The organism is Sphingomonas aestuarii, assembly GCF_054457155.1.
On the sequence record NZ_JBTKVV010000003.1, the window covers coordinates 1 to 57,671 of the forward strand.

48 protein-coding genes, 1 tRNA gene, 7 pseudogenes and 1 other annotated feature (1 of these 57 running past the window's edge) are annotated in these 57,671 nt (G+C 62.2%); of the genes and pseudogenes, 41 read left to right on the top strand and 15 right to left on the bottom strand.

Going from position 1 to position 57,671, the window contains the following annotated elements; all coding sequences use genetic code 11:
* Positions 1-401: 401 nt before the first annotated feature.
* A pseudogene (locus ACX0GZ_RS05875) lies at positions 402-608 on the bottom strand (AMP-binding enzyme); the annotation flags it as partial.
* A 536-nt stretch (positions 609-1,144) separates the two neighbouring features.
* On the opposite strand from ACX0GZ_RS05875, the gene ACX0GZ_RS05880 reads away from it, so the two are divergent.
* The 8 genes and pseudogenes from ACX0GZ_RS05880 (at position 1,145) to ACX0GZ_RS05915 (ending at position 8,729) form a co-directional block, all read left to right on the top strand.
* Positions 1,145-1,480, top strand: coding sequence for a hypothetical protein (locus ACX0GZ_RS05880; protein WP_458814360.1), 336 nt, complete (start codon positions 1,145-1,147; stop codon positions 1,478-1,480).
* 138 nt (positions 1,481-1,618) lie between these two features.
* A complete protein-coding gene (locus ACX0GZ_RS05885; protein WP_458814362.1) occupies positions 1,619-2,395 on the top strand; it encodes a fimbrial biogenesis chaperone in 777 nt (258 codons plus the stop codon).
* A gap of 181 nt (positions 2,396-2,576) precedes the next feature.
* Positions 2,577-3,167 (top strand): hypothetical protein, encoded by a 591-nt coding sequence (locus ACX0GZ_RS05890; protein WP_458814364.1) that lies wholly within the window; start codon positions 2,577-2,579, stop codon positions 3,165-3,167.
* Positions 3,168-3,264: 97 nt separating this feature from the next.
* On the top strand, positions 3,265-3,801 hold the full coding sequence (locus ACX0GZ_RS05895) for a hypothetical protein (RefSeq protein ID WP_458814366.1): 537 nt from the start codon (positions 3,265-3,267) through the stop codon (positions 3,799-3,801).
* A gap of 110 nt (positions 3,802-3,911) precedes the next feature.
* On the top strand, positions 3,912-6,641 hold the full coding sequence (locus ACX0GZ_RS05900) for a TcfC E-set like domain-containing protein (RefSeq protein WP_458814368.1): 2,730 nt from the start codon (positions 3,912-3,914) through the stop codon (positions 6,639-6,641).
* Between the two features lie 80 nt (positions 6,642-6,721).
* Positions 6,722-6,879: pseudogene (locus tag ACX0GZ_RS05905) on the top strand (transposase); the annotation flags it as partial.
* Between the two features lie 867 nt (positions 6,880-7,746).
* Positions 7,747-8,004: pseudogene (locus ACX0GZ_RS05910) on the top strand (hypothetical protein); the annotation flags it as partial.
* A 122-nt stretch (positions 8,005-8,126) separates the two neighbouring features.
* Positions 8,127-8,729, top strand: coding sequence for a carbonic anhydrase (locus ACX0GZ_RS05915; RefSeq protein ID WP_458814370.1), 603 nt, complete (start codon positions 8,127-8,129; stop codon positions 8,727-8,729).
* Between the two features lie 705 nt (positions 8,730-9,434).
* Here ACX0GZ_RS05915 and ACX0GZ_RS05920 read toward each other — a convergent pair.
* Positions 9,435-10,412, bottom strand: a complete 978-nt coding sequence (locus ACX0GZ_RS05920; RefSeq protein ID WP_458814372.1) for a hypothetical protein — start codon at positions 10,410-10,412, stop codon at positions 9,435-9,437.
* Between the two features lie 641 nt (positions 10,413-11,053).
* Between ACX0GZ_RS05920 and ACX0GZ_RS05925 the strand changes: the two genes are divergently transcribed.
* Positions 11,054-11,698, top strand: a complete 645-nt coding sequence (locus ACX0GZ_RS05925) for a DNA N-6-adenine-methyltransferase (protein WP_458814374.1) — start codon at positions 11,054-11,056, stop codon at positions 11,696-11,698.
* 163 nt (positions 11,699-11,861) lie between these two features.
* On the opposite strand, the gene ACX0GZ_RS05930 is transcribed toward ACX0GZ_RS05925, so the two are convergent.
* The 3 genes from ACX0GZ_RS05930 to ACX0GZ_RS05940 all read right to left on the bottom strand — a co-directional run bounded on the left by ACX0GZ_RS05930 (position 11,862) and on the right by ACX0GZ_RS05940 (position 15,065).
* Positions 11,862-12,332: a Ros/MucR family transcriptional regulator gene (locus ACX0GZ_RS05930; protein ID WP_458814376.1), complete on the bottom strand. Its 471-nt coding sequence runs from the start codon at positions 12,330-12,332 to the stop codon at positions 11,862-11,864.
* A gap of 448 nt (positions 12,333-12,780) precedes the next feature.
* A complete protein-coding gene (locus tag ACX0GZ_RS05935) occupies positions 12,781-14,430 on the bottom strand; it encodes a hypothetical protein (RefSeq protein ID WP_458814378.1) in 1,650 nt (549 codons plus the stop codon).
* Positions 14,431-14,495: 65 nt separating this feature from the next.
* The gene (locus tag ACX0GZ_RS05940) at positions 14,496-15,065 is read right to left on the bottom strand and encodes a hypothetical protein (protein WP_458814380.1); all 570 of its coding nucleotides are present in this window, start codon (positions 15,063-15,065) and stop codon (positions 14,496-14,498) included.
* Between the two features lie 90 nt (positions 15,066-15,155).
* Here ACX0GZ_RS05940 and tnpC point away from each other — a divergent pair, with 90 nt between their 5' ends.
* From tnpC to ACX0GZ_RS05975, 7 genes are all read left to right on the top strand, one after another.
* Positions 15,156-16,772 (top strand): IS66 family transposase, encoded by a 1,617-nt coding sequence (gene tnpC, locus ACX0GZ_RS05945; RefSeq protein ID WP_458815235.1) that lies wholly within the window; start codon positions 15,156-15,158, stop codon positions 16,770-16,772.
* Between the two features lie 129 nt (positions 16,773-16,901).
* Positions 16,902-17,075 carry a hypothetical protein gene (locus ACX0GZ_RS05950; protein ID WP_458814382.1) on the top strand — a complete coding sequence of 58 codons (174 nt, stop codon included), beginning with the start codon at positions 16,902-16,904 and terminating at the stop codon, positions 17,073-17,075.
* A gap of 120 nt (positions 17,076-17,195) precedes the next feature.
* Positions 17,196-17,750 (top strand): hypothetical protein, encoded by a 555-nt coding sequence (locus tag ACX0GZ_RS05955; RefSeq protein ID WP_458814384.1) that lies wholly within the window; start codon positions 17,196-17,198, stop codon positions 17,748-17,750.
* Between the two features lie 374 nt (positions 17,751-18,124).
* Positions 18,125-20,095: a relaxase/mobilization nuclease domain-containing protein gene (locus ACX0GZ_RS05960; protein WP_458814386.1), complete on the top strand. Its 1,971-nt coding sequence runs from the start codon at positions 18,125-18,127 to the stop codon at positions 20,093-20,095.
* A gap of 457 nt (positions 20,096-20,552) precedes the next feature.
* A complete protein-coding gene (locus tag ACX0GZ_RS05965) occupies positions 20,553-21,371 on the top strand; it encodes a 3'-5' exonuclease family protein (protein WP_458814388.1) in 819 nt (272 codons plus the stop codon).
* Positions 21,372-21,490: 119 nt separating this feature from the next.
* Positions 21,491-22,099 (top strand): hypothetical protein, encoded by a 609-nt coding sequence (locus tag ACX0GZ_RS05970; RefSeq protein ID WP_458814390.1) that lies wholly within the window; start codon positions 21,491-21,493, stop codon positions 22,097-22,099.
* 148 nt (positions 22,100-22,247) lie between these two features.
* Complete coding sequence (locus ACX0GZ_RS05975) at positions 22,248-22,943, top strand: MobA/MobL family protein (protein WP_458814392.1); 696 nt, start codon at positions 22,248-22,250, stop codon at positions 22,941-22,943.
* Between the two features lie 441 nt (positions 22,944-23,384).
* Here the strand turns inward: ACX0GZ_RS05975 and ACX0GZ_RS05980 are convergent.
* A pseudogene (locus tag ACX0GZ_RS05980) lies at positions 23,385-24,667 on the bottom strand (IS3 family transposase).
* Positions 24,270-24,386: a sequence feature (AL1L pseudoknot), on the bottom strand. (Overlaps the previous pseudogene by 117 nt.)
* Positions 24,668-26,221: 1,554 nt before the next feature.
* Between ACX0GZ_RS05980 and ACX0GZ_RS05985 the strand changes: the two are divergent.
* Positions 26,222-26,484: pseudogene (locus ACX0GZ_RS05985) on the top strand (transposase); the annotation flags it as partial.
* Here ACX0GZ_RS05985 and ACX0GZ_RS05990 read toward each other — a convergent pair.
* Positions 26,393-27,092: pseudogene (locus tag ACX0GZ_RS05990) on the bottom strand (integrase core domain-containing protein); the annotation flags it as partial. The pseudogenes ACX0GZ_RS05985 and ACX0GZ_RS05990 overlap by 92 nt on opposite strands.
* 63 nt (positions 27,093-27,155) lie before the next feature.
* Here ACX0GZ_RS05990 and ACX0GZ_RS05995 point away from each other — a divergent pair.
* Positions 27,156-28,320, top strand: a protein-coding gene (locus ACX0GZ_RS05995; RefSeq protein ID WP_458814394.1) for an IS3 family transposase whose coding sequence is annotated in 2 segments (ribosomal slippage) — positions 27,156-27,412 and positions 27,411-28,320 — 1,167 coding nt in all. Because the reading frame shifts where the segments join, the coding sequence is not laid out codon by codon here.
* Between the two features lie 14 nt (positions 28,321-28,334).
* On the opposite strand, the pseudogene ACX0GZ_RS06000 reads toward ACX0GZ_RS05995, so the two are convergent.
* The 4 genes and pseudogenes from ACX0GZ_RS06000 to ACX0GZ_RS06015 form a co-directional block, all read right to left on the bottom strand.
* Positions 28,335-28,694 (bottom strand): annotated as a pseudogene (locus ACX0GZ_RS06000) (transposase family protein); the annotation flags it as partial.
* A 74-nt stretch (positions 28,695-28,768) separates the two neighbouring features.
* Positions 28,769-30,352 carry an ABC1 kinase family protein gene (locus ACX0GZ_RS06005; protein WP_458814396.1) on the bottom strand — a complete coding sequence of 528 codons (1,584 nt, stop codon included), beginning with the start codon at positions 30,350-30,352 and terminating at the stop codon, positions 28,769-28,771.
* Positions 30,349-31,029 (bottom strand): TetR/AcrR family transcriptional regulator, encoded by a 681-nt coding sequence (locus tag ACX0GZ_RS06010; protein WP_458814398.1) that lies wholly within the window; start codon positions 31,027-31,029, stop codon positions 30,349-30,351. The genes ACX0GZ_RS06005 and ACX0GZ_RS06010 overlap by 4 nt, the downstream gene beginning before the upstream one ends.
* A gap of 185 nt (positions 31,030-31,214) precedes the next feature.
* Entirely contained in the window at positions 31,215-32,174 is a 960-nt protein-coding gene (locus ACX0GZ_RS06015) for an MlaD family protein (protein WP_458814400.1), read from the bottom strand.
* 129 nt (positions 32,175-32,303) lie between these two features.
* Here ACX0GZ_RS06015 and ACX0GZ_RS06020 point away from each other — a divergent pair, with 129 nt between their 5' ends.
* On the top strand, positions 32,304-32,714 hold the full coding sequence (locus ACX0GZ_RS06020) for a PaaI family thioesterase (RefSeq protein WP_458814402.1): 411 nt from the start codon (positions 32,304-32,306) through the stop codon (positions 32,712-32,714).
* Positions 32,711-33,124, top strand: coding sequence for a PaaI family thioesterase (locus tag ACX0GZ_RS06025; RefSeq protein ID WP_458814404.1), 414 nt, complete (start codon positions 32,711-32,713; stop codon positions 33,122-33,124). The genes ACX0GZ_RS06020 and ACX0GZ_RS06025 overlap by 4 nt, the downstream gene beginning before the upstream one ends.
* A 39-nt stretch (positions 33,125-33,163) precedes the next feature.
* On the opposite strand, the gene ACX0GZ_RS06030 is transcribed toward ACX0GZ_RS06025, so the two are convergent.
* Positions 33,164-34,006, bottom strand: coding sequence for a MipA/OmpV family protein (locus ACX0GZ_RS06030; protein ID WP_458814406.1), 843 nt, complete (start codon positions 34,004-34,006; stop codon positions 33,164-33,166).
* Positions 34,007-34,117: 111 nt separating this feature from the next.
* Here ACX0GZ_RS06030 and ACX0GZ_RS06035 point away from each other — a divergent pair, with 111 nt between their 5' ends.
* The 8 genes from ACX0GZ_RS06035 to ACX0GZ_RS06070 all read left to right on the top strand — a co-directional run bounded on the left by ACX0GZ_RS06035 (position 34,118) and on the right by ACX0GZ_RS06070 (position 40,475).
* On the top strand, positions 34,118-35,344 hold the full coding sequence (locus ACX0GZ_RS06035) for an HlyD family secretion protein (RefSeq protein ID WP_458814408.1): 1,227 nt from the start codon (positions 34,118-34,120) through the stop codon (positions 35,342-35,344).
* Complete coding sequence (locus ACX0GZ_RS06040) at positions 35,341-36,867, top strand: MDR family MFS transporter (RefSeq protein WP_458814410.1); 1,527 nt, start codon at positions 35,341-35,343, stop codon at positions 36,865-36,867. Before ACX0GZ_RS06035 ends, ACX0GZ_RS06040 begins: the two co-directional genes overlap by 4 nt.
* Positions 36,867-38,300 carry an efflux transporter outer membrane subunit gene (locus ACX0GZ_RS06045; RefSeq protein WP_458814412.1) on the top strand — a complete coding sequence of 478 codons (1,434 nt, stop codon included), beginning with the start codon at positions 36,867-36,869 and terminating at the stop codon, positions 38,298-38,300. Before ACX0GZ_RS06040 ends, ACX0GZ_RS06045 begins: the two co-directional genes overlap by 1 nt.
* Before the next feature lie 128 nt (positions 38,301-38,428).
* The gene (locus ACX0GZ_RS06050) at positions 38,429-38,854 is read left to right on the top strand and encodes an organic hydroperoxide resistance protein (RefSeq protein ID WP_458814414.1); all 426 of its coding nucleotides are present in this window, start codon (positions 38,429-38,431) and stop codon (positions 38,852-38,854) included.
* A complete protein-coding gene (locus tag ACX0GZ_RS06055; protein ID WP_458814416.1) occupies positions 38,851-39,336 on the top strand; it encodes a MarR family winged helix-turn-helix transcriptional regulator in 486 nt (161 codons plus the stop codon). Before ACX0GZ_RS06050 ends, ACX0GZ_RS06055 begins: the two co-directional genes overlap by 4 nt.
* 33 nt (positions 39,337-39,369) lie before the next feature.
* Entirely contained in the window at positions 39,370-39,834 is a 465-nt protein-coding gene (locus ACX0GZ_RS06060) for a DUF4126 domain-containing protein (RefSeq protein WP_458814418.1), read from the top strand.
* Positions 39,835-39,953: 119 nt separating this feature from the next.
* Positions 39,954-40,181 carry a transposase gene (locus tag ACX0GZ_RS06065; protein WP_458815237.1) on the top strand — a complete coding sequence of 76 codons (228 nt, stop codon included), beginning with the start codon at positions 39,954-39,956 and terminating at the stop codon, positions 40,179-40,181.
* A 24-nt stretch (positions 40,182-40,205) separates the two neighbouring features.
* On the top strand, positions 40,206-40,475 hold the full coding sequence (locus ACX0GZ_RS06070) for a hypothetical protein (protein WP_458814420.1): 270 nt from the start codon (positions 40,206-40,208) through the stop codon (positions 40,473-40,475).
* A gap of 82 nt (positions 40,476-40,557) precedes the next feature.
* Here ACX0GZ_RS06070 and ACX0GZ_RS06075 read toward each other — a convergent pair whose 3' ends face one another.
* The gene (locus ACX0GZ_RS06075; protein ID WP_458814422.1) at positions 40,558-41,718 is read right to left on the bottom strand and encodes a phospholipase D-like domain-containing protein; all 1,161 of its coding nucleotides are present in this window, start codon (positions 41,716-41,718) and stop codon (positions 40,558-40,560) included.
* Positions 41,719-41,852: 134 nt separating this feature from the next.
* Here ACX0GZ_RS06075 and rpoZ point away from each other — a divergent pair, with 134 nt between their 5' ends.
* Positions 41,853-42,197, top strand: a complete 345-nt coding sequence (rpoZ, locus tag ACX0GZ_RS06080) for a DNA-directed RNA polymerase subunit omega (protein ID WP_458814424.1) — start codon at positions 41,853-41,855, stop codon at positions 42,195-42,197.
* A gap of 212 nt (positions 42,198-42,409) precedes the next feature.
* On the opposite strand, the gene ACX0GZ_RS06085 is transcribed toward rpoZ, so the two are convergent.
* Positions 42,410-43,084 (bottom strand): RlmE family RNA methyltransferase, encoded by a 675-nt coding sequence (locus tag ACX0GZ_RS06085; protein WP_458814426.1) that lies wholly within the window; start codon positions 43,082-43,084, stop codon positions 42,410-42,412.
* Positions 43,081-44,142: a Ppx/GppA phosphatase family protein gene (locus ACX0GZ_RS06090; protein WP_458814428.1), complete on the bottom strand. Its 1,062-nt coding sequence runs from the start codon at positions 44,140-44,142 to the stop codon at positions 43,081-43,083. The genes ACX0GZ_RS06085 and ACX0GZ_RS06090 overlap by 4 nt, the downstream gene beginning before the upstream one ends.
* 152 nt (positions 44,143-44,294) lie before the next feature.
* Here ACX0GZ_RS06090 and ACX0GZ_RS06095 point away from each other — a divergent pair.
* The 12 genes from ACX0GZ_RS06095 to gspK all read left to right on the top strand — a co-directional run.
* Positions 44,295-44,368: transfer RNA gene (locus ACX0GZ_RS06095), tRNA-Gln, on the top strand.
* A 248-nt stretch (positions 44,369-44,616) separates the two neighbouring features.
* Entirely contained in the window at positions 44,617-46,149 is a 1,533-nt protein-coding gene (locus ACX0GZ_RS06100) for a hypothetical protein (RefSeq protein ID WP_458814430.1), read from the top strand.
* A gap of 95 nt (positions 46,150-46,244) precedes the next feature.
* A complete protein-coding gene (locus tag ACX0GZ_RS06105; RefSeq protein WP_458814432.1) occupies positions 46,245-48,938 on the top strand; it encodes a TonB-dependent receptor domain-containing protein in 2,694 nt (897 codons plus the stop codon).
* A gap of 152 nt (positions 48,939-49,090) precedes the next feature.
* Positions 49,091-49,891 (top strand): type II secretion system protein N, encoded by an 801-nt coding sequence (locus tag ACX0GZ_RS06110; RefSeq protein WP_458814434.1) that lies wholly within the window; start codon positions 49,091-49,093, stop codon positions 49,889-49,891.
* Positions 49,888-51,999 carry a type II secretion system secretin GspD gene (gene gspD / locus ACX0GZ_RS06115; RefSeq protein ID WP_458814436.1) on the top strand — a complete coding sequence of 704 codons (2,112 nt, stop codon included), beginning with the start codon at positions 49,888-49,890 and terminating at the stop codon, positions 51,997-51,999. Before ACX0GZ_RS06110 ends, gspD begins: the two co-directional genes overlap by 4 nt.
* A 56-nt stretch (positions 52,000-52,055) precedes the next feature.
* On the top strand, positions 52,056-53,579 hold the full coding sequence (gene gspE, locus ACX0GZ_RS06120) for a type II secretion system ATPase GspE (RefSeq protein ID WP_458815239.1): 1,524 nt from the start codon (positions 52,056-52,058) through the stop codon (positions 53,577-53,579).
* Positions 53,572-54,810 carry a type II secretion system inner membrane protein GspF gene (gene gspF / locus ACX0GZ_RS06125; protein ID WP_458814438.1) on the top strand — a complete coding sequence of 413 codons (1,239 nt, stop codon included), beginning with the start codon at positions 53,572-53,574 and terminating at the stop codon, positions 54,808-54,810. The genes gspE and gspF overlap by 8 nt, the downstream gene beginning before the upstream one ends.
* 8 nt (positions 54,811-54,818) lie before the next feature.
* Positions 54,819-55,298, top strand: a complete 480-nt coding sequence (gspG, locus tag ACX0GZ_RS06130) for a type II secretion system major pseudopilin GspG (RefSeq protein WP_458814440.1) — start codon at positions 54,819-54,821, stop codon at positions 55,296-55,298.
* A 10-nt stretch (positions 55,299-55,308) separates the two neighbouring features.
* Positions 55,309-55,803 carry a GspH/FimT family pseudopilin gene (locus ACX0GZ_RS06135; protein WP_458814442.1) on the top strand — a complete coding sequence of 165 codons (495 nt, stop codon included), beginning with the start codon at positions 55,309-55,311 and terminating at the stop codon, positions 55,801-55,803.
* Entirely contained in the window at positions 55,790-56,257 is a 468-nt protein-coding gene (gene gspI, locus ACX0GZ_RS06140; RefSeq protein ID WP_458814444.1) for a type II secretion system minor pseudopilin GspI, read from the top strand. The genes ACX0GZ_RS06135 and gspI overlap by 14 nt, the downstream gene beginning before the upstream one ends.
* 56 nt (positions 56,258-56,313) lie before the next feature.
* Entirely contained in the window at positions 56,314-56,898 is a 585-nt protein-coding gene (gene gspJ, locus ACX0GZ_RS06145; protein ID WP_458814446.1) for a type II secretion system minor pseudopilin GspJ, read from the top strand.
* Positions 56,895-57,671 carry the 5' portion of a type II secretion system minor pseudopilin GspK gene (gene gspK / locus ACX0GZ_RS06150; protein WP_458814448.1) on the top strand. The gene runs 180 nt beyond the window's last position, so the window shows 777 of its 957 coding nt (coding positions 1-777); the start codon lies at positions 56,895-56,897; its stop codon lies off the right edge, out of view. The genes gspJ and gspK overlap by 4 nt, the downstream gene beginning before the upstream one ends.

Sequence of the window (57,671 nt, forward strand, 5' to 3'; positions counted from 1 at the left end):
GTTGCCGACTGGCTGCTTTCAGGCCGCAATTTCGCACTAGCTGCCGTTCCCTGATGAATCGACGAATGGCGGCCCCGGACCAAAGCCGGTCATTCGCTCAGATTGCGCTAAACGTCTGGTTTCAACGGAAGCTGTCGTTCGCGCCGGTCAAAGCCGACGATCGGCAGTGCGCCTCCAATTATGGTCGTTTACATAGTCGGTCGAGCATCCCCAAACCGGCTGTTCGCGTAACTGGGTGGTCCAGCCATTCGCGCAACTAAATTAGAGTGCCAAAAATTTAGCCGTAAATATGCATCGGTCCAATCCACGTGATCTTCTTTGCGATAGAAGCGATGATCATCCTTAATCTAGCAGTCGGCAAAATGTTCGGCATAGATCTCTCGCAGTCGCGTCTTGAGCAGTTATCCGGTTGCGGTATGTGAGAGGTCGTTGATTGAAAAGATGGCGTCGGGGAGCCGCCGGCGGGCTACCCGTTTGGCAAGGTGACGGTGTAGTTCGTCGGCGTCGCATTGTTCGCCGGGGTGGAGGCGGATCAGCATCAGATGGCGTTCCTGCCAGCGGGGGTGCGTTACGCCGATCACGGCGGCTTCGGGCGCTTTCGGGTGCGCTCGAAGAGCAGATCCTCAACGTTCCGAAAGTTGAGCGGAACGCACACATATATCGTCACCACGAGCCGGATCGCCTTGAGCGACGAGTTGAATAGCGGAACTGGCTCTCGGACTTGCGTGTGCGGGGCATCGTTGCCCGCTATCACACCCCGCCGGCAGGTGCCGTTGGTTTGACAGCACCCTCCCGGAAACAGGTGTCTGGGCTGCGGAAATTGAAAAGCCGGGAGGCGCAAGCAAAAACGATTGGAGACGGTTTCATACTCAACGACACTCCTCCCGGTGCGAAAAGAGGGAAGACGCTTTCCGCCCCGGCTGGTTAAGCTGGCGAAACTTTGCTCGCAAGGTTGATCTAGACAAAGTTCGGGAATTAACCATTCTCTCTCGTAAATTCTTCGGATCGTCGTCGTATCAATCGGGCAAATGCCGGAGCAGATTCGATTATGCGCATGATCAAGATTATTGCGGGCCTTGCCGGAGTTACTCTGCTGGCGCCCGTCGCGAACGCATCGGATATGGGAAGCCGCTCTTCGGCAAGCATGACCATCACCGTTACGATTCCGCCCTTTCTTGCAGCGCTCGCTGCGCAGCGTGACGGCGCGGTCGGCCTGTGGACGGTCACCGACGATCGCAGCGCGCTGATGGTCAAGACACCTAACGAGATCGTCGCGGGCGCGGTATCCGAAGCCGCGATCTATCACGGTTCGTCGATGCTGTTTTCGGTCGCAGCGGATGCCCAGGCGCCGTTCGCAGTCCGGCCCGGCGCGACGACGTCCGACAATGGGTTGCGTCGCCGCGCGTTTCTGATCGCGCCGACGGGCAAACCCATCGATCGCGCGGCGTCGAGCACTGCGCTCGTCATCTCGGCGATTTGACGCGGAACGCCTTCGAAACGATTTGTCTTGTTTTGGTGCAGGCGTTAACCCTATCCTTTGATTGCGTGTCATCTTGACACGGATGTGAGTAAGCGGGCAGATGATCCGAACCCGTTGGGGCGGGCTTGGGGAATCATCGTGTCTCGAACTGCTGCGCTACTTGCTGCGTCGACCATCGTTACGTGCGCGTTTGCCGCGACGCCCGCTTCGGCGCAGTTGGCGATCGACCGGCTATGGGTCGATTTCGAGCCGGGTGCAGCCAAGCGCGCGGATATCGTCATCCGCAACGAAAGCCAGGATCGCTATTACATCACGGTCGCGCCGGTCGAGATTTCGACACCCGGCGCCGAGGTCGAGCAACGTGAGCAAATCGCCGATCCCGAGGCGCTCGGCCTGCTGGTGTCGCCCAACCGACTGATCGTCGAGCCAGGTGGCATGCGATCGATCCGCCTCGTCTCGCTCAACGAAAAGCTCGCGAAGGATCGCATCTACCGCGTGAGGGTGAGCCCGGAGGTCGGTGCGATCGAAACCGCCGATCCCGGTGCGGAAGCTCGTGGCGTATCGGTGAAACTGCTTACGGCCTACGACTTGCTCGTGACGGCACGGCCCGAAAAGGGCGTCTCGAAGCTCGCCACCCGCCGTGACGCGGACGGATTTACCATCACCAACGAGGGCAACACGAACACGTTGTTGTTCGAAGGATGGGCTTGCCCGGCCGGCGCGCGTCCCCGGTCGCCCGACGAGCAGGCCGGCAGCGCCGCTTCGGCGACGGCGAGCGCGTGTACCGAAATCGGTGCCCGGCGCCTTTATGCCGGCAACAGCTGGACCTTCGCGCTTCCGCAAGGAACCGAGCGCATCGTTTTCAAAGAGCGCAACCTCGCATCTGCCGAGCCTCGTGAAGTAGAGTTTCGCTAAGCCAATCATTATCAAAGTATCGTTCTTGATTTGACGGGATAGATGCGCCTAAATCTGTCCACGATTGAGACATTAATTATATTTAATTCTTGTGAGATTCATGTTGTGAATCTTTAATATTGGATTTACCTATTGCTCCGGGTCGCATCCAATTTGATTCTACGCCGCTTGGGAGCATGTCATGAAGAAAGCACTTGGTTTCGCAACCGCTCTGGTTGCCCTTTACGCAACGCCCGCTTTTGCGCAGGCAGGCGACGGTCAGCTGTCGCAGACGCAGAGCAGCGCCTCGTTCAACGTCACCACGAACATTCCGCAGATGGTCCGCATCTCGGGCCTCGAGGATCTGACGCTGAACGTAACCGCAGCTTCGGTCGCAAGCGGCACTGGCGCTCAGAATGTGAGCCAGCGTTTCTGCGTCTATTCGAACAGCACGCTGCAGGGCCTGTACAAGCTGACCGCCGACGGCCAGTCGGGCGACGAGCTAAACTCGGGTGAAGCGAAGTTCTCGCTGAACGGCCCGGAAGGCACGCGCCTGTCGTTCGCACTGTGGACGTCGGATCGCGCCAGCGACGTGTACTACAAGGGCACCGCGACCCCGGGCGTCGCAAAGAGCATGCAGACCGCGCATAATGGCCAGGCCCGCGCGACCACGCTCAATTGCAACGGCACCGACAACGCGTCGATGAACGTGCGTTTCACCAACGCACGCCTGCTGGCGGCGCTTGCCGGTTCGTACACGGGCACGCTGACCTTCACGGTCGCACCGCTCTGATGTGATCCGGGTGACGGGGGGCATGCCCCTCGTCACCCTCATCGCAGTCCGGGGGTGACGAGGCAGTCGGGGGGAGCTTGTGATCACAGTATCGACCGTGCGCACCGTCGCCACTGGCGTGTGCGCCGTTCTGGTTTTCGGCGCCTTGCCGACATTGGCCTGGGCGCAAGGCACGCAAGCCGCCGGTGCGCCGGGGACATCGACAATGTTGACGACCTCGACGCCATTCGCGCCGCGAGGTCTGGACGCGGAAATTCGAATTTTCGCGACGGGTGGCCAGGCCGCCGCTCGTGGAACCGAATTGGTCAACGGCGCGACCGCTTCGCTTTGCGTCACCAGCACGACCGGTCGTTTCCGCATGCGCGTCGCCAGTCAATCCGGCGGAGCGATGGTTTCGCCACGCTTCGGACGGACGCTTCCCTATTCGGTCACGTTTCGTGACCCGACCGGGGTCGAGCAGACGAGCCAGATGACGGGTCAGGATCTCGTCTTCGAGGGGCGGAGCCGGCCGGACATGAATTGCCGGCAAGGGTCAAATGCGACGCTGTCGATCCGCAGCAGCGACCGCGATATCAATGCCGCCGTTGCCGGCGACTATCTCGAGCAGCTTCGCCTCTCGGTCGAGCCTCTGTAAGCGGCACCCGAATTTTGAAACCTACGTCGATTTTCCTGCTTTGCTCGACTGCCGCACTGGCGCTGGTCGGGACGGATGCGCACGCGCAATCGCAGAGCCCACACCCCAATTTGGAAACGACCCAGGAAGCGCCGCCGCCGGTCCGTCTTCGCACCGGGGTGCCGCAAGGGTTCGAGGATATCGACACACCGCTGTCGACGCAGTTCGACGTGACTTTCCAGGGCAGGGCGGTGGGTTCCTTTGCCGGAACCTATCAAAATGGTCGTTTCGCGTTTGACGATCCGAATGCGGTGGCCCAGTCGCTGGGCGACAGCGTCGATGCCGAGGCCGCGCGCGCATTTCTGTCGCAGCCCCTGGCCGCCAACGAACAGTTTCGCTGTCGTCCGGGCCAGGCCGCGTCGCCGGGCTGCGGCAGCTTGCCCAGCGGCCTGTCCGGCATCATCGTCGATGTCGACAGCTTCACCATATCGCTGTTCCTGCCGCGCGAAGCCCTGGTGTCGCGCATCTTCGCACCGCGCGAGCTGGACGAGCCTTACGACGGCTTTTCGCTGATCCAGAATGTTCAGATGTCGGCCGCCTCGACCGGCGGCTCGGGCGACATCAGCTATGGCGGAACCTTTACGACGCTGGCCAGCGTCGGGCGCAACGCGCTGATCGGACGCACCACCCTGACCGACGCCGCAGGTTTCCGCAGCGAGGAACTCTACGTGCAGCGCATCTGGGGGGAACGTCGCGCAGCGGCTGGCCTGCTTCAGGACTATCAATCGCTGACGTTGAACAGCTACCGGATCTACGGCGCCGAGTTCGGTTCGTTTTACGGCGCGTTCGTCGATGCGCGCAACGACACCGCGACCCCCATCGAGGTCCTGTTGCCGCGCCGTGCCCAGATCGAAATCTACCGCTATGGCGTGCTGGTTTCGACCGGCCAGTATGAAGCGGGGCTTCAGTTGCTCGATACCCGCTCGCTGCCCGACGGCACGTATAGCGTGCAGATTATCGCTCGCGACGGCCCACAGATTCTGCTCGAACAGACGCGTACCTTCTCGCGCCTGAGCGGCGGGTTGCCGATGGGCAAGACGGGTTTCCGCCTTCGCGCGGGCGAACGGGTCGAGGATTATCTCTTCGGCGACATCCTGACGGGCGCGTCCGAACGCGGCTCTTTCCTGCCCGCTCGCACCGGCGAGCTGGTGCTGGCGGGATCGGTGCAGCGGCGGCTGACCGCGTCGATCGGCACGAACCTCGCGCTTTCAAGCTTCGATTCGCGGATATTCGGCGAGGGGTCGATCGAACTGACGCGCGGACGCCTTTCGGGTGTCGTCGGTGCAGGCGCGGGTTCGGGCGGCGCCTATTCCGCGCTGATCAGCGGCAACGCCCAATTCGATCGCTTCAGTGTCTTCGTGACGGCGCGGCGGATGCGCGTGGGCGATGACGAGCCCTTCGATCTACGTCGTTTGAACCGGCGATATCGTCCGTTCTTCTCAGACCAGGACAATGTCTTCGGGTCGGTTCAGGTGCAGGCATTCGGCGGCGCGTTGGGTGTCAGCGGCAGCTACAGCACGTCGCAGGGCCTGCCCGATCGTTATACCGCCGCCGTCCAATATACGCGTTCGCTTCGCCTGCCGGTGGTCGGCAACGCGCTGCTGACCGCAGGCGCGTCGCGATCGGATTTCGATACCCGCATCGGCTTCTCTCTGTCGTTCTTCCAGCGGGTCGATCGCAAGACCAACGCCTCGTTCAACGTCGGTGCCCAGCATCTGTCGCAATCGGAATTGGCGGATACGCGCGGCGGGCTATCGCCGCTGCTGGATGCGCGCCTGACCCGGTATGAGGAAATCGGCGAAGTCGATCTGGTCGGCGAGATCGGCGCCTCCACCGATGCCGACGCCGAACGCGCGGCGGCGCGCATTCTGGCGGCATCGAGATTTGGCTCCGCCGACCTTTCCGCGCAGTGGCAGTCGCGTTCGATCGGCGGCAGCCGCATGAGCTTCCAGGGTAATGCGGAAACCGGATTCGCGATCGGCGGCGGCGCGGTGAAGGTCGGGCTGCGCAATCCGGCCGAGGCGATGGTTCTCGTCGATCTCACGCGTGCGCCGGCGGTCCGATCGATGCCGGCCGAGCCTGATGTTGCGGTCGAAGGTGCTGCGAGCGGGGAGGGAGACGCCCCATCCGCAGACGCTTCGCCTGCCAATCCCACATCCCGGTCAGCGCGCGTTGCCGAAGGTGGTTACCGTGTGACCATCGACGGGCGGCCTTACGACTTTGTCGGCCCCGGAACTCGCACGGCGATCGGGGTGCAGCCGCTGCAAGAATATGTCGTGGCGTTGCGGCCCGAAGGCGCGCCTGAATTCGATCTCGACGCGACGCAGCGCAAGGTGACGCTGTTCCCCGGCAATGTCGCGCGTGTGCGGTTCGAAGCGCAGCGCGTGGTGACTCTGTTCGGGCAAGTCCTGGATGCGAACGGCACCCCGCTTCCTTCGGCGCGGGTCGAAGCCGAAAAGGACGTTGCGATCGCGGACGATCGCGGGTTCTTCACGATCACGACGCCGGCGGCCACCGATATCACGATCCGTTGGCCTTCGGGCGTGTTGTGCATCAAGCAGGCCGTCACGAGGATGATCGACGTCGATCAGCCCGTATTGCTTCACCGCTTTGGCCAGATCCGGTGCCAACAGCGCACGGGCGAGCAGCAGTCGAAATCCGGCAATGTCGAGCTCGCGACGAACTACGTTGCCCCCCACGGATCGGAAGCCAGTCCTGCAAGCAACGTGCGAAACCTTTTCGCAGATGCCCGGCGAGATCTGGAGCGCTTGGGCGAAATCCTGGATCGCCCTGACAAATAATCGAAAGGTGCGAGCAGATTTTTCCTGTTTACGCATCACCTCCTGCTTAAAATCCAATCGAATTTGGAAAAAGGAAGCGGCTCTATCGTGAGCGCTATCTGATCGAGCGGTTCTTCTCCAGCTTAAGCACTTCCGCCGCGTCGCCACCCGCTACGCCAAATTGGCGAAAAGCTTCATCGCCATGGTCCAGCTTGCATCAATGCGCCTGTGGCTCCGCGCTCATGAGTCTACGGCTTAGAACCGCTCTCACGCAGATGCATCTCCACCTTTGTGGGCACTTTCGACCGAATGGTGTCGCAGATGGACGGCGCTGCTGATCCAAATGCACCAGCTGGAAAGCCAGACGTAGTATGGAAGTCGGGATGCCCCGTCCCCCAAGCTCGCCAGCCCGGTTCGCCATTTGATTCCTTGCCGGAGGTGATCCGACTGGTTGACCGCTAAGCGGAGCGCTTCGCCCGGCCACGCCACCATTTCCGCAGATATGAGCGAGCCGCCGGAGTCAGGCGATCCGAAGCAAGGCGCTGATGGCTGTAGATGGTGCTTAGCGACTCACCGTTGAACTAGCTAATGTCCGTTTTCCGCGATCTGACGCCGAAAGCTGCAAGTCCGTATACGGACCAGCCTTCCTCGTTCAGAATGGCAAGAAGGCACCGCTTTTAAACGTCGGGTTTTGGCGGTAGCGGACGTTCAGGGTGCTTTGTCGGAACGACGGCTTCGTCCCAGTGTCGGGCATCCGACTGTGACGTGAATGGACGGCAGCTTCCAGGATTGATCGGGCTGGTCTGGGACGGCCGGGATTGGGGCGCAAAGCAGTCAGAAATCATCGAAACAAGCGCGCGGTGCAGATCGACTTGTGCGTCCTGTATCCACATGGGTGAGTACCACGGCTGCCAAAATTCGCGATCGAATAAAGTATATGCCGGATTTAACCAAAGTCGAACTTCAGCATGAGAATTTTTGCTTGAATTGATCTTCACCGGCATCAAGATGTGGTGGATGGCCGATCACACACCCGACATCGGCTTTTCGCCGCTGCTCGGCCGGTGCAAGCGGCATCTGCGCGTGACCAACGGGCTGCGGGGGTCGGCGTTTTTGCGACCCTTAACTGCGCGCGCTGTATTTCGCGCTGTCGGCACTCGTCGATCGGTTCCACTATCTGAAATACGCGCTGGCGGTGCTGCTGGTGTTCATCGGCTCGAAGATCTTCGTCGCCGATGCGCTGGGCCTCGCCAAGATTCCGCCACTCGTCTCGCTGTCGGTCACCGCTTCGATCCTGATCGCGGGCGTGGGCTATTCGCTGTGGCGGACGCGCGAGCAGCATCCGGCGCTACCGGAAATCACTCAACAGGAAGAACGAGCATGACGACCATTTCACGACGTTCCTTGATCGCTGCGGGGACGGTTGCCGTATCCGCGGCGACCGTTGCGCCCGCGTTCGGGGCACGGCAGAGCGATACCCGAACGACAGACCCGAAAGGAGAATTGATGGCGATGACCCCGGACCAGGCACTTGAGCGGTTGCGCGACGGCAACCGCGCATTTCTCGACGGCAAGGTCGATCAGGTCGATTTGAGCGCGGCGCGTCGTCTCGCGCTCGCCAAGGGGCAGGCCCCGTTCTGCGCCTATGTTTCCTGCTCCGACAGCCGGGTGCCGCCCGAATTGCTGTTCGGTCGCGGGCTGGGCGAGCTGTTCATCATCCGCAATGCCGGAAACACCGTTGATACGGTGGCGATGGGATCGATCGAATATGCGGTTGCCGTGCTGGGCGTCCCGCTGGTCGTGGTGATGGGCCATGAAAGCTGCGGCGCGGTGAAGGCCGCGATGTCGGTCGTCAGCGACAATGCGCGCTTTCCGGGCGTCATCGGCAACATGATCGAACCGATCATTCCGGCGGTGCTGGAAGCGCGCAACCAGTCCGGCGACGCCACCGAGGTTGCGGTAAAGCAGAATGTCCGCCGGGTGGTCCGCAAACTGCGAGAGGCGAGCGATCCCTTGCTGATCGAACCGCAGCGGACGGGCAGGCTGAAAGTGGTCGGAGCCTATTACAAACTCGACAGCGGCGAGGTCGATTTCTTCGATCTGCCTTGACGCACCGCCCTGTCTAATCTGCCAGAGCGCACCTATCTCTGTCCGGCTCCGTCCGTCGGGGCTGGACAGGAACCTTCTATCATGACCGACGACCCGCCGCCGGGCTCAGGCAGAGCCGTCTCACGCACCCGCCTGTCAACTGATCCGGTCGGTCGCATGCCGGGCGGACTGGTAGGCAATGTGACGCTTTCAGCCGCGCAGGTTGATGCTCACACCCGCCAAAACGTCGCGCGTCCCTGCTTTGTGTCGTGGTTATCGAGGAAAGCAAGAAGTTGGCCAGATAATCCGGCGGATGAATACAACTCGGCACGAGCTAAGTCATTTTGGACATTGCTAATATCGTGTCGAAAAATTAGCCTGCAAACATGTCTGAACCAGCCTCTTGCGATAAAACATATTTGCAGCTGCTAGGCTTTGAGGCCGGTCAAACCACAGAGGGTTGGGCCGGAGCATGTCCATGCGATCATGCCAACCTCTCGGAACGCTGGGAATGGCTTGATGCCTTTTCGCTGGGTAGGCGTTTTTGCCCCAACCGGCCGGCGACACCTAGATGGATCAGCGTCAAGTAACGACGACAGTGGGGCTATTCGACAAAACAGCTCACCAACATCAGACATTCATTAGCTCAAAAACGAAGCGTGATCGAACTGTCTTGTGCACACTGTCGTTCAACCGACTTGTGAAACCAATCAAATGCTCGCGCTCTCATTGATCAGTACTGGAGTTCCGAGGCGGAGCGGGCGGCGGCGGTGAAGGGAGCCCCTCGGGCACAGGCGAGGGCGGTGGAGGCTTTAGAACACTTTGCTCAGAGCGAAAATCGATCCGTCGACCCTTTTCGTCCGTTCCAACGATCAGCGAGATGTGGTCCTGCCCAGTGCGGATCACCGCGGGGTTAGAATTCAGGATCGACATTATTGCCCGTGGTCCCTCATCCGAGGAGTTAGCTACTGCGGCGCACTCGGCGATGTCGACATTAGCCGTCGCCGCAAGCCGCGCGTCGGCGGTCCAGCGGATATGGATAGGTACATCGGGACATTGCGACCACACGATGCCTCGACGCTCAATGGTCAATACCCCCGGATTGTTACCGATTCGGAATCCAGCTGATCCCCAGCCGTCGTATGCTGTAGACATTTCAGGAACCCAACGGCCTTCAATTTCCGCGAAGTCGGGCTTGTTGTTTTCACGCCAGCGGTCCGGCCGGATAAGCACAAGTTGGCGGTCACCGCTTTTCAACAGAATGCGATCCTTGGTCATCCTGTACATCTGGGGATTGCTGCCAAAAAACGCGAAGAAGCGTCTATCGCGTGCCTCGCGAGTTCGTCCGCAACCCTGTAGAGTCTGCATTCGCAAGCCATCACCAGCATCTCGCATGACCCCGTCGCGTCCAAGAGTGGCAGGATTGCCGGACTGGTTGCATCCTACGTTGTAAGTCAGGCGGTCTTCATCGATTTGCACATAGGCGCTGCGCCACGGTGTGCCGTTTTTCCATGATGGTGTAAAATCCTCAAATCGCAGAATTAGCCAGAACCCTTTGACATCCCGCAACGACGTGACGGGTTGAGCTACGTCGGACGGTGCGGTTTCAGCTAAGTCTCCGCCGTCATCTGACACCCCATTGCAGGCAGCTAGGGCTCCAAAAGCCAGCGTTCTGAAGAAGGAAAAGCGAGGTGATCTGTTCATCAGCGAGTGTAACGACCAAACCTCGAATGGGCTCCGACACCCCCTTCATGCGATACTGCTCACAGGATTGTCTCACCAAACAGTGGACAGTTTCAAAGCCTTTGATGAATTGGCTCAAGCGCTGGTTCTTGTCCTAACATAGCTGGCGATGGGCTTTCAGGCATTTTCCAGAATAACCCGAACGCTTGGAATTGGTGCGCCTAGCTACCCTTCTTGCCGCGATGACAAACTGTCTCGTTTCCGAGAGACCGCAAAGCGATGACGACATTCGAAACTGGCCCATTGTCAATTGGCCACATGTCTTCCCCCGAAAACGTTTGGAATGATCCCGACTGAAACGTCATAGAGAGTATTTTGATTTAACAAATTATTTTGGCCACAGGAACTTGACAAGTAAGATCAGGTCTTTAATTGACGTCTTACGGAACACCGTTGCGTCGAGACGTCGTCGACTCCCTTGGGGACTGACCGAGTCGACAAAAACGCGAGTAAACCTGACTCGCTTAACGCCAGTTGTCGTCGACGCGACTGGCATGCCCACCCCACTTGGGAGGCAGTGGATTCGGTAACGGATCGGACCGGGCCGTCAGGGGCAAGGGTCCAACAATCCCCTAATCTGACCCTTTAATCAGGAGCCCATGATGGCTAACCGCGTCCAAAAAAATCCTAAAATCTGTTTCGGAGAGAACTTGCTCAAGGAAAGTGATAACCGCTTCACGGACCCTTCCTTCATCCACGCGATCGAGCAGAGTTTCGGCACGATAGAATTCGATCCGTGCTGGCATCCAGCAAGCGCGATACGTCCGCTCGCTTACTTAGATGTTAGGCAAGGCGACAACGGCCTTCGTGACGATTGGTCCGGATCCTTGGCGTTTGTAAATCCGCCCTGGTCAAACCAGAAAGCCTGGATCGAGCGCGCGTACGAGCAGTGGTCCAGGAATAAAGTTAAGACAGTAGTTTGTTTGGTTCCGTCGAAAACTGACACCAAGCTCTTTCATGACGTCCTTTCGACAGATGCCGACATCTATTTCATCGAAGGACGTCCGCGCTTCTTTAGAGAGGACGGCACGTCTCAGCCCACCATGGTCAGTGCGATGGTCGTGATGTTTGGGGCCACCCCCGAACAGAAACGGCGCTTTGCCCAACACGTGCGGGGCTCATGGTGGATGCCGCGCCGTCGCTTGCCAGCGTTCGCTACCCATTCAATTGGCATTCTGAGTTTCATCAGAGAGGCAACGCGTCAACTAGCGCCCATTCTTGGGGGCTTTCGAAACCGGCCTGTGTGATCGCTAGTCAGGCGACGCGCTTTTCCTATAAATCTCCCGCTCAACGGCGATATTTAGATGATGGTTTAAGGAGGGCCCGTGTTTGATAGGGGAAGGGGACGGCATAGCCGCCCCTTTGCGCACTTTGCTGGCCACCCGCGACCTACGCTGCACGCTCGCCATATCAGTCGGCTGTTGTTGGAACCCCTTTCTTGCCGCGTAATTGCGACTTGCGTCCCAAGCCGATCTTCTTTGCCATTGCCCGCCGTGTTTCGGAATAGCTCGGCGCCACCAATGGATAATCGGGCTTAAGGTTGTAGCGCGCCCGATATTCCTCGGGCGTAAGTCCGTTTGTTGAAAGATGACGACGCAGCGTCTTGTAAGGTTTTCCATCAATCATCGAAATAATGTGATCTCTAGAGGCTAGCGACTTGCGCGCCGAGACCGCAGGCTCGTAAGAATTTTCGTCTGCTGCATCCGCAAGCCCTAAGCCTTTACCCGTTTTGCCGCTCTCCAATTGGATAAGCGTCGCATGCATTGCGCGCAGGAATGCCGGTACGTCGTCCGCCGTAACCCTATTGTTGTGGTTGCCAAGCCACGCGATCGTGATTTCAGTCGCGAGCTCAACAGCGTTCAATGGATTAGCGTCCGTCATTCGTAATTCCCTCCTAGCGTAAAATCTGATCGGCGGCGCCTAGTGGCTCGATCCATTACGCAGACGCGAATCTGATACCCACAGACCTTCTACTGGATAATCTCAAGCCATATGGGGATTAAAAAAGGCTAGAATTTCCAGTCTAAATGCAGCGACCGCCACGTTGTATCATTGAGCCGAGCGCCAGCCGAAGTCGGACCGCGCCGCCGTCACGCAAAGTTCGGCCGCAGTCCCGGTTGGAATGTTGCCGGCATCTGCAATCCTGCCGAAGAAAATCCTGCGGTCTGGGCCGACCGCAGGATTTTCTCCGCAATGTTTTACGTCCAGAGCAGCTGAAACGCAAACACGGAAGCCGGCCGATCGGGCTGTGCGTTTCAGTTGTGCCCCCTCGGCAAAGCCCTTTCGCGGTGCACGATTTTCCTTCCGAAGTTGAGTCAGAGGTTGTCTGTCACCGAATTCGGTAACCTAAGCGCTTCGCTGGCAATTTGAGCTGTTTTTTTAGATTAGGCTCTCGCTCCAGCGTGTGAATTGCGAACCTTACATGCGGATCGGTGCTGATGGGACTTAACCCAATTGCCAAGTCACAAATGACACGCTCGACCTCGTCGGTCCAATCAATCCCCGCCAGGACCTCCCCATATACTCGGCGCATCACCCTGTTCGCACTACGCAACTTTATTCTGACGGGACGCGTCATTCCGCGCCATGCGGAGCTACGGCGAGGGTTAAGTAGCATGTGCCAAAGATCGGCATCCCGGAGTGGGTTATTCCAAGCCAACGGATCGAACCGAGCGGCCCCACCGAGCGCGTCGTGCGATGGCAAATAGACCAATGCCAGCCTTAATCCCAGCTTTACGTTGGCTTCCAACGTCTTGTCAGGCTGAGCTACTTTTTTCGAGCCTTTCACGTATCTCCTTGAAGCCCTCGCGACCTTCAGTTGCATGAAAAGGTCGGCTCGCGCCCTTACGGCAGAACCTAGCCGGGTCAGTACCGGGCGGGATTTGCTGCCAACTGGTTGGCGACGGAGTATGCCACCAAAGTTGCGGACCCTGCGTGTCGGAAAGCGATGCCGGACATCGTCAAGCGCAATGATCGGCATCACCTCGCTGTTCACCCCATACCAGCGAAAAATATCATCATTGCGTAGATAGCTCTTTCTACGCTCGATTGTTGGCTTTTCGACCGGTGGATCGACAGATTCGTCAGGCACCGCCTCATTATTTTTCTTCTCGGACGTCACCGTCTGGGCCGGTTTCGTGAAAACATGAACGAGTGCTTTTCGGACTTCGGGGTGGTTGTGAAACTCTTGAGCCGAACCGGCAATTTCGCCCCTAGCGATTGCCCATGGCGCATAGCCGGCAGGGAGTGCACGCACTTGATCTACGTCCCGATGGAAAAGCAGATCGCTGAGCGCCGCTGACGAAAATGATGCATACTCGATCCAGCGGTAGATCTCGATGAGCTGGTCAGGTTTGAACCAGGCGCTCAATGGTAATGGAGAAGCAAGATATTCGAGAAATTTTGGTCGGTCGACGATCTGCCGGGCACGCGCAAGATGACGCATGATTAGGCTGGCACGTTCGATCTCCGCAATAGCTTGGAAAGCGTAAATCAGCGGATACCGGAACTGCGATTTTTGTGGCAGGTTTCCCAAGGCTGGCCATAGCCGCGTCGCTAGGGCAAACTCGTTGCTGAGTAGCAGCCGCCACGCCGCTTGGCGAGACGTTCGCATCGCTTGGCAGGCGTCGAAAAGTTCAGCCGGGTCGAACCGAAATATTCGGCCGAGATCATCGGCTCTCTTGGAGCCAATCCCGGTGATCTTCTGCACATAGCTAACATAATCGACTTGGGTAACGGGCAGATGGTATGACCGGCCGCATGTGCCACTATTTTCGATGTAGTTCAGAACTGGCGAAAAGCACAATTTGGCGTATCGGCCACCTGTGGGGACCGGCCACCCACCAGTTCCCGGGGTGCGATCATCGTCCAGACCCGCGACGAGGAACTTCGGAATTCTCTTGGCCAGTGCCGACGGGACGTTGCGCGGAGCGATGATATCGGTTCGATCTGCCAAGCGGACAAACAGCCGGTTGCGCAAGACGGCCGCCTTGGCCTCAGTGATCACGATGCTCCGCATACGGGTAAGCCCTATCGCGCGATCCATTAGAAATAATAAATGAGGAAGCCCAGTACGGCGACGATGATCACGATCTCGAACTGAACGAGCAGAAAATAGCGACCCATCCCCAACGCGATCGTTTCGAGCAATTGAGCGCGAAAGACCTGATCATAAACGGGTACGCGCTTGTCGAGTGCGGCAGTCATCCGGTCTTGAAACAACCGCGAAAGCGACGGCTCATCGACATCGCCCTTGAGATGTTCGAAGGCCGCAAACGCTTCCTTCGCGTCACGAACCGTCGTTTCTAGCTGTGTGCGGGCAGCTTGGAGTTCGCCAGTGGCAACCAGTAATTCGCTCGTGCGAAACGCAATGCGCTGGTTGTTGTCCTCCAAAATAGATTTAAGCATGTCGGCGTTGTTGATTAAAGCGGTCTCAATCGTTTCAGCTCCTATCTCTACGACCTCTTCAAACTGCTGACGGCCCTTCGCGCCTACTTCGGTGATATCCTTCATCTCGTCATAGACGCGTGCGAAAATCTTGAGCAGCGCGACGAGGAAGAAGACGGCATTGTCGCTCTCGAGCGCATTGGCCTTTCCTGCCTTCGGCTTGGTCAAGATCGCCTGCCATGTTATCCGCTATTCGTGTCTCCCACCGACCTCGATCTGCCCTCCGATCCGGACGAGCTTCGCGCCTTTGCCGAGGTGATGAAGGCACGTCTGGCCGCCTCGGAACAGGCGTTGGCGCAGGAGCAAAAGGCGCTTGCGGACGAGCGCAAGGCACATGATGCGACGCGCGACGAACTCGGTGCCGCGCGCAACGCGATCAAGCTGACCACGCTTCAGATCGAGAAGCTCAAAGCCCAGCTTGCCAAGCTTCGGCGGATGAAGTTCGGCCAGTCGTCCGAGCGCATGACGCAGCTTGCCGACCAGCTCGAGCTGACGCTCGAGGATCTCGAAGCCCAGCAGGCCCATGCCGAGTGCGTCGTGCGCGGCCAGGTCGATCATGGCGATGCCGAACCGGGCAAGCTCAGGCGCAAACCCAAGCGCGCGCCGCTGCCCGCTCATCTCCCGCGCGATGTGATCGTGCATCCGGCACCCGGCATGGATCGCTGCGCGGCGTGTGGTGCCGCCGCTTGCGTTCTGGGTGAAGATGTCACCGAAGTGCTGGAATATGTGCCCGCAAGCTTCCGCGTGGTGCGTCATGTCCGCCCCAAGCTCGCCTGCAAGTGCTGCGACACCATCGCCCAGGCACCCGCCCCCGCTCTGCCGATCCCGCGCGGCCGCGCCGGTCCCGGCCTCTTGGCGCACATCATCGTCGCCAAGTTCGCCGATCACCTGCCGCTGTATCGCCAGTCGCAGATCTATGCGCGCGAGGGCGTGGAACTTCCCCGCTCGACGATGGCCGACTGGCTCGGTCAGGTCAGCTGGCTGCTCGATCCACTGGTCGAGCGGCTTTGCTCACACGTCATGGCCAGCCAGAAGCTCCACGCCGACGACACGCCGGTGCCAGTGCTGGCTCCCGGAACGGGCAAGACCTCGACCGGGCGATTATGGGTCTATCTGCGTGATAACCGCCGATGGAGCCCGGCAGACAGGCCCGCAGCCCTGTTCCGCTATAGCCCCGATCGTAAGGGCGAGCGACCGCGCGAGCATCTTGCGGCGTTCTCGGGCCTTCTGCAGGCTGACGCCTATGCAGGGTTCAACGCGCTCTATGACCCCGGCCGGGAGCCCGGTCCCATCACTCCCGTGGCCTGCTGGGCGCATGCGCGGCGCAAGCTGCATGACGTTCTCGTCGCCGATCACCGATCTTCAGCGCGCAAAGGGCTCGCCATGATCGCGCAGCTCTACGAGATCGAACGGTTTATCGAGGGCGAACCTCCCAGGGAGCGTCTGCGCCAGCGCGCGGCGTCGCGGCTCATCGCGCTGGATTTCTTCGCGTGGGCCGACAACGTTCTCGACCAGGCATCGGCGCGCTCACCGCTTGCCGAGGCGCTGCGCTATGCCGTCAAGCTGAAGCCCTCGCTACTCGCCTACACTCACGACGGGCGGCTCGAGATCGATAACAACCTGGCCGAGAATGCGCTGCGCGGCATCGCGGTCGGGCGCAAGAACTGGCTGTTCGCAGGCGCGGACTGCGGCGGCGAGCGGGCGGCCGCGATGTATTCGCTGCTCGAGACCGCCAAGCTCAACGACGTGAACCCGCAGGTCTGGCTAACCGACGTCCTCGGCCGCATTGGCAAAGGCCATCCCATCAACCGCCTCGATGAACTGCTGCCATGGGCGTGGAAGGCCGCTCAATCCAGTGACCCCGACGCCGCCTGAGGGCCATTGCGCCAATGGCAGCTATCTGCGATTTTGCGCCAAATGCTGCCCTTCAGGAAGCGACCCCATAGAAGTCATTGACATAAAGTGCCAATTGCACATTCTGAGCGCAACGCGGAGGCAAGCAGCTTGAACCGGTTCTATATTTTTGGCTCGATCCTCGTAATCATTGGCATCGCGCTGTCCGCGGCCAAGTGGTTCCTCGGATACGAAGATATCGGCTCGTGGCCTTTGGTAGCATTCTTGCCCGGGTTGATCTTGAACTGGTTTGGGCGGCACAAAGAAGCGCAGATCAACGGATAACTGGTCGCGACAGCAATCCACCCACACCCGGTCATTCCGGTGCCTTCGTCTGCATCCCAAAACCGGTCATTGCCGACAACGGCTTCGGCCGGACGCTTACGGGGCGCCAAGGCGCACTTCTTGAGTAATTCATTGACTGTCCTTTGGTTTGTTCAAGCGTGGTCGGGTGGCCGCTTTGTCGGATCGACCGAAAAGGTGCGGCGGGAGGGGCTTGATCGTTCGGGGGGTGAACGAGCCGCTGGCGTTACATTCCCGATTCCCGATGGACTTAGTGTACTGCTGTCTGTCGTTTTCGCCGGCTCACTTGTGACCGTCGCTGCCTTGACAGGGTCAGCAGGCCAGTTTCGATCAGACCGCTTTTCTGCCGAATGCAGAACGATCGGCGATGTAGTGCGGTTAGATGTCGAGGATATCGAACTCTCGTCGCGCATCCGTTTGCGGTACGACCGCAGGGTGGCGGCATTGATCGGGTATCCCGCCTCGGTCAGAACCGCAGCGATCATCGCGTCGGTCCAACCAAGTTTTGCGCGCGTGTCGATGAATTCAGCAAACGCGCGGACAGCGTCCATCAGCGATGGGCGCGCTATGGGCGGAGACTTCGCGTCAACCGCACGAAGATGTGCGATGTCGGTTTCGAGTTTCGTGCCGTCGAAATGCCTGCGCGTCATTGCTTAGACGCCCAGGAATGGGTAGGACGATGTAGTTCAATCACTAGCGCTTCTCCTGCTGAATTTTTCTCCAGCAGTTTTTGCAAGCGACTTACTGGGACATTCTAAAATTTAGTCGCGTCACGCCAACCAATGCACTGATGCGTTAGGCGCTGCCATCCTTTGCAATGCTTCGCACTGCCACGCCTCGCCACGACGTGCTGCGCGTTGCTTTCGAGAAAAAGAAGTTTTTACACAGGATGGGGGCGCGCTGGCGCGAACCCCGGTCGAACGGTCGCTCCGCCCGCGTGCCGCGGGTGTCGCAACCGAACGCCTTCGGCGGGGATGTTAAATCGATGCATTTGACTTGGTTTTGTGCCCCGAGCTGACGATATCGTTGAGATGATCATCAAGCTGATCCCGTCAAAAAACAGCGCGAAAGGCGTCGAGCGCTACGCCCGCTATCTCGCCAGCTACATGGCAGATGGAGATCGTCGCTGGCTGAAGGAAGATGCGATTGGCATCGACTATGGCCTGACGTTGTCGACCTACATAAACGGCGCGCCTAGGGCGCCCGAGTCCGCTCCTGAGCGGGTTCTATCCCGCGGAGCCGTAGTCGGCGGCGAAACACCTGATTGGAAAAGCGGGGTGGAAGAAGCCGAACGGCGCCTGACGCGGCGGAATCGCAAGGTCAAAAAACCGGTGCGCCATGCGGTCATGTCATGCCCTGTGGGTGAGGAGCTATCCGAAACCCACTGTGCCGACGCGGTGGCGACGGTGGCGAAGGAACTGGGCTGCGAAGATGCTGTGATCTTATGGGCAGCGCACGTCGATACCGACAATTTTCATGTGCACATGATGTTTGTGACCGTAGATCCCGACACGGGTGGAGCGTTGCCATTCGGCCAGGGTGCTGACGGCCGCTCAGGATATAAAGAGGCCATGCAACGGGCAATTGCCCGGATTGAGCATAAACGACAGCTGCGACCGGAAGCGGGCGCGCGTTACGAGGTCGTGGGTGATGAGGTCGTTCGAAAGCCTCAGCAGACCCATGTGGTCCAGAAGCGGGCACCCCTTCGCCAGGAAGTCCTCGAATGGGAAACGCAATCGGGGTTCGCATCGTTCACCAGAGTGGCGCAAGATGTGGCCGGGCCGATTCTTGATCAAGCCTCTGACTGGCAAGAATTGCACGCGGCGCTGGCTCCGTACGGGATGGGGATTCGTCCGTCGGTGAATGGTGGCCAACTTTATGCCGGGGAGGAGCATGTAAAGCTCAGCAATGTCGATCGTCGGCACAGTTGGGGCAAGCTACGCGACCGGCTTGGGAGGTATGAGCCGTCTCACGGTGTCGAACCTGACACCTATGTCCCGCGCATTCTCGATCCAGCCAAGGCCGAGACCTGGCTGGTGCACACGCGCCAAATGCGCGACGTCTCTGCGCGGATCGACGGGCGTGTAAGAGCATTGCTTGCGGCAAGAGATGCCGCTCTCGGAAGGATGGAAGCGGCGGTGTCTGCATATCGGGCGGACCTGACCGGGTTCGACGGCGACCCGCGTGTGAAACGTGATCTATTTGCGGCGTTCCCGACGTTGCGCCACTCCGCAGCCTTGACGATCAAAGCGGCATTCGATGCCCGCATCATTGCGGTGCGTGCCCTGCGGACTGCCGCAGCCGGTTCGGACGATCTGTCTGCCGTGGATATGGAAGCGATAGGCGCGGTCGACGTGGGGATCGCGGCACCTTGGCACGTTGACAATGGCCCGCCGGCTGTCGCGTCCCTCGCTGAGTTCGAAAGCGAACGGCGCGGTGACGCGGTTTGCTATTGGTCGCGCGATGATCATGCACGGCGTGGCCAGCCAGCCTTAGTGGATACAGGCGCAATCATCTGGGTCAACGATCATTCGGATCGCGCTGTTGAGACGGCGCTCAAGCTTGCGCGTGACCGGTTTGGCGACGTCGCAGTTTTTGGCGATGCGGCATATCTGGCGAGATGCCACCGCGCCGCTCAGAGACTCGGTATTGAGCTAGAGACGATCACGGTCGTCGAAGCCCAGCGCCGTGCTCGAAAAAAGCGCAGGGACCTAGGCCCGACACGACAACGCGCGCTTGAGGCTCGCATGGTAAACCAGCTTAGGACTGCAGAGCGTCGGAGATGGGCTCGCGCCTATGAGCGTGCCGCTCCTGCAGACGACGGCCCGATGTCATTCAGCAAAACCCAAGCTGCGGCTGACGTCCAGCACCATTCAGTTATTCCGACAAAGATCTCAAAACCCGACATTGGCGTTCGAGCCGACACACCCGCTGTGACTTTGCCGACAATCAAATGGCGGGCGGCTGCTAACCGGAATCGTGAAGGTGATGGTATCAAGTGATCACGAGTTCTAGCATCAGGTCCGAACTCCACGTCACTTCCAGCCCACCTTGAATAGAGCGGGAGGGGCGCCACGGGCCATGCGGTGTTGCCGACTTCGATCGCAAGCACATTTGGCGACACTGGTCGCGAGCAGAACGGCGCAACACGGCGTGCCGCGGGCGACCGATCTCGAAATCCCATTTAAAATCAAGCTGGTTGAAACCAGCAGAGGAGAGGAAAATGCCAAACCTGCAATCCGTTGGGTTACCCCATGTACCGACCAGTCTGCAGCCCGGTCGGGAAAACCGCAGTGCCGACCGCGGAATGACGCCTGGCGGGCGGAAGAAGTGCCAAGGGCAAAAGGAAGGGATCAGGAGGGTTGAAGGGAAAAATGCGCCATTCGGCGCTGAAATCCTAAACCTTCTTGATCCGTTCAAGCGCGCAGCGACCGTCGCGCCCAATAGAAGGCAATCAAGATGCGAACCCAAACCCATCGCCCCGGCGATGATCACGGATATCAACACATCACGACATTCGACATCGAGACCATCGTCGATGTCGAACCCGACGATGGCTCCTTTCCACCATGGCCGCGACACCGCCCGGTTGCGGCGGCCTTTCTGAAAGCAGACTGGCGTCCCTCGGGATATGCGTTCGATCTGACCACGCTGATCTGTCATCCTGGCCAGGAAGATGGCTTCTACGAGAGCGTTGATGCCCTTCTTCCAAAGGGCCGAACCGGAATCTCGTATAATGCTCGCGGTTTTGATTCTCCGGTACTCCAGCTCGGTGCGATGGCCGCCCACCGCTTCGATCTCGAAGGCCTGAACAACCAGACCCACGCGCATCGATTTGGCAGTGACCACTGCGATCTGGCCGACCAGTTTTCAGGCTATGGCGCGACCCGGCGGGTTCCGCTGTCCGAACTGTGTGACACGCTCGGCATTCCAGTGAAGACCTCGACCGATGGATCGGAGGTCGGTGCGCTTTGGCGCGCCGGAAATATCGATGCCATTGCCAGCTATGTCCGCGAGGATGTCATCGCCACCTACATCCTCTGGCTATACTGGACGGCCGCGCGAGCGAATGACGAAAGTCGGATTGTGGTGCCGCTGGCACAGCTTGCGGTCTGGATCGAAAGTCGACCGGAGTTCGAGCATCTGCGGATCTTTGCGACCTGCAAACCTGCGCTTTGGGCGAGGGGTCGGATCCACTTCCACCGCGTCCGACAAGCACTGCTTTCGGCGGAACGACGCGCCCAGCAAGCGCGCGACGAGCGCGCCTTCTCAGCCTGACCGTTCGATTATCTGCCGCTGAACGGCGGCCATTTCTAAACATCACCACACGCGTCTTCGCTGCGAACGCAGGTTCGCCGGCGCCGACGACGTGTGTCCATTAAACAAGGACCACGACCATGAAAATCAATACTAGATTCGTCACTCTCGCGCTCACGAGCGTCACCATCCCCGCTAGTACGACCGGCCATTACGGCGAAACCCAACAGGTCGTCGGCGTCGCGATGCTGATCGCTGAACGGGAAGCTGCCGCCGAACCCTGGGCATTCGAACTCAAATGGAACGTCATCCCAGCGGGCGCGAGCGAGGAGGTGCTATTGCTCTGGTTAACTGAGGCGCTTCCGGAGGAGGGCACGCTGATCGGGTGGCAACTCGGCGATGACATCGTCGATCCATTGCTCGACGCTGCATCTGACAACGATCCCGAAATTGCCGGTGGCTTTCTCGATCGATTGATGAAGTTGGCGACAGGAGCGAGCGTCGATCTGTCGGTAGCGCATGGCGGGCATAACGCCTTGTCACTGCAGGATGTCGCCCGGAAGTACGCGATCCGTATCGAGCCTTTGTCATCAGCGGAAATCGAAAGCGCTTGGGCGGTCGGCGACCTGAACGTGCTGCGCGATGACGTTCGCGCCAGGATGATTGCCGCGTGGCAACTGTGGCTCGCTCAATCGAACGGTGCCGCAGACGCGTTGAACCGTTCCTTAACCGACTGGTTCGCCGGATAGCAAACCTGGAGTGGGCCGTCGGTATCGGCAGCCCACTCCGGCCTCAACCCTATCGCTCCGCACCGATGCCACGCATCGCAATCCCGCTTCTCAAACGACCCATAAGCAGACGGACCAATTGGCCGCCGCAGATTCCAAAGGAACGACCATGATTAATGCAACCCCGACGCCAATCTCACCTGCCAAACTGGCTCAGATCAATGCGCTGAACGCCACATTGCCGCAAAAGCTATTGGACATTACCCCGATCCTGCATCCGCAGAACGGGTTTCATCCTGAGCATAGCCGGACTTTCTGGTCGGCGGTCGCAAATGCGCTCTACATCGTGCGCCAGGATGGTCACGACCGGTTTGGCCGCACGCCGAATTTTGCCGCCAAGCTCGAGGCATGCCCCGACTTGGTAGCGCATGGTCGCCGCGGACCCATTAGCGCTGACGAAGACAGCTTGGTGGGGCTGAATTTGTGGCGTGCCGCTGATGAAGCGGCTCAGCATGATCGGCCGAATGCGCCCGTCGCATGGCATGTGGTGGGCTGGTTACCGCCAGAGCAGGATGCTGAGCGGTGGCGCGAGTTAGTCTGCACATTTCTTGACACGCAAATCGTGCAGCGTGGAATGATTGTTGATTGGGCGATTCATGCGCTCGCCGACGAACATGGTGGGTGGATAAAGAGACCTCACTTCCACGCCGTGATTACCGCCAGATTTTGGAAGGGATCTCGAATCGGGCAGCCGCAGGCAGCCTGGCTTCATACAAATTCGCAGCGGTCGTCTGCACTTGAACGCTGGGAAAAGTTGGCAGGAGGTGAATTGCGAGATTGGACAGCGTTTGCACAGACGGCCTAATTACCAATAACCCGTAGCGTAGAGACCGCTATCTCGTCCAAAATTAAATCGGCAGATGAGACTAATTATTGGGTGACTTTTTGAATTCATTTGCAGATAATCGCTCAATTAATATTGTGATATCGGTGTGGGCAGTTGGAACATATTTAGAAATCGTTTTTTCTAATATAGTGGCGGTCTCTGCTAATTGTTCTGTCGATCCGGTGAGACAAACGGAAAGCCGGTTGTCTCACCGCGAGTTTTAGGCTCTTCAGGCGGAACGTTTCAGGCGCGCGCCGCCGTGTCCCTCTTGCCGCAACTCCTCATCAAGACGGTGGCGAACCTGGATAAGCCCCTGCATCATGATCGATACATGGATCGATCGGGATTCGGAACCGCATGCGTGAATTTCGACCTAGCCCTTGAACCGCGCCGGGTCTGCCGGAGGCTTGTTGTTTTGAGTCAATCTGCCACATCCATAGCGGCGATGGCAGCATAATATTGTTCCTCGGCTTCGGCGGGCGGGATGTTGCCGATCGGCTCAAGCGGGCGGTAATGGTTGAGCCAGTCGACCCATGCGAGCTTGGCGTATTCGACGTCTTCGAACGAGCGCCATGGTCCGCGGCGATGGATGACCTCAGCCTTGTAGAGACCGTTGATCGTCTCGGCCAAGGCGTTGTCATAACTGTCGACGACGCTACCGACCTAGGGTTCGATCCCGGCCTCGGCAAGCCGTTCGCTGTATCTGATAGAGACGTACTGGCTGCCGCGATCGGAGTGATGGATGAGACCGCCGCTGCGCGTCGGTCGGCGATCATCCAGCGCCTGCTCAAGCGCATCCAGTACGAAGCTGGCGTGAGCGGTGCGCGATGCGCGCCAGCCAACGATCCGGCGTGCGAACGTATCGATGACGAACGCAACGTAGACGAACCCGGCCCAGGTCGTGACGTAGGTGAAGTCAGAGACCCAGAGCATGTTGGGAGCTGGCGCGCGGAACTGCCGGTTCACCGGATCGAGCGGGCATGGCGCCGACCGGTCCCGGATCGTCGTACGCACCGGCTTGCCCCGGATCACGCCTGCCAGCCCTCCGCAGCCATTCCAACGATGCTGCTCATCGCCGGAACCTTCGGCTGCTCCGCCCATCGTCCGCATCAGCCGGGCAACGGTGCAGCGGGCCACGTCGACCCCCTCGCGTCGCAGTTGTCGCCAGACTTTGCGCACGCCGTAGACACGGAAGTTGGCCTCGAACACGCGTCGCACCTCGATCCTGAGCGCGGCATCGCGCCGCGCCCGCGCCGACAGGCGCAATGGATCATGCCGCTTCGCGACATGCGCATAGTAGGTCGATGGGGCGATCGGCAGCACCTTGCAATTCGGCTCGACCCCATGAACGGCGCGCTGATCATCGATGAACGCGATCATCGCTTGAACGGGCGGTCGAGCTCCGCCTGAGCACAATACGCAGACCCCCTGCGCAGAAACTCGTTAGCCTGCCGCAGCTCGCGGTTCTCACGCTCCAGCGCCTTCATCTGGGCGGCGACATCGGTTGGCACACCTGCGCGCCGACCGCTGTCCACCTCGGCCTTCTTCACCCACTCATGCAGCGTCTGCGGAGCGCAGCCGATCTTCTCCGCGATCGACACCACCGCCGCCCAGCGAGACGGATAATCGCGCTCGTGATCGACCACCATCCGCACCGCCCGCTCGCGGACTTCCGGCGCATACCTGTTCGTTGTTTTGCTCATACAGGCTCCACCTTCTCGGGAGTTGGAGCCTCCGACAAACCCGGCGCGGTTCATTACGAGCAAAAATTCCGCCCGCTCTGACGGTCAAGACGCCCACTTGGCTTTAGTCCTGACCGACGGCGAGGTCTCGGATTATCGTGCCGATCCCCAATTGCTCGACATGCCGGTGACAACCCCCCAAGGCAATGCTCGCTGACAAGGGCTTGACAGCGACGCTGTACGCGAAACGCAGCTGCTGCTGCACAACATCCTGCCGATCGTCCCGCCCAAGGCAAACCGTCACGAGCCAGCATCGTGCGATTATCGAAAATACTGCAACCGCAATCATGTCGAGCGGTTGTTCAATCGACTTAAACGGTTCCGCCGCATCGCTACGCGCTGCGGCGAAACCGCCTCATCATTCCTAAACTTCCTGTGCCTCGCCGCCGTCAGGTCTGCCCACCGCACCATGTCGACAGGGCCTAGGATAACACTAATAACTTGCTGAGAAATATCCGAAGCTTAAGCGCGCAAACTTATTTTACGGTACAATTTACACCTTGGGTGCCGGGCCGAGCCGATATAAACTGATCGGTCCGGCCCGGCGGGGTTCACCTACGAGTAAGCCCAGAGGGAGCTAGTGACTTGCGAGTGGTGAGTTAGTCACCCAGTACGGGAACGCTGTGCTGGGTATCTGTTGCAGCACCGGATCTGTGCGTCTTGAGCATAGCCGTTATAAATTTCCCAGCCCGATTGTCGCACCCACGCCGACTGGATAAAACAACGGTTATTAATTGTGTTTTTGGGCACCTTTTCTAGTAGTCCAAGTTGAGCAGCGGGATGAACCGATAACGCTGGCGATAGCGCCTTAATCGTAAGTTGCTGGTTCTTAAGCGGGTACAACCTTGGATTTTGGCAAAAACTTGCTTGCAGGAGCTTACGTCGTCTCGCTGCGCCGTGTTGTTTTAAGCTGGACAGCCTGTTATAAAATTGTTTTGCGTCCGAGGTGGCGAGTACATAAATTGGTCTGGTTTCGCTGGCTATCGGCTCTGTCCCGACATACGAACTAGTCATCGCTTCTGAGGTGGACTTGGAAACGGCCTCAGGATAGGTCGGAACCGATACCAATGAACGCATGAGGGCAGTGACCACTATCTTTCCATCTATAAGGCTAGGCTTTACTACGTTGATCATGGTGCTAAACGAAAAGGAAACTTATAAGTTCCCTTTTTTGAATTGGCATTATGCCATGCGATGCCATTCACAGTATATACGCCGAACCGAGGGGTTGAGTGCCGACGCCTAGAACCTACGGTTGACATGATCTAGCCGGCACGGTGCCGCCTTGTCGCTGATGGTCGTGCGGACCGGCTTGCCCCGGGTCGCCGCTGCTAGGTCCATCTCGCGCATCAGCCGCGACCGTGCAGCGGTCGATTGCAAAGCCTCCCGCATCATCTGCCGCACAACTTTATGCACACCGTAGACCGCGAAGCTCTCGGCGAACGCGGGCACGAACACCAGCTTGAGGACCGCATCTTGCCGTGCCCGCGCCGATGAGCGTGTCGGATTCTGTCGCTATGGCAGGAGCTGTTCGTCGCGCTGGCGGCGGCAGGCGGGCCGCCCGCCGAAGTCCTGATCGACAGCACTCACATGAAGGCGCATCGCTCGGCGGATGGCAGAAAAGGGGGGCGCTCGTCCAGGCGATCGGGATCAGCCGGGGTGGTCGCAACAGCAAGCTCCACGCGCTTACGGACGGCGAGGGTCGACCGCTCCGCTTCCTGCTAACCGGTGGCCAGGTCTCCGACTGCCGCGCGGCCGATGTGCTGCTCGATGAGCTCGCGTGTTTAGTCCCGGCATCTGGTGGATCGGGTTTACGATGAACCGGCCTGGCTCTGACGTCCAGATCTTGGCAAGGTATTCGTAGGGTGTGAGCCCGCTGAGAGTCTTGAGGCGGCGGGCAAAATTGTAGGCTGACATGAAGTCGGCGAGGTGCGTCCGAAGCTGGTCATGGCTGTCGTAATGGAAGCGTTTGACGGTCGCCTCCTTGATCGTCCGGTTCAGCCGCTCGACCTGGCCGTTGGTCCACGGATGGTTCGGTTTCGTGAGCCGGGTGCTCAATGCCGTTTGCCTCGCAGATCATGTCGAAGCGCATCTGCCGCGACGAGGCGGTGTTGCGGTTGCGGGGTTGCTCAGCGAACTGAATGCCATTGTCGGTCAGAATGGTGTGGATGCGATAAGGCACGGCTTTCAGCAGATATTCGAGGAACTCCCACGCGGTGCGCCTCTCGGCCTTGTCGATCAGTTGAGTGACCGCGAACTTGCTCGTGCGGTCGATGCCAACGAACAAGTAGAGCTTGCCTTCGGCGGTTTGCACTTCGGCAATATCGACGTGGAACGAGCCGATGGGATAGCGCTTGAAGCGTTGCCGCTTCGGTTTGTCGCCTTTGACATGACCCCCGTTTTTTCCTCCAGTTGGAGCTAGAGTCCGGCCCGACGAAGGGACGGACAGATGAAGCGGAAGCAGTTTTCGGAAGAGCAGATCATTGGCATCCTGAAGGAGGCCGAGGCAGGTGCGGTGGTCACGGAGCTGTGCCGGCGGCACGGGATGTCGAGCGCAACCTACTACGCCTGGAAGGCGAAGTTCGGCGGGTTGGAGGTGTCCGACGCGAAGCGCTTGCGGTCGCTCGAGGAGGAGAACGCACGGCTCAAGCGGTTGCTGGCGGACACGATGCTCGACAATGCGGGTCTGAAAGATCTGCTGTCAAAAAATGGTAGCGCCCGCCGCGAAGCGGCAAGCGGTCGCACATCTCCAGGCGACGTTGGGGATGAGCGAGCGGCGGGCGTGCATGGTCGTCGGAGCGGATCGCACGAGCATGCGGTATCGCTCATGCCGAGCAGATGATGGAGACCTGCGGTCGCGTTTGCGCGAGTTGGCGCAGCAGCGCCGACGGTTCGGCTATCGTCGGCTCCACATCCTGCTGCGGCGTGACGGCATCACGATCAACCGCAAGAAGACGCAACGGCTGTATCGCGAGGAGGGACTAACCGTCAGGCGCAGGAAGGGACGAAGGCGCGCCGTGGGCGCGCGGGCCCCTGCTCCCGTGCTGGCGCTTCCCAACCAGTGCTGGAGCTTGGACTTCGTCCACGACCAGCTCGTCACTGGGCGGCGGTTCCGCGTGCTCAACATCGTCGACGATGTGACGCTCGAGTGCTTGGCGGCGGTGGTCGACACGTCGATCTCGGGCCGGCGGGTGGTCCGCGAGCTGAACGATCTGATCGCCAGGCGTGGAGCACCGAAGATGATCGTCAGCGACAACGGCACCGAGCTGACGTCGAACGCGGTGCTGGCGTGGTACGGCGATGTCGGCATCGAGTGGCATTATATCGCGCCCGGCAGGCCGACGCAGAACGGGTTCGTCGAGAGCTTCAACGGTCGCATGCGCGACGAACTGCTTAACGAGACGTTGTTCTTCACGGTCCGCCAAGCGCGCTCGATCCTCTCGCGCTGGGTCGATGATTACAACACAGAGCGGCCGCACTCCTCGCTCGGCTATGCCACACCGGCGGCGTTCGCCGCCGGGCTCGAACAGCAACGGGCGGGGTTAACCCCGCCCGTTGCTTCGCCCGCGCTCATGCGCGACAACACCGGTCGGTCTTTGGTTGCCGCCGGATGAAAGACGGGGGTCATGTCACCTTCGACGTCGGGCAGACGGGATATGCCGTGCCGCTGAAGGCAACGATGCAGCGCTGACCGGGTCAGGTACGGGATCGACGGCTGCAAGGCGTAGAGGCAGTCATCGAGCGGCAGTAACGTGTGACGGCGGAATGCCACAACCGTTGCCTCCTCCGCCTCGAACAAGGTGGTGGTATGAGGGGCCTTCGGCCCAGTCTTCAGATCCTCGACCGTCGCCCGCTTACGCCACTTCGCGACCGTCTTCGGGTTGATCCCCAGCTCACGGCTCAGCGTCGAGAGCGAAGCTTGCGATCGCTGTATTGCTGCTCGGACGGCGCGCGTCGTCGTGGCGCACCCATGACGTACCTGTCCCATGCGGCTTCCTTCCATTCCAGCGAAAGGATCGCACCATTAAACCGTGGGATCAAACACCTAGCAACCGGCCCTAATTATTTCAGATTCTGCCAAATTAAACCGATCGCCGCAAAGCACCATAAGATAATTGCTATTTGTATTTGTTTATCAAATAATACCGCTCCGCCGATGATCATGCTGGCAAATATTACATCATTCCGCTGTGAGTAATTTCTATCATTTGAGGGTATCGACGATGAAATTTTTACAGGAATCGCGCCTGACTTTCCTACTTTCTCTACAAATCCTATTAAGTCGGGAGAGGCTGCGGCCAAGCGGCCGATTCCTGCTGCAAGTCGGCGCCCACTTTTTTTCAGTTCGGCAGGACTAACACGCTCGCGCGCAAGCTCGCGGGCGATTGGCATCGCCCTAGCCGCGATATCGAATTCTGGGTCGAGAGTCCGTACCAATCCCTCGGCAGTTAGTAATGTCCGCAGGAGCAAGGCAAGGTCGGGCGGCAATGCCAGACGGTATTGGCGCAGTAACATGAACACGCGCGAGAATATCTCGGACAGATCGATCTGTTTCAGGACAGCGCCACGAAACTGACCGATCAAAGACTCAAGATCCTGTTGCAACCCCTCTACCACAACGGTGCGTTCGCCTGACCAGTTTATCAGCACATCCGCGACCGCGCGCGGATTTTCTCCCGCGATAGCGAGGACCAGGGTGACCAGCTCGGAGCGACGGCTTGGTGTCAGCGTTCCGGTGGCGCCGAAGTCGATGAAAGCGATCTTTCGGCTTGGCAGCACGAATACGTTCCCGGGATGAGGATCTGCGTGAAATCGGCCGTGAAAGATGATCATGCGCAATACGGCATCCGCGTAGGTGCCTGCGATTGCGGCCGCGTCTGTTACCTCGTCTGCTGCCATAAGGACCCCGCGCACAGAGACTCCCTCAAGCCGCTCCTGGACGTTGACGCGACGGCCAACATAGTCCCAAAAGAACTTCGGTGTCCGCACGCCTAGCGCGTCGAGAAATGACCCGATCCCCTCAGATGCTGCCGCTTCGGCGCTCAGATCCATTTCTTGGGACAGGCTCTCGGCGAAGAAGCGCAGCAGTTCGTCAATCTTAAGCCGCCGCAGTTCCGGCGAACGTCGTTCGGTCAGACGCGCTAGTCGTCGTAGCAATCTCAGATCAGCGTCGACGCGGGTCGCTATTCCCGGGCGGCGCACCTTGACGACAACTTCGGTTCCATCGTGAAGGGCCGCACTGTGCACCTGGGCAATCGACGCCGCGGCGATGGGTATCCGATCGAAGCGTGCGAATATATCAGCAACGGGCGCACCGAGAGAGGAGATGAGATGGGGTTCGATCTCCTGGAATGGTACCGAGGGAACTTGATCCTGTAATGTCGATAGCGCGCTCACCCATTCCGGCCCCAGAAGATCGCCACGTGTGGCGAGAAGCTGGCCCAGCTTTATTGCGACCGGGCCTAGGTCGCGAAGAAGCGCGACTACCCGAGTTGGTGCGTCCGGCTCGACGGACCATGTCAGCGGACCGCTCGCCAACCCGACGCGTGAGGCGAGGCCGCCGAGTCCGTGACGTGCGAAGATTCGCGCGAGCTCTCCAAATCTTTCCCGCTCACTCAACGGAATGTCATCTGCGACCTGGGTCATTGCATATTCTCGTTTCTGAGTGCGAGAGGGAGACAGCCCACGATAAAAAGCTCGATGCCCCGTCTCACTCGGGCGCGAGCGTTTTCATCATAGGCCGGAGGGGCGAGACCAAGCGCCGCGCGGCGCATCGGTGCGACGACCACGAGGGTCACGAACTGTTCAGCGGCGAAAACGGGATCGGGTAGATCGAGTTCACCCTTGGCGGCAGCAGCCCCGAGAATGCTCGCCACCCACTGAGCGGCGCGCTGAAAGCCGAACTCGTGAATGTTGGCGGCAAGCGCAGGAAAGCGCACAGCCTGCGCGATCACGACACGCTCCATTGAAGCGATGCGTGGCGTAAGCAGCCACTCGAGAAGCACATCGGCGATCGACTGCAGCCTGTCCACGACAGCAATATCCGCATCGACGGCCGGCTCCAGTGCCCGAAGTTGCGTGTCAATCTCGTCGAGTATCACAGCTTCGAACACACGCGCTTTGCTGCCGAACCTGGCGTAAAGGGTCCGCTTCGAGATCTTTGCACGCTCGGCGATCATGTCAGCGCTCGCGCTGTCAAAGCCATGTTCGAAGAAAATTTCACGAGCGCTTTTCAGGATATGGGAGGTGAGGCGGATCGCTGCCTCTGCCGTTGGCCTCCCAGTCCTACCGCCTCGCTTGCCGCTCCCCAATCGCCCCTTCATTTTGATCTCGCCTCCGCGATGCCTGATAGTCGCTGAAGCTGAAATCGGCGACCGGTTGCCAAGATCCGCCACCATGTCCTGCTCAGGCGCTCACGGCCACCGCCTTGTTTAATATGGGGAGGTCCCTGAATACAATCGGGGGCGGTCCCGAGGATGAACGTCCCTCGTACCACGAAACGCTGGCGCTAGCGCGATGGTGGTGGCGACTGGTTTGCTGAATTGTAATCGGATAACTTTGGCGCCCCGAACAGCTGGAGTCCTTCGCGATCAATGCGTTCGACCTGGTCGCCGAGGTGCTGTGTAGTGGATCGCGCCGAGCGAACGGACTCTGTAATCTCACGGCTTCGGCCTTCGAGGGCGCGAACGGCCGGGCGCAGAGAGTCCACGTCGCCACGAAACTCTTCCGCCGCGCGCTGAGCGCTGCGCAGCTTGTCATCGATTCCAAGGCTGCCATCGCGACGCGCTTCCAGATTGGCGCGGACGCGAGCGGCGCGCTCGCCGACACCCGCGATCGAGTTGCTTACCCCGCGCATTCCGTCTCCCGCGCCCGCTATCACGTCAGCCAGTCGAGCCGCCTTGGTAGGCCAAACCGCCGTCTTGGCGTTCAACTCGGCCAGTCGCTCACGGGTCCGCTGCTGCCCCTTTTCATCAAGATCGGCCGAAATGTTATCGACGGAGCGGCTGATCTTCTCGATCAGTGCCACCGGGTCACCGCCTGAACCAAGAAGTCCACTCTTCTTCTCAGGAATGATCGGAAGGGACTCGCCATCGGTCGCCGCAATCCGCGACGCCCCTGGCCGTCCGCCGTCGATGATGATGGTTGCGTCCCCACCCAGTAAGGACCTGGAAATCTGCGCCTCGACGCCTTCTAAGATCGGTATCTCAGGGTTGAGGCGGACGGTAACAAGCACTGTAGAAGGATCTTCGCCATCGAATCGTACGGCTGTAACCAGACCTGCCGAAACGCCAGAATAAGTGACCGGCGACCCGGTTTTGACGCCCATTACGCTGTCCTCGAAGCGAATTAAATACTCCAGACCATCAGGATTTTTGCCCGCGAGAAGCCAAAACGCAAACGCGAACAAGGCCATGGCAATGGCACCGATCACCAAAAATACCTGCAGGCGGTTCGAGCGAGTTTCCATAACCTTGACGGAACATTACGCTCGACACAAGAATATGTAAACCGATCGGTTCCGTTTTAGTGCGATCGATTTTAACTGGACGGGGATCGGTTGGAGCTCTTATTCATAAACGCTGGAGGTGAGATCACCGTGTCCGAGTTTGCCGATGCTGCGAACATCATCATTCCGTGGAGCGCAGAGCTGGGTTTCCGTCTCCTTTCGGCGGGCGATGGCCTCTGTTCTCTGCGACTGCCTTGGCGTGCCGATCTTAGCGGGGCCGACGGCGGGATTGCGAGCGGAGCGATCGCCAGTCTCATAGATCACGCATGCGGCACCGCCGTGATGTCCCGGCTGGAGCTGGTGTCAATCGCGACTCTCAACCTCAAGATCGATCATATCCGTCAGCCGAAGGCCCGCTCTCAAGTGACGGCGTGGGCGCACTGTTATCGGATCTCCGAGATCATGACGTTCGTGCGTGCGGAGGTCTGGGACAGCGATCCCGACGAGGTCTTCGCTGCGGCTCAGGGCGTTTTCTCGATCAATCGACGGGTCGTGGCGTGAGCGCCGATACGCGGACAGCGGCGATTGTGGCCGCGTCGGGCTTCAGCTCGAAACTCGGCAAGATGATCGACGTAGCCGAAGGCGGTATGCTGTGGACGCTGTCGCCTACGTCCGACCTCATCGGCAACCCGGTGGTGCGGGCACTTCACGGCGGCGCAGTCACGGCGTTTCTTGAATTCGCCTGCGGCGTCGTTCTGGCTCGCCAGCTGGACCATCACCGTATGCCACGCCTCATCAGCATGAATGTGCAGTTCCTCGCGTCGATGCGAGTGGCAAAGGTGATCGCGCGCCCCCAGGTGCGCCGAATCGGCAGGCGAGTGGCGGTTGCCCAGGTTGAGGCATGGCAGGATGAGCCCGACGCACTCGTCTGCACCGCGCAATGCGAATTTCTGAGCCAGTCTGACGGCTAACTTGACTGCGGTCGTTGGTGTTGGTTCTAGCGCCCCCGATCAAAAAGTGTAAGTTAGCCCGGCGGCGGCCGAGAACTGATCGGCGTCGCCAATGTCCGTGACAATCGGGCTGCGCTTATACCTACCGAGCATCCGGCCGTAGAGTATGCCGGCCCCTAAACCGAGCCCACGGCGCAGATCCCCGCTCAGGCTCTGAAAAGCGAACGCCGTCAGATTGTAGCGCTTCCAGCCGGAGTCGTTGATCGAATACGCCCGCAGCCCGCTCGCGAGCGCGCCCGTGGGCGTTACGCCGAAATAAGTGCGCCCGTAGCCTTTTCCGACATAGTCAGCCGAGGTTCCGATGGAGACGAGCGTTCGGGGCGAGAGCGGCGTCGTATAATTGATCTGGGGCGTGATGACGTAGCTGTCGTGGACGTCGGAGACGTCGTGGACATAGGCGACCCGCACCGTCAGCGTATCGTAGTCGCTCGTAACGACTCCGGTGCGGCTCACACCGATGTAGCCACCGGCTTCCCATGCAGTGTCGATCTTCCCGAGCGCACGAACCTGCAGATTATCGACTTTGTTGGTGCGGTCAAGCCGCGCGGCGCCGATCAGACCGAGCTCGAAATTCGTCCGCGGTCCTTCCCCGCTAGGCACGAGGTTGACGTGGAGCTGGGTCCCGCGTGTGAATACGTCGTGCCCGGCGAGCTTGCCGACGATCACGGCTCCGGGAGTTACGCTGTTCTGGTCGGAACCCTCGTAGTCCGGCAAGGTCGCGGCACCGACACCGATCGTGATGCGGGAGCGATCGTCTTCGACACGCTCGTCGGCCTGTGCATGGGCATTCGATGCCGAGAGCGCGCACCCGCCTAGCGTGGCCAGGCCGATCAGCCGAATCACCGTGGATTTTTTGCCAACCACTCGCCAACTTTCCAAACCAAGTTCGTGGCTGGAAATCAGCCCGACTACATCCTATGAAACGGAACGGTTTACATATCGCAAGGGCGAAGAGTGGCAGATCGCAGGGATTTCGAAGCAGACGCACCTGAGCATGACGAGGAAGGAGCTGGGCGCGGCGATCGGCCAAAGAGCGATGACGGAGATCGGGGGAGCAAACCCGGTCTTCTCAAGCGATATCCGGTCATCCGTTACGTCCTGATCGTAGCGCTCGTGGCTGGGGTCGTCGCAGGCGCCGCTTGGTATCTGAATTACCGTGAGCGCGGGCAGTACCGCCAATCAACCAACAATGCCTATGTGAGGGCCGATTTCGTGACCGTTTCTCCCAAGCTGGGCGGTTATGTCGATCGGGTTCTCGTGCGTGAGAATCAGCCCGTGACGCGCGGGCAACTCCTGGCCGTACTAGATTCGCGGGACTATCGTGCAAGCGTCGCACAGGCGCAGGCGCAGGTCGCTTCGGCCGTCGCCGGCATCCGGACGGCACGCAGCACGCTCGACGAGCAGCGTGCCGTCATCGCGCAGTCGGCGGCGCAAGTTTCCGCCGCTGAAGTCGCCGCCGAGGCCGCAGCCGCGGAGGTTCGGCGCTACGAACCGCTCGCGCGTTCCGGGGCGGAGTCGCGCGAGCGGCTGGCGGCCCTGGTACTCGAGCGCGATCGCGCGGTCGTCAACCTGCGCGCCCAACGCGCCACCTATCTGGCGGCAAGGCGCGGGCTGAACACGCAGAATGCCCGCATTGGTCAGGCTCTGGCTCAACGGGAAACCGCGCAAGCGCAACTCGACCGCGCCGCAACCGACCTTGGCGCTGTCGATCTCCGCAGCAGCATCGACGGCGTGGTCGCTGACAAGGCGGTACGGGTAGGGCAGTTCGTCCAGCCCGCGACCCGGCTCATGTCGATTGTGCCGACCAACCAGCTCTATATCGAAGCGAACTTCAAGGAAACCCAAGTCGCCCTCATGCGCGTCGGCCAGCCGGCGACCATCAAGGTCGATGCGTTGGACGGGGTCGAACTGCGCGGTCGTATCGAGAGCTTCGCGCCCGGCACAGGTGCGCAATTCTCGGTGCTGCCGCCCGAGAACGCGACCGGCAACTTCACCAAGATCGTGCAACGTGTGCCGGTGCGCATCGGCATTGAGGCCGGACCAGAGGCGAGAACGGTGCTGCGGGCGGGACTATCCGTGGAGGTCACGGTTGACACTGTCGGTGCGAAGGGCAGCCGCAAGCGCATCGAGGAAGAGAGCGAAAGTCTGCGGCGCGGCGAGACGCAGGTTAAACGGAGATGACCCGTGAACGCGCGAGCGCACGGGACTGGCTCGCTGTCGCCGCGGGCACGATCGGGTCCTTCATGGCGCTGCTAGACATTTCGATTGTCAACGCGGCGCTCCCAACGATCCAGGGTGAGATCGGCGCCAGCGGAACGGAGGGGACTTGGGTGGCGACCTCATATCTGGTCGCCGAGATCGTCATGATCCCGCTGAGCCCCTTTTTCGTGCGCCTGCTGGGGCTGCGCAATTTTCTGCTCGCCGCCGCCCTTTTGTTCACCGGCTTCTCGGTAATCTGCGGTATTGCGACGACGCTGCCCATGATGATCGCGGGTCGCGTCGGACAGGGATTCACGGGCGGTGCACTCATCCCTACCGCGATGACCATCATTGCCACGCGGCTGCCGCCTTCACAGCAACCGATTGGGACTGCGGCCTTTGGCGGAACGGCAATCCTTGGGCCAGTGCTCGGTCCTATCATCGGCGGCTGGCTGACGGACAATTACAGCTGGCACTATGCCTTCTTCCTGAACGTTCCGGTGTGTGCCGGCTTGGCTGTTCTGCTACTCGTGGGCCTCGACCACGATCGGCTGCGCCTTGATCAGCTGCGGAACGCCGATTGGCTGGGCATCACGGGCCTAGCTATCGGGCTCGGCTCGCTCACCGTCATGCTGGAGGAGGGGCAGCGGGAAATGTGGTTCGAATCGGCGACGATTATCAAGCTCGCCGTTGCCACGGTTTTTGGGTTCGTGCTTATCGCCGTCGGCCAAGCGAGGTCGCCGCAGCCGGTGCTTAAACTGTCATTGATCTTCAGCCGCACCTTCGGCAGCGTGTTCGTGCTGAGCCTCGTGATCGGAGTCGTTCTCTATGGGGTGACCTTCCTGATCCCTCAGTTTCTGGCGGTAATGGCCGACTACAGCGCGCTGCAGTCGGGGCAGATCGTGTTCGTATCCGGCATCCCGGCGTTGCTAATGATGCCGTTCTTGCCAATCGCCTTCAAGTATATCGATGTCCGTGTGGCCGTCGCTATCGGGATGGTCGCCATCGGAATCAGTTGCGTGATGGATTGGAATATGACGGCGGACACGGCCGGTGGCGATCTCGTCGGATCCCAGCTGGTCAGGGGGTTCGGCCAGATCTTCGCACTGATGTTCCTAAACCAAGCGGCGATCAGTGCCGTCGCGCCCGAAGACGCGGGCGATGCGTCTGCACTCTTCAATGCGGGCCGCAACCTGGGCGGGTCCATCGGACTAGCGATGATGGCAACTTTGCAGGATCGTCAAACCGTCCTGCACTTCAACCGGCTGGCGGAATCAGCGTCCGCGAACGCGGCGGCGACGCAGGAATGGTTCGGTCGCGCGATGGCGGGGGCGGCTGGCGAGGCCGGGGCGTATCGTCAGCTGGCGGGCCAGATACTACAGCAGGCGACCGTGATGGCCTATAACGACCTCTACGTCGTCCTCGCGATTGCCATCGCCGTCACGACCCCGCTGGCGCTGTTCCTTCGCCCCATCCCCTCCGGCACCCAGATGGCAATGCATTGATGATCCGCTTCCTGATCACTGTCCCGCTCCTGCTTGCCGGCTGCACAGTCGGACCCGACTATGCGGGGCCGCACCCCGTCGCGAGTGCCGAAAGAGCGGGTGCGACGTTCCGCCGCGCCGACCCTGCCCAGACGGTTGCCGAGCCCCCGCTGGCGCGGTGGTGGGAGGCGATGGCCGACCCGCGCCTCAACGCGCTCGTCGAGCGTGGGCTCGCTGCCAGTCCCGATGTCGCGATCGCAGAGGCGAGAGTGCGCAAGGCCCGCGCCGCGGCGCGTGAGAAACGGGCCAACCGGTCGCCCTCGATATCAGCCACTGGGACCGCCATCATTGCGGACCTCCCCGCCGGATCTCTCGCTCTCCCATCGCAGGGAGAGCAGGACGACCGGATCAAGGCCGAGTTCTATAACGTGGGCCTCGACGCCTCCTGGGAGATCGACCTGTTCGGCGGGCGCCGCCGCGCCGCGGAAGCCGCCTCCGCGCAGGCGGACGCGGCCCATGCCAACGTGGCGGATGCGCAGGTTCGCCTCTCAGCCGAGATCGCCGACAATTACGTTATGTTGCGGGAACTCCAGCAGCGGCTGGTGCTGGCGCGCCGATCCTCCGCGCTGCTCGCACGGTCGCTTGCGCTTCTTGAGCAGCGCGAGCGGCGCGGCGCGTCGTCGCGCGACGACGTCGTCCGCCTGCGCACCGAACTCAACCGGACGCAAGGCGGCCTGTTACCGCTCGAAGGCCAGATCGCGGTGACGCTCGACCAGCTTGCGCTGCTCACGGGCGACGAGCCCGGTGCACATGATGCCACCCTCTCCTCCCCCGGGGCCATCCCCTCTGTCCCCGCGAGCGTCGCGATCGGCGATCCTGAGGCGATGCTGCGGCGCCGGCCCGACATCAGGGCCGCCGAGCGGCAACTGGCCGCTGGCACCGCGCAGATCGGCGTCGACGTCGCGCGCCAGTTTCCTTCGGTCAGCATCATGGGAATCATCGGACTCGGCGGCCCGAATATCGGAGACGTCCTTGATACCGGCAACGTGTCGAGCCTGTTGTTACCGCGAATCAACTGGAGCTTTCTCGATTTCGGCCGCAACCGCGCCCGGGTGGAGCAGTCCCGCGCCGGACGGGACGAGGCGGAGGCGCAGTATCGCAAGTCCATTCTCGCCGCTCTGTCCGATGCCGAGACGAGCCTGTCGCGCTTCGGCAATCTGCGCGCGACCCTCCTGTCGAGCTACCGAAGCGCCGAGGGCGCCCGGCAGTCTTCTCGCTTTGCAGTCCAGCGGTTCGAGCGCGGAGCTGCACCGCTGACGTCGTCCATAGACGCAGAACGCGCGGCGCTGACGGCGGACATCTCCGCGGTGGAAGCGCAGGGACAGTTCGTTCGTGCGTTTGTGGGCCTCCATAAGGCCCTTGGGCTCGGCTGGGAGGGGCCCAAAGACCGCTAGCTCATGCCATCCGTCAGTGTCCGCTGAAGGAGACGACTAGCGTCGCTGCCAGCGATAATGCCTTGCGCGCAATTCAATTGTCGGCGATAGGACTGCAAATAGGAATCGCAAGTCTGGCAGGAGAACCTATGGGCCATCTCTACACTACCAAGGTCACGGCTATCGGAGGACGCAGCGGGACCGTTCGCAGCGAAGACGGTATCCTCGATCTGCAACTGGCGATGCCAAAGGAACTTGGCGGCAAGGGCGGTGCCACCAACCCCGAACAGCTCTTCGCGGCCGGCTATGCCGCGTGCTTCGAGAATGCGGTCATTCATGTGACCCGTGCGCAGGCCGACAGGGTTCGCGACGAGGACGTCGAGGTGACCGGCGAAGTGGGGCTGCTCCCCGACGACCGGGGTGGCTTCAGGCTCGCCGTAACGCTTGGCATTGCGATCACGGGCGTCGATCAGGCGGCAGCCGAGAAGATCGTTCGGGCTGCTCATGCCGTCTGTCCCTATTCGAACGCGGTGAAAGGCAATATCGACGTTCAACTCGACGTGACCACGCGGTGAGCGACGCGGGGCTGACCTTGGGGCTGGAGGAAGACCCGCTCCTGCTCGACCGCCAGATCTGCTTCCCGCTCTATGCAGCAACCAATCTGTTGGGCCGCCTCTACGGCCCGGTGTTAGGGAAGTTGAACCTCACCTATCCACAATATCTAGTCATGCTGGTTTTGTGGGAACAGCAGCCTCAGACGATAGGGGCTCTGGGTGCGCGACTCTATCTCGACAGCGGCACGCTGACGCCGCTGCTTAAGCGGATGGAGGGTGCGGGTTTGCTTTCCCGCGCCCGCGACCCGAATGATGAGAGGCGCGTTGTGGTCACGCTGACCGAACGGGGCAAGACGCTTCGGAACCAGGCCTTGCACGTTCCTGAGACTATGGCGAACGGCTACAATTCTGAATGCGTCGAGGCGCTGCGCGAAAGCGTGCGCGATCTGGTTTCCATCCTGGCGCAGCACAGCACTCGGTCTCGAGGGTCAAATATCGCCTGAAGAAACTCCTCGTTCCTTGATCGGAGAATTCATATGCTACGCTCCTTCCTTATCGGTCTGGTGGCGGGTCAGCGCGGCATGACGCCGCTGGCCGTGATTGCAACGGCCACCCGAAGGCAGGAGATCGCGCCCCACCTGCCGCTCCAGCAATTGATGCTGAACCCGATCGTCGCCGCCGGCACTGCTGTCATGGCGGCAGCCGAGATGGCGGGCGACAAGATGAAGACAGCGCCCGATCGTGCGGTGCCCATCGGTCTGGCCGTGCGCAGTGTCACAGCAGCCTATGCGGGTGCTGCACTGGCGCCGCGCGACAAGCGCGTGTTGGGGGCAGTCATTGCAGTTGGCGCAGCGCTTGCTTCCTCCCACGCCGGCCTTGCAGCGCGCAAGTGGTCGATGCGGCGCTACGGGCAGGCCCCGACTGGCTTTGTCGAGGATGCGATCGTCTTCGGCAGCGGCTTGGCCGTTGTCAGTCCCTCCCTGGGATCGAGTGAGGCCTGATCATTCCGAGTGTACCTAGCGTCAAATCGAAAAGACTGTAAGCGCTGTTCTGACTCCACCTTGCGGGGTGTCGCTGCGGCTGCGAGTCCTTCGGGATGGATGTGGGCGAGCCTGCAGCTATGTTGGGGTTAAGAGTGGGGGCTAGCTCGGAGCCGTTTTGGCGTTTCGAGGTCTTCACTGGCACGGGGCGGCGGCGGTCGTTTTCGACCGAGGAGAAGCTGGCGCTGGTGACCCGGATGGCGGGTTGCGACAACAGCAGCGAGCTATCGCGTCAGCACGATCTTCGACCGTCGCAGCTTTTCACGTGGCGGCGCGAGCTGCGGTATGTCGCCGAGAGCGCACAGTGATCGGCGATGTCATTGCCAGAACCGATGGTCGTACCTGCCGCGATCGAGCCGGTTCCCGAGCGCGCGAAGCCGGGCCGGATGCAGCGTCGGCGGGGATCATCAATCGCCGTCGAGCTGGAGATCGACGGCGTTTCCGTAAGGATTGCGAGTGGCGCGGACGCAGGCGTCATTGCCGCGGTAATCGACGCGCTCAAGACCACACGGGTGCTGGTGGCTACCTCGGCAGCCAATCCCTCGCAGCAGGTTCGTGCATCGGCCCAGCTTCAGACTAAACCCACTAAAATTTCCCAATGATTTGGGTGCCCATTTTGGTTAGACATGGGGCACCAGAAACTGCAGGAAGAACGGGCCGGTCCTCGCTTAGGACCGGCCCTTTTCATGTGTCCTTCGGCCCGAAATTCAGCCGCCGCGACACGTTATAGTCGAGCACCGTCATCACGAAGAACGCGCCGAACCGGGCGATGCGCTTCCACCAGCTGGTGCGGGCGCGGTGCAACTGCTTGGTGATGCGTTCCGAATCCGCAACCTCGCCATCGACATAGGCGCGGACATGATCGGCGAACGTCTTGTCCTCGATCCTGAGCATCACCTCCATGTTGATGAAAAAGCTGCGGATATCGAAATTGGCCGACCCGATATGGACGATATCGTCGATCACGATCAGCTTGGTGTGGAATTTGGTCGGCTGATATTCGTAGATTTCGACATTCTTGCGCAGCAACCCGCGATAGGTGAAGCGCGACGCCCAGATCGCCATCTGATGATCGGTCCTGCCCGGCAGCACCAGCCGCACGCGCCCGCGCCGTCCCGCACGACCCAGCCGTCGCAGGAAACTGACGCCGGGCGCGAAATAGCCCGCAAGGATGTCGATCCGTTTGCCGCGTTTCAGCTCGTGGCGGATCGCGCGCGCGAAAGGCGACAGCCGCCGCGTCGGGCCGCCATGCAGCCAGCGCACCTTGCCCTCAGGCTCCGACCAGGCGCGCAACAGCCGTGTCAGCCCGCGAATCGGCGACTTTGGATGATGCGTCCACACGTTGAGCGCGTCGAAATAGCCCGCCAGCCGCCGCGCGGCGCGCCCCTCGACCAGCAGCCCCAGGTCGCGCCACGCGCCCTGTTCGACCGTGCCGAAATACGCATCCTCGATGTTGAACCCGCCGATGATGCAACGCGTCTCGTCGGCGATCGCCATCTTCTGATGGTTGCGCAGCAGATATTTGCGGCCCAGCCGGGGGATGAAGCGGCACAGGTCGGCGCCCGCCGCCTCCAGCGGCACGAAGAAATCGTCGTCCGCCGCCGATGCGCCCAGTCCATCGACGATCAGCGACACGCGCACGCCGCGCCGCGCCGCCGCCGCCAGCGCATCGCGCACCCGCGCCCCGGCGGCATCGTCGACATAGATATAGAACAGCACGCGCAATGAATGTTCGGCGCGGTCGATCAGATCGATCAGCGCCTCCATCCGCCGCGCGCCGGTGTCGAGCAGCGTGAACCGATTGCCGTCGACGTGAAAGCTGGGCTGCGGGGGGCGGTCGTCCATCACCCTTGGCTCATGGCGGGCAAAGCCTAGCATCGCAAGCGCCACACCCTGCGGATTTCTTGACAATCGGCGCTCCAGCCCCTAGTTCGCGCCTCTCTCCGATACCGGTCAGAAGTTTTGCGAAGGAAGCGTTCATGGCGCGCGTCACCGTCGAAGATTGCGTCGACAAGATCCCCAACCGTTTCGACCTGGTGCTGCTCGCAGCCCAGCGCGCCCGCCAGATTTCGGGCGGCGCGGACCTGACGCTCGACCGCGACCGCGACAAGAACCCGGTCGTCGCACTCCGCGAAATCGCCGAACAGACGGTGCGCCCGACTCACCTCGAGGAAGCGCTCGTCGGCTCGCTCCAGAAGGTTCAGATCGACGACGAGGAAGCGCCGGACGAAATCGGGTCGCTGTCGGCATCTGCAGAGGCGCTGCGCCTGACCGCCGCCGCCCCGCCGCGCAACACCAATGTGGGTGGCGATTACGACGGCTGAGTCCTTCGTTAGATCGCCAGGATTTGAGAAGGCCGCGCCGGGATCTCCGGGGCGGCCTTTTTGTTTGGCGTGTGGGTGCGCACGCGACTGACTCTGTCACCCCGGACTTGTTCCGGGGTCTACCGGGCGGCACGCGCGCGGCTGGATTCACGTAACGATGTGCAAGCGGCTTGGTGGACCCCGGACCAAGTCCGGGGTGACGAAGGGGGAGTTTAGTCCTCTTCCCCGGCCTTACCCCGCCCCTTGAACCCTTGCGCGACCACATACCATTCGGACGAACCCTTGCGGCTCGCAGGCGGCTTGGCGTGTTTGACCGTCGCGAAATTGCGCTTGAGTTCGGCGACCAGATCATGGTCGGCGCCCCCGGCCAGCACCTTGGCGACATAGGCCCCGCCGGGGCGCAGGATTTCGCAGGCAAATACCAGCCCCGCCTCGACCAGCGCCATCGTCCGCAGATGATCGGTCTGGGGGTGGCCGACGGTGTTGGCGGCCATGTCCGACAGGACGATATCCGCGTCCCCGCCCAGCGCCTCGGTCAGGACGCGCGGCGCATCCTCGGCCAAAAAATCCATCTGGAGGATCGTCACATTCTCGATCGGATCGACCGGCAACAGGTCGATGCCGACGATCGCGGCGTTCCTTGCCTTTTTCTGCACCACCTGGGTCCAGCCGCCGGGCGCGATGCCCAGATCGACCACGCGCTTGACCCCGCGCAGCAGGGTGAAGCGCTCGTCGAGTTCGATCAGCTTGTACGCCGCGCGGCTGCGATACCCTTCCGCCTTGGCTTTCCGGACATAGGGGTCGTTCAGCTGGCGCTCCAGCCAGCGAGTCGATTGCGCGGTGCGGCGCTTGGCGGTCTTGACCCGCGTGTGTCCGGTATTCCTCATGCCACACGTCCGTTCATCAGGCGGCGCAGGATCCCCTCGCGGATGCCGCGATCGGCGATTCCCAGCCGTTCGGCTGGCCACAGGTCGAGAATGGTCTCCAGAATCGCGCAACCCGCGACCACCAGATCGGCGCGCTCGCGTCCGATGCACGGCACCTGCCCGCGTTCCTCCAGACTCATGCGCGACAGCCGCTCGCTCACGCCGCGCATCGCCGCAGAGGGCACGATCAGCCCGTCGATCGCCGACCGGTCGTAGCTGGTGAGTTCCAGATGCACGCTGGCAAGCGTGGTCACGGTGCCGCTGGTGCCAAGCAGCCGGTGGCCCGTTCCGCCGTCGTCGATCCTGTCGGCAAAGGGCGCAAACGCCTCCGTCACTACTCGCCGCATCCGCGCATAGGCATCGGCGCGTGCGGCCGCGCTGTCGCCGCCGCCATGCGCTTCGGTCAGCGACACCACGCCCCACGGCGCCGAATGCCAGGCGCGGACGCGCGGCACCGGCTCGCTGGCGTCGAGCAGCACCAGTTCGGTCGATCCGCCGCCGATGTCGAACACCAGCGCCGGGCCATCGCCGGGTTCCAGCAAGGCGTGGCAGCCGAGCACCGCGAGCCGCGCTTCCTCTTCGGCGGTAATGATGTCGAGCAGGATGCCGGTTTCGGCATGGACCCGTTCGATGAATTCGGGACCGTTCGATGCGCGCCGACACGCCTCGGTCGCGACCGACCGGGCAAGCGTGACGTTGCGGCGCTTCAGCTTGTCGGCGCAGATTTTGAGCGCGGCGATGGTGCGTTCGATCGCCGCGTCGCTCAGCTTGCCCGATGCCGCCAGCCCTTCGCCCAGCCGGACGATCCGCGAAAACGCATCGACGACGGCAAAACCGTCCTTGCCCTGCGGGCGGGCGATCAGCAGGCGGCAATTGTTGGTGCCCAGGTCCAGCGCGGCATAATGACGCGCCGATGGCCATCGCGGGCGGGCGGCGCGATCGCGCCCGGCGCTCGGTGTCGTCTCACGGGGGCGCTGCTGCCCCGATGGGGACGACAGATTGGCGGGAACATCCCCCATGTCGTCACTCGCTTATATTCTATCCGTCACGGCGCGATCGCCGTTCGGTGCTTGGCGGTGACGCTATCGCAAGCAACGGAGCGGGGCAAGCTGCTGCTCGCGAGGAGGGGCTTGACCCCGCCGAAGCCCCAGCCTATTCGCCCCGGCCTGATTGCCCCGTCGTCTAAAGGTAAGACTACGGACTCTGACTCCGTCAATTGAGGTTCGAATCCTCACGGGGCATCCAGACTTTTTCGACATTGCCGATGCCAGCCAGCAACCTGATCACCGGGAGCAATTTGTGACGTCTGCGTGACATCCCAATTTCACCACGGTGACAGTCGCAGGGCAGTTCTATGACAATAAAATTTTACAAACCGCGACCAATGCGTAACTTCGTGTCACACGACTCTCACAATCGAACCCTAGAGGCCCGTTCAGACGGGGCGCGACGTGCGAGTCGCGGCGCCCGCGACAGCAAAGGGGCAAAGTTCGATGAAGCGTTTCTCTACTGTACTGCTCGCAAGTTCGGCGATTGCACTGACAGCATGCAATGGCGCGGCCGACATCGCATCGCCGGGTGAAGGCGTAATCGTGGTGCCGGCGCCGACGCCTGCGCCTACACCCACGCCGACGCCGACGCCGACGCCGGGTGCGGGGACACCGGCCGCCAGCTGTCCGCAGGGCTTCACCGATCGCGGCGTCATCGCCAATCGCCGCAACTGTGAAATCAGCGGACGCATCACCAGCAACCTCGCCATCGCCAACCTGCCCGGCACGATCTATTCGCTCGCAGGCCGCGTCGATGTCGGCACCGATGTCGGCGGCGACGGTGCGGCCGCCGGCGGCCAGTCGGTCACGCTGACGATCGATCCGGGCGTCGTGATCTTCGCTTCGTCGGGCCTTGACTTCCTGGTGGTCAACCGCGGGTCGCGGATCAATGCCGAGGGCACCGCGACCAATCCGATCATCTTCACCTCGCGCCAGAACGTCACCGGCACCGCGACCGACAATTCGCAGGGCCATTGGGGCGGCATCGTGCTGCTGGGTCGTGCGCCGATTTCCGACTGCCTGTCGGGCGCGGTCGGCGGCAGCGCCAACTGCCAGCAACAGATCGAGGGCGCGACCAACGCGTTGTACGGCGGCGCCATCGCCAATGATAATTCGGGCGTGTTCCGCTACGTTCAGATCCGTTATTCGGGGTTCGAGATCGCGCCGGGCAACGAGCTTCAGGGCCTGACGCTGGGCGGCGTCGGTTCGGGCACGACGATCGACCACGTCCATGTCCACAACAGCTCGGACGACGGGATCGAGATCTTCGGCGGTCGCGCCAACCTCAAGAACCTGATTATCACCGGCGCCGACGACGACAGCTACGACACCGATCTGGGCTATAAGGGCTTTACCCAGTTCCTGATCGCGGTTCAGCGTAATGGCGGCAATTCGGGCGATGCGATCATCGAGGCCGATTCGAACGGCAACGAAGACGCCTTGCCGCGCCAGAATACGCGCCTTGCCAACTTCACCTTCGTCCATCGTTCGACGCTGGCGGCATCGACCAACGCGATCCTGCTGCGCGGAGCGACCGATTACACGATGGTCAACGGCATCGTGACGACCCCGCGCATCTGCCTCGACGTCGATGGTGCGGGCACGGTACGGGCGGCCGATCCGGCGCTGGACGATGTCGGTCCGCCGGTTGTCCATTCGGTGGTGATGAGCTGCGGCCAGGGCGCGTTTGCCGATGACGGCAACGTCACCGTCGCGCAGATCCAGGCGTTCTTCAACGCGGGGACCAACAACAATTCAAACTTCACCTCGACGCTGACCGACGTGTTCGTGAACGGTCCGAACGAACGCGCGGTGACGCCGTTCAATGCCTCGACGCTCAGCTCGTTCTTCGTCAACACCAGCTACATCGGTGCGGTCCGCGACGCGTCGGACACCTGGTATCGCGGCTGGAGCTGCGATTCGGCGACCGCGAGCTTCGGTTCGAACGCGGCCTGCACCGCGCTGCCGACCACCTAAACCGGCCAATGGAGAGGGGGGCGGCGGCGCGCGGATCAGCGCCGCCGCCCCTTCGTCCGATCATGACAGATCAGTTTTTCGGGGGTTCTTTAGACATGAAAAAGCCGCTCGCGTTCGTCGGCGCGCTGCTCGTCGGCACCGCGCTGGTCGCGCCCGCCGCATTGGCGCAAACCACACCGCCGGTCGGATCGACTCCGGTCGATGCACAGGACGCCGAAGAGCCCGCTCAGGGCAGTGGGGCCCCCGAAGTATCGGTGGTGGGCGGCGAAGGCACCGAGATCACCGTCACCGGGCGCTTCGTACCCGACGTCGTGCGATCGACGCCGCAGATCGTCTCGCTCTTGTCCTCCGAAGACATCGCCCGCACGGGCGACGGGGACATTGCCGGATCGCTGGAGCGGGTGACCGGTCTGTCGGTCGTCGGCAACGGTTTCGTCTATGTCCGCGGGCTGGGCGACCGCTATTCGCTCGCGCTGCTCAACGGCTCGCCGCTGCCCTCGCCCGAACCGCTCAAGCGCGTCATCCCCCTCGACCTGTTCCCGACCAGCCTGGTGTCGTCGGTGCTGGTCCAGAAAAGCTATTCGCCGGGCTATCCCGGCGAATTCGGCGGCGGGGTCATCAACCTGACGACGACTGCGATCCCCGAGGAAACCTTCCTCACCATCGGCGGCAGCATTTCCGGCGACACGTTCACCACCGACAATGTCGGCTATACCTATTTCGGGTCGGACACCGATATTCTCGGCTATGACGATGGCGCGCGCTCGATCACCGGCGCGTTCGGCGATGCGTTCCGGTCGGGCAACCTCATCACGGCGGGGCCGAATTTCACGACGCGCGAGATTCAGGATATCGCCGCCAGCTTCACCAATTCGGCGACCTCGGTCGTTCAGCGCAACAAGTTCATCCCGCCCAATTTCGCTGCCGATTTCGCGTTCGGGTCATCGACCTATTTCGGCGACATCCGTGTCGGCGCGATCGCGGCCGGGGGGTATTCGAACAGCTGGCAGACGCGCGACGCGATCCAGCAATTGTCGGGCGGTTTCGCCGATGGCGTGTTGAGCCCGACCGTCGATTTCCAGTCGGTGCGGACCGACAACCGGATCGTCGTCAACGGTCTGCTGGGGGCGGGTGCCGAGTTTGGCGAGCACCAGATCCGCATCACCAACCTTTACATCCACGACACGCTGAAACAGGCGCGGCTCGCCACCGGGTTCGACCGCGAAGGCATCGGCGCCAACATTCCCGTGCTGACCCAGAACACCGCCTGGTACGAACGCGAGTTGCGCAACACCCAGGTCGTCGGCGAGTTCGAATTCGGCGATATCAGCATCGACCTGCGCGGTGCCAATGGCCGGTCGAAACGCGATGCACCCTATGAGCGCTCGTTCAGCTATATCTTCGATCCGTCGATCAACGATTACGTCAACAACCTGCGCTCGGCCGGACAGAATGCGCGCATCACCTTCAGCGAACTGGACGAGACGATCTGGTCGGGCGGTGCGGACGTCACATGGCGGTTGCCGACGACGCTCAGCGCGTCGATCACCGCGGGCTATGCCTATTCGGACACGACGCGCGATGCGTTCCGTCGCGAATTCCGGTTCCAGCCCGATGGCGAACTGCCCTTCGCCGTCGCCCAGCAGCGCCCCGATTTCCTGCTGAGCGATTTCAACATCTATACCTATGGCATAGGCATCACCGAAACCTCGGGTCAGACCGGGGCCGCCGCTTATGAGGCGGGATTGCGCACCCATGCGGGCTATGTCCAGGCGAACGTCGAATTCGTCCCCGGCCTGTCGGCCAATTTCGGGGTCCGTTACGAGGATGGCCGCCAGTTCGTGACGCCGGTCGACCTGTTCGGCAGCGGCGCGGGCGGCGTCGGTTCGACGGTGATCGAGAACAGCTACTGGCTGCCCGCCGCCACGGTCACCTGGAACTTCGCCGACGACATGCAGTTGCGCGCCAATGCGTCGAAGACGATCGCGCGCCCGCAATTCCGCGAACTGGCGTTCCAGCTGTATCAGGATACCGATTCGGATCGCCAGTTCTTCGGCAACCCGTTCCTGATCGACAGCGAACTCTATAATGCCGAATTGCGCTATGAATGGTTTTTCGGGCGCGACCAGCGTTTCACACTGGCCGGCTTCTACAAGCGGATCGAGAATCCGATCGAGAGTTTCGCTTTCCGCTCGACCGGCACGCTCCAGACCAGCTTCGCCAACGCGCCGTCGGCGGACCTTTACGGTGCCGAGGTCGAGGTGCAGAAATATGTGCCGCTCGACACGCTCGGCGGGTTCTTCCTGCCGCGCCGCCTGGTCCTCATCGGCAATTACACCTATTCCAAGTCGGAGATTAAGGTCGGTGCGGACGACACGGTGATCTTCTCGACCGGCGGCGTGCTGCCGGCCGCGGACTTCTTCCGCTCGGGCGCGCCGCTGACCGGCCAGTCGGAGCACATCGCCAATGTCCAGATCGGGCTGGAGGATACCGAGCGGCTGTCGCAGCAGACGCTGATTCTGAATTACGCCAGCGATCGCGTGACCAATCGTGGTCCGGCGGGCACGCCCCAGCAGCCCGACATCGTCGAGCGGCCCGGCCTGCGGCTCGACTTCGTGGCGCGTCAGGGCGTGCAGCTGATGGGCAGCGAGATCGAACTGAAGTTCGAGGCGCGCAACCTTACGGGTCAGAAATACGAGGAGTTTCAGGATGCGGGCGATTCGCGGATCGACGTCAACACCTATGATGTTGGCACGCGCTTCTCGGTCGGCGCTTCGGTAAAATTCTAACCCCCCCCGCCTGCTGTGTCCGACCCCGAACGTAGCGGGGTCGGGCGCGGCGCATTTTGCGGCTGTAAGCGTAACAAACCCGTCATCCAGCCGTCACCGTCCGGTCGCCGAATCGCCCTAGAGCGTTCGCATCGCAACAGGGGCGGGGTTTCATGGTTCGGGACATGGACGGGCTGGTGGCGCGGTTGCGCACGCTGCCGGTCCCACGCATTTACGGAAGCATCGAGCTGGGCGCGATGGCGCTGGCAGCGAAGTCGGGCGCTTATCTGATCTGGACGATCCTGACCCCCGTCGGCGCCTATGGCGACTGGAAGGTCGCGGGCGCACGCGGCTTCGATCCCGCCGCCGACATGGCGGTGCTGGCGCGGTTCGATCCGTTCAATCGCGGAACCGCAGCGGGCGCGACCAATGTGGTGACGGCGCTGCCGCTCAAGCTGTTCGGCATCAGCCTGAACACCGCGTCGGGGCGTGGCTCCGCGATCATCGAGGTGGAAAGCCTGCAATCGAGCTTTGCCGTCGGCGACGAGGTGATGGCCGGCGTCGTCCTGAAAGCGGTGGCGTTCGACCATGTCGTGCTGACCCGCGGCGGGGTCGAGGAGTTGCTTTATGTCGATCAATCGACGCCTGCCGAGACGGCAGCGCCGGAAGGCGGCGCACCCGCACCAGCGGCTGGCGGCATGACCCTCGACGCGCTCGCCGCATCGGTGCGCGCGACGCCGCGTGTTCAGAACGGACAGACCACCGGGCTGGTGCTGTCCGCCGCAGACCCTGACCAACTCAGCGCCGCTGGCTTCGAGCCCGGCGATATCGTGACCCGCGTGAATGGAGAGGCCGTGACGTCGATCGAGGAATTGCTGGAGCGCGCGGCGACTCCGCGCGCCGACGGTGCCGCCATCTTCACCGTCGAACGCGCCGGACAGGTCCAGACCGTGCGGATGCAGGTGGCGCGATGAAGCGCGCCGGTTTGCTTCTCGCCGCCGCTGCGTTGGCGTTCTCAACGCCCGCTGCGGCGCAGCTGACAATGAACGTCCGCGATGCCGATATCCGCGCCTTCATTCAGGACGCCGCTCGCCAGACGGGCCGCACCTTCGTCATCGATCAGCGGGTGCAGGGCAAGGTGTCGGTGGTGACCGACCGGCCGCTGTCGCGATCCGAATATTTCGAAGTGTTTCTCTCGACGCTTCGCGCCAACGGCCTGGTCGCGATTCCGACCACCGGTGGCGCGTATCGCATCCAGCCTGCCGATGGAGCGGCGACCCAGCCGAGCCGAGTGGGCAGCCGGGGCGCGGCGCAGAACCAGTTCGTGACCGAGGTGTTCCGCCTGCGATCGATCGATTCGGCATCGGCGCTGGAGACGCTGCGGCCCTTGGTGTCGCGCGAAGGGTCGATCACCGCCAATCGCGGGGCCAATTCGATCGTCGTCGCCGATTTCGTCGACAACATCCGCCGCATCCGCACGCTTTTGGGCCAGATCGATACCGACAGTTCGTCCACCGTGCTGATCCCGTTGCAGAATGCGGGTGCGCGCGAAATTGCGACCTCGCTGACAAGCCTGGTTGGGTCCGGCGAAGGCGGGCGCGGCACCGCGTCGATCGTCCCCATCGACAGCAGCAATTCGATCGCGCTGCGCGGCGACAAGGCGTTGGTGTCGCGATTGGCGGAGATGGCGCGCGACCTCGACCGCCGCGCCGAAAGCGGCGCGGAAGTGCGCGTCGTCTTCCTCGAACATGCCGATGCCGGGCAGTTGCTGCCGGTGTTGCAGACACTGGTCGGCCAGCCCGCTGCGGCGGCGGTCGATACGCTCGCCGCCAACCGGCCCGCAGGCGAAAATGGCGCAAGCGCCGCTGCCGCTTCGCCCCCTGCGCCGAGCGCGCCCAGTCAGGGCAATGCCGCCATGCAATCGGCGATCGGGCGCGGGCCGGTGGTGGTCACCCGGTTCGAGGGCGCGAACGCGATCATCATCGCCGGGTCGGCGCAGGCGCAGAAGATATTGGGCGAAGTCGTCCGCCAGTTGGATGTACGCCGCGAACAGGTGCTGGTCGAGGCGATCATCGTCGAAATCTCCGACCTGGCCGCCAAGAATCTGGGCGTGCAGTTCCTGCTCGCCGGGCGTCCGGGCAGCGGCATTCCGTTCGGCATCACCAATTATTCGAACAGCGGCCCCAACCTGACCGCGATCGCGGGCGCGGTCGCCGCGCGCGAGATCGACCAGACCACGACGATCATCAACGGGCAGACGGTGACGACCTCCACGGGTTCGGAACTGTCGAACACGCTGCAGCAGGCCGCGGCTGCTTCCTTGCTGGCGACCACCGGCGGGCTGGGCGGGATCGCCACCAATCTGGGGCGCGACGGCATCCTAGGCGCGATCGTCAATGCCGTGCAGTCCGACAGCAAATCGAACATTTTGTCGACGCCGTGGCTCTACACGCTCGACAATCAGGAAGCGAAAATCCTGGTCGGGCAGGAAATCCCGATTTCGACCGGCGAGGCGCTCAGCAACAATTTCGACAATGCTTTTCGCACCATCCAGCGCCAGAATGTCGGCATCCAGCTGGAGGTCACGCCGCAGATTAATTCGGGCGGCGCGATCAAATTGTTCCTGCGCCAGGAAGTCAGCTCGATCGCGGGGCCCGTGTCGAACAATTCCGCCGACCTGATCCTCAACAAGCGCGAAATCCAGACGACGATCACCGTCGATGACGGAGAGATCGTCGCGCTGGGCGGGCTGCTCGATGACAATGAGCGCCGCACGATCGAGAAGATCCCGCTGCTGGGCGACATCCCCGTCATCGGCGAGCTGTTCAAATCGCGCTCGCGCAGCCGCAACAAGACGAACCTGATGGTGTTCATCCGCCCGACCATCGTGCGGTCGGCGGCCGAAGCGCGGGCGATCGCCGAGCAACGCTATGGCTATGCCCGGCGCGAGCAGCTGATCGATCGACCCGACCGCGAACCGACGCTCGACGAACTGGTGCGCGATTATCTGGGGACGGTGCCGCCTGCGGTCGCGCCGCTACCGGGGGATCAGGTGGTGCAACCCGTGCCGGTGCAGCCATGACCGGGCCGGGGGGCGAGTTGGGCGAGGCGGTCGAGCCACTGCCGCTGCCGGTGTCGATGGCAGCGGAGCCAGTTCCTGCGGACGCGGCGGCGAACGAGCCGCTGTTGCTGGTCGCCATCCCCTATAATTTTGCACGCACGTTCGGCACGGTGCTGGTCGATGCCGCCGATGGCCGGGTGTCGGTCGCGCTTCGCGAGGGCGCCGATCCGCGCGCGCTGCTCGAAGTCCGCCGGGTGCTGGGCCGTCCCTTCGATGTCGCGATCGTCGAGCCGCCCGCCTTCGACCAGTTGCTGTCCGACCGTTACTCGCGCGACGGCGGCGCGGCGGCGGAAGTGGCGGGCGCGCTCGCCATCGACAGCGAACTCGATCTGCTCGCGAGCGACCTGCCCACCGCCGACGATCTGCTCGCGTCGGCCGACGATGCGCCCGCGATCCGGCTGGTCAACGGCATCATCGCCGACGCCGCGCGCCAGCAGGTGTCGGACATCCATATCGAGCCGTACGAGACTGGCCTGATCGTGCGGTTCCGCCTGGACGGCGTGCTACGCGAAACGCTGCGGATGCCCGCGCATGTCGCCCCGGTGCTGGTCAACCGGATCAAGGTGATGGCGCGGCTGGACATTGCCGAGCGGCGAATCCCTCAGGACGGGCGGATCAGCCTGTCGCTGGGCGGCAAATTGTTCGACGTGCGCGTCTCCACTCTGCCCGCCCGCGCGGGCGAGCGCGTGGTGCTGCGTATCCTCGACCGCGAAAATGCCGGCATCGACCTCGATGTGCTGGGGATGGACGATCACACGCTCGCCGTCTTCAACGAAGCGTTGGCCGAACCCAATGGCGTGGTGCTGGTCACCGGCCCGACAGGATCGGGCAAGACCACCACGCTCTATGCCGCGCTGCGCCAGCTGAACGACGGCAAGCGCAACATCCTGACCGTCGAAGACCCGGTCGAATATGCCATCGACGGCGTCGGCCAGACCCAGGTCAACGCCAAGGTCGGGCTGAGCTTTGCCAACGGGCTGCGCGCGATCCTGCGTCAGGACCCCGATATCGTGCTGGTCGGCGAAGTGCGCGACCGCGAAACCGCCGACATCGCGGTTCAGGCGTCGCTGACCGGGCATCTGGTGCTGACGACCGTCCATACCAACGACGCGGTCGGGGCGATCACCCGGTTGCGCGACATGAAGGTGGAGCCGTTCCTGCTCGCCTCGACGCTGCGCGCGGTGATCGCGCAGCGGCTGGTGCGCAAGTTGTGCCAGGAGTGCCGGCGTCCGGTTCAGGCATCGGCGCTGGTCGCGTCGCTGATGGGGTTCGAGCCCGGCACCGTGGTTTACGAACCCGATGGCTGCCCGGCGTGCAACGGCACCGGTTATCAGGGGCGCATCGGCGTATATGAAGCGGTCAAGGTCGACGACACGATCCGGCGCCTGATCAACGATGGCGGGGACGAGGCGATCATTGCGCGGCACGCCTTCGTCAACTCGCCGACCCTGGGCGGCGCGGCGCGGCGGATGGCGCGAGCGGGCCTGACCACCGCCGAGGAAGCGATCCGCATCACGCGGCGGAGCGGCGAGGATGGCTGAATATCGCTATCTCGCGATCGATGCCGCGGGCCGCGAGAAGCGCGGATCGGTATCGGCGGCGGACGATGCGGCGGCGCGCGCGGCGCTGATGCGCAAGCGGCTCTATGTCGTATCGGTCGCGCAAGGCGCGGGCGTGGCGGAGCCGCCGCGCGAATCGGGCGCGTCGTTGCTGTCGCAGCTTCGCCTGCGCCGCGAAAAGCTGTCGCAGCGCGAACGCACGGTGTTCACGCGCCAGCTCGCGACCTTGGTGTCGGTCAGCCCGCTTGAGGAAGCGCTGCGCACCATCGCCCGCCAGACCGAAAGCGCGCGCGCCGCCGCGGTGGTCACCCGCGTCCATGCGGGCGTGGTCGAAGGCGCGCGGCTGGCGAGCGCCCTGTCGCGCGAGGGAAAGAGCTTCTCGCCGCTCTACCGCGCGATGGTCGCGGGTGGCGAGGCGAGCGGCGCGCTGCCCGAAATCCTCGAACGCATGGCCGCACTGGAGGAGCGTCAGGCCGAATTGCGCGGCAAGCTGACCGGCACGCTTGCCTATCCGGTGATTCTGGCGATCGTCGCGCTGGGGGTGGTCGCCGCGCTGATGATCCTGGTGGTGCCCAAGGTCGTGTCGCAGTTCGACGATGTCGGCCAGCAATTGCCGCTGGTCACCCGCATTGTCATCGGTCTGTCGGACGTTCTGGCAAGCTGGTGGTGGGCGATCGGCATCGCGCTGGCGCTCGGCCTGCTCGGTTTTGCGCGGGCGCTGGCTCAGCCTGCGTTTCGGTTGCGGTTCGATGGCTGGTTGCTGCGGCTGCCGTTTCTGGGGCGGTTGATCCGCGATCTGCACGCCGCGCGGATGGCGCGGACGCTGGCGACGATGGTCGCCAGCCGCCTGCCGATCCTCGAAGGACTGGCGCTGACCGTCCCCACCATCCGCAACCATGCGCTGCGCGCCGCGACCGAAGCAATCGTCGCCGAAGTGCGCGGCGGCGGCAGCCTGTCGGCGGCGATGCGCCGGGCGGCGATCTTTCCCCCGCTGCTCGTCTATCTCGTCGCCAGCGGCGAAAGCGCCGGGCGGCTCGACCAGATGCTGGAACGCGCCGCCGCGACGCTGGAGCGCGAATTCGACGCCGTCACCTCGGCGCTGATGTCGCTGGTCGAACCCGGCATCATCGTCCTGATGGGCGGCGTGGTCGCGGTCATCGTGCTCGCCATCCTGCTGCCCATCCTCGAACTCCAGAATCTTGCAAGCGTATGAGGTGTGTCATGTCCCCCCGCCCCCAACCGTCATTCCAGCGGAAGCTGGAATCTCAGGCCGACGCTCCCGACGATAGAGATGCCAGCCTGAGCAGCCATGATGAGAAAGAAGCCGAAGCTGGCTTCACGCTGGTCGAACTGATGGTGGTCATCGTCATCCTCGGCCTGCTGACCACGCTCGTCGTCATCAACGTGATGCCCAGTCAGGATCTGGCGATGCGCAAGAAAGCGGAGGCCGATATCGCGACCATCGGCCAGGCGCTGGAGATGTACCGCGTGTCGAACATGACCTATCCGACCAGCGCACAAGGGCTGGCGGTGCTGGCGGGGCAAAGCGGCACGATCCGTCGCCTGCCCGACGATCCCTGGGGTCGGCCCTATCAATACGCCAATCCGGGGCCGAATGGCGGGGTGGACGTGTATTCGCTGGGGGCCGATGGCCAGCCCGGCGGCGAAGGCGAGAATGCCGATATCCGTCTCGCCCAGTGATGTTGTGGAGATGTCGAACCCACCCGCGCTTACCCTAAGCCTGTCGAAGGATGAGGGCGCGGCGACGCATGGGATCGCCCAACAGGGATTCACGCTGGTCGAGCTGATGGTCGTGCTGGTGCTGATCGGGCTGGCGGCAAGCGTAGTCATGCTCGCGGCACGCGGACCCGACGCGGCGGCGGGGGACGAGGCCGCGCGGCTGGCGCTCAGGATCGCGGGCGCGCGCGACCGCGCGATCGTTGATGGGCGATCGACGCGGGTCGAGTTCGTCGCCGACGGTTACCGCTTCGCCCAGCGAAGCGGCGGCGAATGGGTGACGGTGACCGATCGGGGGCTGCGCGCGACGACCTTGCCGAGTGGCGTGACGCTGGGCGCGAGCCGGGCGATGCTGGGGTTCGACAGCGGCGGGCTGCCCGATGCGCCGGTCGATGTGGTGCTACGCGCGGACGAGGCGCGGGTGACCGTGCGCGTCGATGCAGCGGGGGGCGTCGATGTCGTTCGCTGATACGCGCATCCCGGACCCGTTCGTTTCGAGCGAAGTCGAGAAACGCAAGCCAGGCGCTTGTGGGCGTTTCTCGACTTCGCTCGAAACGAACGGGGGGGGTGAGCATGGCTTTACTCTTGTCGAACTGCTGGTCGCGCTCGCGCTGTTCTCGATCGCCGGCCTCGCCCTGCTCAAGCTGCAAGGCGTCACGCTCGCCAGCACCGGCGCGATCGACCGGCAACTGGTCGCGAGCATCGTCGCGCAGAACATCGCGACCGATGCGTTGACCGACGCGGCCCCGCCCGCGGTGGGGGCAAGCGGCGGGGTCGAGCGCAGCATGGGCGTCGACTGGGCATGGCGCCGGGTGGTGACGCGCACCGCCGATCCCCGGATGCTGCGGGTGGATGTGGCGGTGGTGCAGGACGGACGGACGCTTGCCGGGACGACGGTCGTGCGGCTGGGGGCGGTGCGGTGAGCCACCGTGCGCGCCCCACATCTCCCGTCACTCGGGAACACGGCTTCACGTCGCTTGTGCGTTCCGCCGAACACGGCTTCACGCTGGTCGAAATGATGGTCGCACTGGTCATCTTCGGATTGCTGGCATCGGCGGGGACGGCGCTGCTCGTCTCCAGCGTCGACGCGCAGGGCGTCGTTGCCGAGCGGCTCGACCAGTCGGCGGGGTTGCGGCGCATCCACGCGCTGGCCATGCAGGACATGGGCGCCGCGCTGATGCGGCCGGTGCGCGGAAGCGGCGGTGACCTTCCCGCCTTCGAGCCACAGGCGGGAACGCGGATCTTCGCATTGACGCGGGGTGGTGTGGGCGGCGGAGAGAGCGCCGACCCGCGTCCGACCGTGCGGCGCGTCACCTGGCGGCTCGACCAGGGGCGGCTGACGCGTGCGGTCGCCGACGGCGCGGACAGCCGATCCGAAGGGGCACCCGTGACGCTCGCCGACAATGTCGCCGCGGTTGCGCTGCGCTATCGCAGCGACGGCAACTGGCAGGACGCATGGCGCCCGACCGATGCGCGGCAATTGCCGCAGGCGGTCGAGATCGCGGTGACCTTTGCCGATGGACGGGTCGCGCCGATGCGCCTGCCCGTGGGACCGGGCCAGTGACGCCCCCTCCCCGCGAACAGGGCGTCGCGCTGCTCAGCGTGCTGCTCATCATCGGCCTGATGGCGGTGGTGTCGGCGGCGATGCTCGACCGGATCGTCGTCGCCTCGCATCTGGCGGCGAACGCGGGCGTGCAGGCGCGTGCGCACGGCTATGCCCAGGCGGTCGAGACGATCGCGCGGGTGCGGATCGGCGATGCGATGCAGGCCGGGCAATTGCCGCCCGAATGGCAGACGCGCCCGCTGGGCTTTCGCGTGCCCGAAGGGATTGCGGTCGCGCGGCTCAGCGATGGCGGCAATTGCCTGAACGTCAATTCGGTCGTGATCGAGGACCGGGCGACCGGCACGACCACCGCCAACCCGGAAGGGATCGAGCAGTTCGCCAACCTCGCCGCGCTGCTGGGCGTGCCGCGCGCGCGCGGCGTGCAGATCGCGACGGCGGTCGCCGACTGGATCGATAGCGACGCGGTGCCGATGGCCGGCGGCAGCGAGGGCGAAGCGAACGGCCTGCTCCCGCCCAATCGCCTGATCGACGATCCCAGCGAGATTGTCGGCGTTCCGGGCATGACTCCCGAAATTGCCGCGCGGCTGCTGCCGTGGATGTGCGCGTTGCCGACGGGCGGGTTGTCCCCGATCAACATCGACACCGTGTCGCCCGATCGGGCCGAGTTGTTCGCGATGCTCGGGCGGCGCGGCCTGACCGTCGCCACCGCACGGTCGATCCTGAGCGCGCGGCCTGCACAGGGGTTTCAGACGGTTCAGGTCGTCCGCCAGCTT

What these genes read in the sequence shown, in the direction of transcription:
- ACX0GZ_RS05880 (WP_458814360.1), top strand. Translation starts at nt 1,145, where the DNA reads ATGACCATCACCGTTACGATTCCGCCCTTTCTTGCAGCGCTCGCTGCG.
- ACX0GZ_RS05890 (WP_458814364.1), top strand. Translation starts at nt 2,577, where the DNA reads ATGAAGAAAGCACTTGGTTTCGCAACCGCTCTGGTTGCCCTTTACGCA.
- ACX0GZ_RS05915 (WP_458814370.1), top strand. Translation starts at nt 8,127, where the DNA reads ATGGCGATGACCCCGGACCAGGCACTTGAGCGGTTGCGCGACGGCAAC.
- ACX0GZ_RS05920 (WP_458814372.1), bottom strand. Translation starts at nt 10,412, where the DNA reads ATGAACAGATCACCTCGCTTTTCCTTCTTCAGAACGCTGGCTTTTGGA.
- ACX0GZ_RS05925 (WP_458814374.1), top strand. Translation starts at nt 11,054, where the DNA reads ATGGCTAACCGCGTCCAAAAAAATCCTAAAATCTGTTTCGGAGAGAAC.
- ACX0GZ_RS05930 (WP_458814376.1), bottom strand. Translation starts at nt 12,332, where the DNA reads ATGACGGACGCTAATCCATTGAACGCTGTTGAGCTCGCGACTGAAATC.
- tnpC (WP_458815235.1), top strand. Translation starts at nt 15,156, where the DNA reads ATGAAGGCACGTCTGGCCGCCTCGGAACAGGCGTTGGCGCAGGAGCAA.
- ACX0GZ_RS05960 (WP_458814386.1), top strand. Translation starts at nt 18,125, where the DNA reads ATGATCATCAAGCTGATCCCGTCAAAAAACAGCGCGAAAGGCGTCGAG.
- ACX0GZ_RS05965 (WP_458814388.1), top strand. Translation starts at nt 20,553, where the DNA reads ATGCGAACCCAAACCCATCGCCCCGGCGATGATCACGGATATCAACAC.
- ACX0GZ_RS05970 (WP_458814390.1), top strand. Translation starts at nt 21,491, where the DNA reads ATGAAAATCAATACTAGATTCGTCACTCTCGCGCTCACGAGCGTCACC.
- ACX0GZ_RS05975 (WP_458814392.1), top strand. Translation starts at nt 22,248, where the DNA reads ATGATTAATGCAACCCCGACGCCAATCTCACCTGCCAAACTGGCTCAG.
- ACX0GZ_RS06005 (WP_458814396.1), bottom strand. Translation starts at nt 30,352, where the DNA reads ATGACCCAGGTCGCAGATGACATTCCGTTGAGTGAGCGGGAAAGATTT.
- ACX0GZ_RS06010 (WP_458814398.1), bottom strand. Translation starts at nt 31,029, where the DNA reads ATGAAGGGGCGATTGGGGAGCGGCAAGCGAGGCGGTAGGACTGGGAGG.
- ACX0GZ_RS06015 (WP_458814400.1), bottom strand. Translation starts at nt 32,174, where the DNA reads ATGGAAACTCGCTCGAACCGCCTGCAGGTATTTTTGGTGATCGGTGCC.
- ACX0GZ_RS06040 (WP_458814410.1), top strand. Translation starts at nt 35,341, where the DNA reads ATGACCCGTGAACGCGCGAGCGCACGGGACTGGCTCGCTGTCGCCGCG.
- ACX0GZ_RS06045 (WP_458814412.1), top strand. Translation starts at nt 36,867, where the DNA reads ATGATCCGCTTCCTGATCACTGTCCCGCTCCTGCTTGCCGGCTGCACA.
- ACX0GZ_RS06050 (WP_458814414.1), top strand. Translation starts at nt 38,429, where the DNA reads ATGGGCCATCTCTACACTACCAAGGTCACGGCTATCGGAGGACGCAGC.
- ACX0GZ_RS06060 (WP_458814418.1), top strand. Translation starts at nt 39,370, where the DNA reads ATGCTACGCTCCTTCCTTATCGGTCTGGTGGCGGGTCAGCGCGGCATG.
- ACX0GZ_RS06065 (WP_458815237.1), top strand. Translation starts at nt 39,954, where the DNA reads ATGTTGGGGTTAAGAGTGGGGGCTAGCTCGGAGCCGTTTTGGCGTTTC.
- ACX0GZ_RS06070 (WP_458814420.1), top strand. Translation starts at nt 40,206, where the DNA reads ATGGTCGTACCTGCCGCGATCGAGCCGGTTCCCGAGCGCGCGAAGCCG.
- ACX0GZ_RS06075 (WP_458814422.1), bottom strand. Translation starts at nt 41,718, where the DNA reads ATGGACGACCGCCCCCCGCAGCCCAGCTTTCACGTCGACGGCAATCGG.
- rpoZ (WP_458814424.1), top strand. Translation starts at nt 41,853, where the DNA reads ATGGCGCGCGTCACCGTCGAAGATTGCGTCGACAAGATCCCCAACCGT.
- ACX0GZ_RS06085 (WP_458814426.1), bottom strand. Translation starts at nt 43,084, where the DNA reads ATGAGGAATACCGGACACACGCGGGTCAAGACCGCCAAGCGCCGCACC.
- ACX0GZ_RS06090 (WP_458814428.1), bottom strand. Translation starts at nt 44,142, where the DNA reads ATGGGGGATGTTCCCGCCAATCTGTCGTCCCCATCGGGGCAGCAGCGC.
- ACX0GZ_RS06100 (WP_458814430.1), top strand. Translation starts at nt 44,617, where the DNA reads ATGAAGCGTTTCTCTACTGTACTGCTCGCAAGTTCGGCGATTGCACTG.
- ACX0GZ_RS06105 (WP_458814432.1), top strand. Translation starts at nt 46,245, where the DNA reads ATGAAAAAGCCGCTCGCGTTCGTCGGCGCGCTGCTCGTCGGCACCGCG.
- ACX0GZ_RS06110 (WP_458814434.1), top strand. Translation starts at nt 49,091, where the DNA reads ATGGTTCGGGACATGGACGGGCTGGTGGCGCGGTTGCGCACGCTGCCG.
- gspD (WP_458814436.1), top strand. Translation starts at nt 49,888, where the DNA reads ATGAAGCGCGCCGGTTTGCTTCTCGCCGCCGCTGCGTTGGCGTTCTCA.
- gspE (WP_458815239.1), top strand. Translation starts at nt 52,056, where the DNA reads ATGGCAGCGGAGCCAGTTCCTGCGGACGCGGCGGCGAACGAGCCGCTG.
- gspF (WP_458814438.1), top strand. Translation starts at nt 53,572, where the DNA reads ATGGCTGAATATCGCTATCTCGCGATCGATGCCGCGGGCCGCGAGAAG.
- gspG (WP_458814440.1), top strand. Translation starts at nt 54,819, where the DNA reads ATGTCCCCCCGCCCCCAACCGTCATTCCAGCGGAAGCTGGAATCTCAG.
- ACX0GZ_RS06135 (WP_458814442.1), top strand. Translation starts at nt 55,309, where the DNA reads ATGTCGAACCCACCCGCGCTTACCCTAAGCCTGTCGAAGGATGAGGGC.
- gspI (WP_458814444.1), top strand. Translation starts at nt 55,790, where the DNA reads ATGTCGTTCGCTGATACGCGCATCCCGGACCCGTTCGTTTCGAGCGAA.